Origin of the sequence: Dialister succinatiphilus, from assembly GCF_928721695.1 — a bacterium.
GTDB classification, from domain to species: Bacteria; Bacillota; Negativicutes; order Veillonellales; family Dialisteraceae; genus Dialister; species Dialister succinatiphilus.
Genome location: NZ_OV788641.1, coordinates 715292 through 772962 on the forward strand (window position 1 = coordinate 715292; position 57671 = coordinate 772962).

At 50.8% G+C, this 57671-nt stretch carries 43 protein-coding genes and 1 pseudogene (2 of these 44 running past the window's edge); 12 read left to right on the plus strand and 32 right to left on the minus strand.

The features are described from left to right. The 11 genes and pseudogenes from istA to NW747_RS03170 form a co-directional block, all read right to left on the minus strand. Positions 1-861: the 5' portion of an IS21 family transposase gene (gene istA / locus NW747_RS03125; RefSeq protein ID WP_273185725.1), read on the minus strand. Its footprint begins 717 nt before the window's first position; only the first 861 of its 1578 coding nucleotides appear in the window; its start codon is at positions 859-861; the stop codon falls past the left edge of the window. A 341-nt stretch (positions 862-1202) separates the two neighbouring features. Continuing rightward, positions 1203-2435 (minus strand): nucleotide sugar dehydrogenase, encoded by a 1233-nt coding sequence (locus NW747_RS03130; RefSeq protein ID WP_273187971.1) that lies wholly within the window; start codon positions 2433-2435, stop codon positions 1203-1205. A gap of 40 nt (positions 2436-2475) precedes the next feature. Next, positions 2476-3654, minus strand: coding sequence for a glycosyltransferase (locus NW747_RS03135; RefSeq protein WP_273187972.1), 1179 nt, complete (start codon positions 3652-3654; stop codon positions 2476-2478). Between the two features lie 194 nt (positions 3655-3848). Continuing rightward, positions 3849-5444, minus strand: a complete 1596-nt coding sequence (locus NW747_RS03140; protein WP_273187973.1) for an O-antigen ligase family protein — start codon at positions 5442-5444, stop codon at positions 3849-3851. 67 nt (positions 5445-5511) lie between these two features. Next, complete coding sequence (locus tag NW747_RS03145) at positions 5512-6717, minus strand: glycosyltransferase (protein ID WP_273187974.1); 1206 nt, start codon at positions 6715-6717, stop codon at positions 5512-5514. 28 nt (positions 6718-6745) lie between these two features. Continuing rightward, positions 6746-7774, minus strand: a complete 1029-nt coding sequence (locus tag NW747_RS03150; RefSeq protein WP_273187975.1) for a glycosyltransferase family 2 protein — start codon at positions 7772-7774, stop codon at positions 6746-6748. Between the two features lie 104 nt (positions 7775-7878). Beyond that, positions 7879-9084 (minus strand): glycosyltransferase, encoded by a 1206-nt coding sequence (locus NW747_RS03155; protein ID WP_273187976.1) that lies wholly within the window; start codon positions 9082-9084, stop codon positions 7879-7881. 150 nt (positions 9085-9234) lie between these two features. Then, positions 9235-10911, minus strand: coding sequence for a PIG-L family deacetylase (locus NW747_RS03160; RefSeq protein ID WP_273187977.1), 1677 nt, complete (start codon positions 10909-10911; stop codon positions 9235-9237). A 203-nt stretch (positions 10912-11114) separates the two neighbouring features. Continuing rightward, positions 11115-11279, minus strand: a pseudogene (locus NW747_RS10320) (glycosyltransferase); the annotation flags it as partial. A 2063-nt stretch (positions 11280-13342) separates the two neighbouring features. Beyond that, positions 13343-14428, minus strand: a complete 1086-nt coding sequence (locus NW747_RS03165) for an NAD-dependent epimerase/dehydratase family protein (protein WP_273187978.1) — start codon at positions 14426-14428, stop codon at positions 13343-13345. A 59-nt stretch (positions 14429-14487) separates the two neighbouring features. After that, positions 14488-15471 carry a glycosyltransferase family 8 protein gene (locus NW747_RS03170; protein WP_273187979.1) on the minus strand — a complete coding sequence of 328 codons (984 nt, stop codon included), beginning with the start codon at positions 15469-15471 and terminating at the stop codon, positions 14488-14490. Positions 15472-15614: 143 nt separating this feature from the next. On the opposite strand from NW747_RS03170, the gene NW747_RS03175 reads away from it, so the two are divergent. The 4 genes from NW747_RS03175 (at position 15615) to NW747_RS03190 (ending at position 21463) form a co-directional block, all read left to right on the plus strand. Beyond that, complete coding sequence (locus tag NW747_RS03175; protein ID WP_273187980.1) at positions 15615-16796, plus strand: glycosyltransferase; 1182 nt, start codon at positions 15615-15617, stop codon at positions 16794-16796. Between the two features lie 686 nt (positions 16797-17482). Then, entirely contained in the window at positions 17483-18658 is a 1176-nt protein-coding gene (locus NW747_RS03180; protein ID WP_273187981.1) for a GspE/PulE family protein, read from the plus strand. 5 nt (positions 18659-18663) lie between these two features. Next, positions 18664-19665 carry a type IV pilus twitching motility protein PilT gene (locus tag NW747_RS03185; RefSeq protein ID WP_273187982.1) on the plus strand — a complete coding sequence of 334 codons (1002 nt, stop codon included), beginning with the start codon at positions 18664-18666 and terminating at the stop codon, positions 19663-19665. Between the two features lie 604 nt (positions 19666-20269). Next, the gene (locus NW747_RS03190) at positions 20270-21463 is read left to right on the plus strand and encodes a type II secretion system F family protein (RefSeq protein WP_273187983.1); all 1194 of its coding nucleotides are present in this window, start codon (positions 20270-20272) and stop codon (positions 21461-21463) included. A gap of 619 nt (positions 21464-22082) precedes the next feature. On the opposite strand, the gene NW747_RS03195 is transcribed toward NW747_RS03190, so the two are convergent. Next, the gene (locus NW747_RS03195; protein ID WP_273186602.1) at positions 22083-23330 is read right to left on the minus strand and encodes an IS256 family transposase; all 1248 of its coding nucleotides are present in this window, start codon (positions 23328-23330) and stop codon (positions 22083-22085) included. 1412 nt (positions 23331-24742) lie between these two features. On the opposite strand from NW747_RS03195, the gene NW747_RS03200 reads away from it, so the two are divergent. The 3 genes from NW747_RS03200 to NW747_RS03210 all read left to right on the plus strand — a co-directional run bounded on the left by NW747_RS03200 (position 24743) and on the right by NW747_RS03210 (position 27830). Further along, entirely contained in the window at positions 24743-25393 is a 651-nt protein-coding gene (locus tag NW747_RS03200) for an HAD family hydrolase (RefSeq protein ID WP_273187984.1), read from the plus strand. Positions 25394-25536: 143 nt separating this feature from the next. After that, positions 25537-26592, plus strand: coding sequence for a S66 peptidase family protein (locus NW747_RS03205; protein WP_273187985.1), 1056 nt, complete (start codon positions 25537-25539; stop codon positions 26590-26592). 887 nt (positions 26593-27479) lie between these two features. After that, positions 27480-27830 carry a hypothetical protein gene (locus tag NW747_RS03210; RefSeq protein WP_008859580.1) on the plus strand — a complete coding sequence of 117 codons (351 nt, stop codon included), beginning with the start codon at positions 27480-27482 and terminating at the stop codon, positions 27828-27830. A gap of 269 nt (positions 27831-28099) precedes the next feature. On the opposite strand, the gene NW747_RS03215 is transcribed toward NW747_RS03210, so the two are convergent. From NW747_RS03215 to NW747_RS03245, 7 genes are all read right to left on the minus strand, one after another. Further along, a complete protein-coding gene (locus NW747_RS03215) occupies positions 28100-28426 on the minus strand; it encodes a YqfO family protein (RefSeq protein ID WP_273097479.1) in 327 nt (108 codons plus the stop codon). A 178-nt stretch (positions 28427-28604) separates the two neighbouring features. After that, the gene (locus tag NW747_RS03220) at positions 28605-29543 is read right to left on the minus strand and encodes a metallophosphoesterase family protein (RefSeq protein WP_273187986.1); all 939 of its coding nucleotides are present in this window, start codon (positions 29541-29543) and stop codon (positions 28605-28607) included. A gap of 964 nt (positions 29544-30507) precedes the next feature. Next, positions 30508-31782, minus strand: a complete 1275-nt coding sequence (locus NW747_RS03225) for a hypothetical protein (protein WP_273187987.1) — start codon at positions 31780-31782, stop codon at positions 30508-30510. A gap of 2285 nt (positions 31783-34067) precedes the next feature. Further along, positions 34068-35684, minus strand: a complete 1617-nt coding sequence (locus tag NW747_RS03230) for a CTP synthase (protein WP_273097345.1) — start codon at positions 35682-35684, stop codon at positions 34068-34070. A gap of 44 nt (positions 35685-35728) precedes the next feature. Next, positions 35729-37396: an arginine--tRNA ligase gene (gene argS / locus NW747_RS03235; protein WP_273187988.1), complete on the minus strand. Its 1668-nt coding sequence runs from the start codon at positions 37394-37396 to the stop codon at positions 35729-35731. Continuing rightward, on the minus strand, positions 37375-37830 hold the full coding sequence (locus NW747_RS03240; protein ID WP_232217329.1) for a YwiB family protein: 456 nt from the start codon (positions 37828-37830) through the stop codon (positions 37375-37377). The genes argS and NW747_RS03240 overlap by 22 nt, the downstream gene beginning before the upstream one ends. Before the next feature lie 209 nt (positions 37831-38039). Then, entirely contained in the window at positions 38040-39503 is a 1464-nt protein-coding gene (locus NW747_RS03245) for an ISLre2 family transposase (RefSeq protein WP_273187989.1), read from the minus strand. A 778-nt stretch (positions 39504-40281) separates the two neighbouring features. On the opposite strand from NW747_RS03245, the gene amrA reads away from it, so the two are divergent. From amrA to NW747_RS03260, 3 genes are all read left to right on the plus strand, one after another. Continuing rightward, a complete protein-coding gene (gene amrA / locus NW747_RS03250) occupies positions 40282-41631 on the plus strand; it encodes an AmmeMemoRadiSam system protein A (RefSeq protein WP_273187990.1) in 1350 nt (449 codons plus the stop codon). A 735-nt stretch (positions 41632-42366) separates the two neighbouring features. Further along, positions 42367-43257, plus strand: a complete 891-nt coding sequence (gene amrS, locus NW747_RS03255) for an AmmeMemoRadiSam system radical SAM enzyme (RefSeq protein ID WP_273187991.1) — start codon at positions 42367-42369, stop codon at positions 43255-43257. 482 nt (positions 43258-43739) lie between these two features. Further along, positions 43740-44081, plus strand: coding sequence for a cupin domain-containing protein (locus NW747_RS03260; protein WP_273187992.1), 342 nt, complete (start codon positions 43740-43742; stop codon positions 44079-44081). Between the two features lie 177 nt (positions 44082-44258). On the opposite strand, the gene NW747_RS03265 is transcribed toward NW747_RS03260, so the two are convergent. Both NW747_RS03265 and NW747_RS03270 read right to left on the minus strand, forming a co-directional pair. Next, on the minus strand, positions 44259-44888 hold the full coding sequence (locus tag NW747_RS03265) for an NAD(P)-dependent oxidoreductase (protein WP_273187993.1): 630 nt from the start codon (positions 44886-44888) through the stop codon (positions 44259-44261). 167 nt (positions 44889-45055) lie between these two features. After that, positions 45056-45388: a winged helix-turn-helix transcriptional regulator gene (locus tag NW747_RS03270; RefSeq protein WP_273187994.1), complete on the minus strand. Its 333-nt coding sequence runs from the start codon at positions 45386-45388 to the stop codon at positions 45056-45058. Positions 45389-45648: 260 nt separating this feature from the next. On the opposite strand from NW747_RS03270, the gene ygiD reads away from it, so the two are divergent. After that, positions 45649-46428 carry a 4,5-DOPA-extradiol-dioxygenase gene (ygiD, locus tag NW747_RS03275; protein ID WP_273187995.1) on the plus strand — a complete coding sequence of 260 codons (780 nt, stop codon included), beginning with the start codon at positions 45649-45651 and terminating at the stop codon, positions 46426-46428. Positions 46429-46442: 14 nt separating this feature from the next. After that, complete coding sequence (locus tag NW747_RS03280) at positions 46443-47555, plus strand: MBL fold metallo-hydrolase (RefSeq protein WP_273187996.1); 1113 nt, start codon at positions 46443-46445, stop codon at positions 47553-47555. A 1335-nt stretch (positions 47556-48890) separates the two neighbouring features. Here the strand turns inward: NW747_RS03280 and NW747_RS03285 are convergent. The 11 genes from NW747_RS03285 to NW747_RS03335 form a co-directional block, all read right to left on the minus strand. Further along, positions 48891-49886: an ATP-dependent 6-phosphofructokinase gene (locus tag NW747_RS03285; RefSeq protein ID WP_008859563.1), complete on the minus strand. Its 996-nt coding sequence runs from the start codon at positions 49884-49886 to the stop codon at positions 48891-48893. A gap of 821 nt (positions 49887-50707) precedes the next feature. Further along, a complete protein-coding gene (locus NW747_RS03290) occupies positions 50708-51250 on the minus strand; it encodes a shikimate kinase (protein ID WP_040380033.1) in 543 nt (180 codons plus the stop codon). After that, complete coding sequence (locus NW747_RS03295) at positions 51177-51734, minus strand: hypothetical protein (RefSeq protein WP_273187997.1); 558 nt, start codon at positions 51732-51734, stop codon at positions 51177-51179. The genes NW747_RS03290 and NW747_RS03295 overlap by 74 nt, the downstream gene beginning before the upstream one ends. After that, entirely contained in the window at positions 51709-53112 is a 1404-nt protein-coding gene (locus NW747_RS03300) for a PilN domain-containing protein (RefSeq protein WP_273187998.1), read from the minus strand. The genes NW747_RS03295 and NW747_RS03300 overlap by 26 nt, the downstream gene beginning before the upstream one ends. Next, positions 53045-53488 carry a hypothetical protein gene (locus NW747_RS03305; RefSeq protein ID WP_273187999.1) on the minus strand — a complete coding sequence of 148 codons (444 nt, stop codon included), beginning with the start codon at positions 53486-53488 and terminating at the stop codon, positions 53045-53047. Before NW747_RS03305 ends, NW747_RS03300 begins: the two co-directional genes overlap by 68 nt. Then, positions 53481-54005, minus strand: a complete 525-nt coding sequence (locus tag NW747_RS03310; RefSeq protein WP_273188000.1) for a hypothetical protein — start codon at positions 54003-54005, stop codon at positions 53481-53483. Before NW747_RS03310 ends, NW747_RS03305 begins: the two co-directional genes overlap by 8 nt. Next, entirely contained in the window at positions 54002-54367 is a 366-nt protein-coding gene (locus tag NW747_RS03315) for a hypothetical protein (protein WP_273188001.1), read from the minus strand. The genes NW747_RS03310 and NW747_RS03315 overlap by 4 nt, the downstream gene beginning before the upstream one ends. Before the next feature lie 1632 nt (positions 54368-55999). Further along, positions 56000-56482 carry a hypothetical protein gene (locus tag NW747_RS03320; protein WP_273188002.1) on the minus strand — a complete coding sequence of 161 codons (483 nt, stop codon included), beginning with the start codon at positions 56480-56482 and terminating at the stop codon, positions 56000-56002. Beyond that, positions 56427-57008 (minus strand): prepilin peptidase, encoded by a 582-nt coding sequence (locus tag NW747_RS03325; RefSeq protein WP_273188003.1) that lies wholly within the window; start codon positions 57006-57008, stop codon positions 56427-56429. Before NW747_RS03325 ends, NW747_RS03320 begins: the two co-directional genes overlap by 56 nt. Before the next feature lie 91 nt (positions 57009-57099). Then, positions 57100-57468: a type II secretion system protein gene (locus tag NW747_RS03330; RefSeq protein ID WP_273188004.1), complete on the minus strand. Its 369-nt coding sequence runs from the start codon at positions 57466-57468 to the stop codon at positions 57100-57102. A gap of 133 nt (positions 57469-57601) precedes the next feature. Then, a protein-coding gene (locus NW747_RS03335; protein ID WP_273188005.1) for a LytR/AlgR family response regulator transcription factor crosses the window boundary here: on the minus strand, positions 57602-57671 show its 3' end. 671 nt of this gene lie beyond the right edge of the window; only the last 70 of its 741 coding nucleotides appear in the window; its start codon lies off the right edge, out of view; its stop codon occupies positions 57602-57604.

Here is a 57671-nt window from a genome sequence, read left to right on the forward strand (position 1 = left end):
TACATCCTTCTGCAGCTCGCCAAGAGTAAAGTAAACCTTATTGCGAAGACGGGCGATGATAGCGGTGGCAATATTTCCAACCGTATTCTCCACGGATGCTTTCTGCTTGGGCTTCCGCACACCGGCAGGCATAATAGCAGTTGAATAATGAAGCCCAAGTGCCTCATAGGCGTCGGTGAGAACCACTTCACCCTCTTTGGGATGCTTCACAACGCCGGTTTTGAGATTGTCACAGACTGTCCGCACAGGAACGCCGCCAAATGCCTCGTACATGTGGACATGGCACCGGAGCCATGTATCCATCTTCATATCCAGCGTGGCCTCCACGTAGGCATACCTGCTGTATGTGAGGCAGGAAACAAAGAGATGCACGGAAATGGTCGCGCCGGTATCACGGTCGATGATCTGCATGGTCGGCCCGCTCCAATCGACCTCGCACTGGGCTCCGGGCTTATGCTCCAGATGATTGGTCAGGTCATGGGTTGTGCAGTACCGGCCGTAATCCTCACAGAACTTGGTATGCCCTACAGCAATGTTTCCATTCTGGTGACACCTGTCACGATACTCCGTCCAGAGCAATGAAAGAGTCACACCCGGCTTCTTGAGCTCTTTATGGATGGATTCGTAATCCGGCAGCTCGTACATGTCTGAACCTTCCGGTCGGTCAGGGAAGAAGAGCTTTTGTAGTGCTGCATCATCCAGCTTGCGGATGCCCGCATAAGTGATGCCCTTCTTCCGCGCTGTTCGCAGTACGGTAGTAATCGTACTCCTCGACATGTGACGGGAGCGGGAAATCTCATCTTGAGACATTCCGCGGTCATGGAGCTCCAGGATGAGCCGGATCCTGGCAAAATTGGCCATATTAAAAGGCCTCCTTTCATAGAACAAAGGGAAATACTACGTCCCTGTTTTCATTCTATGGCAGGAAGCCATATATTAATATATTTATTAAAAGAATTTAGGAGTATTTCAGCTGGCATGTACACCAATAGTTCAAGAAGTTACCTAAAAATGGCAAGCGGTACACCTCGGCGGACAAACGGTACACCTTGGCGGACAGGCGGTACACCTACTGCGGAATACTCATGCAGCGAAACGAACCCCCGAGATCTCCCTGCTCTACGTGACTTGCCGTAAACGGGGATACATTTCCAGGCCCCATGTCAGTCTGATAGTCTGACCGCCCCTCAAATTCCTCTGATTCAGTCCCGCTCGAAGAGATCCCGGGTATACACCTTATCCTTCACATCATCCAGCACTTCATCATAGCGGTTCGCAATGATAGCACAGCTCTCCTTCTTGAACTTCTCCATATCATTCACCACCAGGCTACCGAAGAAAGTGGTGCCATCTTCCAGCGTAGGCTCGTAAATGATAACCTCTGCCCCTTTGGCCTTAATACGCTTCATAACCCCCTGAATACTGCTCTGGCGGAAATTATCGGAGTTCGATTTCATGGTGAGGCGATACACGCCGATTACTACAGGCTTTTCCTTAGCCGCATCATAGCTGCTGCCATCATGGTAATAGCCTGCCTTCGCCAGTACCTGATTGGCGATGAAATCCTTTCTGGTGCGGTTCGATTTTACAATGGCCTCGATCAAATCTTCCGGTACATCCCGGTAATTGGCCAGAAGCTGCTTCGTATCCTTCGGCAGGCAATAACCGCCATACCCGAAGGACGGATTATTGTAAAACTCCCCGATTCTTGGATCCAGGCACACACCGTCAATGATTTCCCGGGTATCCAGCCCCTTCATTTCCGCATAGGTATCCAGTTCATTGAAATAGGAAACACGCATGGCCAGGTAAGTGTTGGCAAAAAGCTTCACCGCCTCTGCTTCCGTGAATCCCATGAACCGGGTGGGAATATTCTCCTTGATGGCCCCCTCCTGCAGAAGACGGGCAAAAGTATGAGCCGCCTTCACCAGCCGGGGATCCTTCAAGTCCGTACCTACGATGATGCGGCTGGGATAGAGATTATCATAAAGAGCCTTGCTCTCCCGCAGGAACTCCGGGCTGAAAATGATGTTCTTCGACCCCATCTTCTTCCGGATTTCCTTCGTATATCCTACGGGGATGGTGGACTTGATGACCATAATGGCGTCAGGATTATACTTCATCACCAGCTGGATCACCGCCTCCACGGAAGACGTATCAAAGAAATTCCGCTGGCTGTCATAATTGGTGGGCGTGGCAATAATCACAATTTCCGCATCTTTATACGCCGCCTCCGCATCCATGGTGGCGGTAAGATCCAAATCCTTCTCCGCCAGATACTTCTCTATATACTCATCCTGGATAGGCGACTTCCGGTGATTCACCATGTCCACCTTCTCCGGAATAATATCCACCGCCATCACATGATTGTGCTGCGAAAGAAGGGTGGCTAAAGAAAGCCCCACATAACCGGTTCCTGCAACTGCTATATTCATGAAAGAATCTCCTTTCTGAAATAATCACCTGAAATTAAATTTATTCACTTTTATATTCTTGAACCACCTGCTTAATAACATCATCCCACTGATTCCAAATCTTGTTTGGCGAATATTCTTTTATTGTCAGCGCAGCTGCTTTACCCAGCCCAATTCTTTCCTTTTTATTCTGTATTAAACATTCTAACTTTCGAGCTATATCCTCAGGTGACGGCTCTGCTATAAGTCCGTTATATCCATTTGAAATAAGTTCACAAGTAGAAGTACAATCCGAACAGACCACCGAGGGCAGCCCAGACGACATGGCTTCACCCAAAGCATTAGGAAAACCTTCATAGGAACTGGAGAAGCCGAATATATCGGCCTTATAATATTCATTTTCGACTTGATGTGTTCTGCCCATAAACAAAATTCTGTCATCTAAATTTTTAGAATGAATGAATTTCTTCATTTTTTCAACATATTTCCCTTCATTTCCTCCTCCCCAGATTTTCAAATTCCATTCCGGGTACTTTGGAGCAATTCGGGCAAAACCTTCAACCAAAAGATGCTGGCGTTTTTGTTTTGGGTTGATACGGGCTACATTTAAGATTGTATGCACTGTCTTTTCTTTATCATCATAAGCTTTACGAGTAAACTGCGGTATTGCATTAGGTATATACATAATATGAGAATTATTAATATACTTTTTTATAGACTTGGCAAAATAAGGCAAAAGTACTTGTATACATGCAGAATGCTCTACCCCCGCTTTTTCTATTTTAGACATTTGCGGGCATAAATTATCCGGGTCGTTTCTAAATAAAGAAATAACCGGAGAATGAATATTTGCCTCGTACAACTCACCTGATGTCTGATGATTAAAAGACAAAATAATATCCGGCTGCTCCTCTTCATAAAGGGCTCGGAATCTTGGTAAAAGACCGGCTCTCTGTCTTCCTTTCCATCGGGAAAATGATTCTTTCCCCCACAATCGATACCATTCCCTTGAAATCTTATCTTTCAATCCCAATTTCCTTGAACAATGTTGATTATTCAAATCTATAACCCGTATAGAAGAATTTAATGGATAAAATGGCGGAGCATTTCTATCATTATAAACCGCAATTAATATATTATGTCCTCGCTCATTTAGTGCATTGGACAACTGGCATAAGGTACGTTCAAGTCCCCCTGACATTTCTGCCAAATTAGCAAAATACGCCATCATAATATTCATTAAATTACTCTCCCCAATTAATATTTCTTTCTACGCTTTCATTGGCCTGCATGATTTTAGCTATACAATCATTGATCTAGAAGTAGTATCTTTCCAGTTAACCACTAAAATCCCTGACCTATCATCATCGATCAATAATTAATCTGCTAAATTCCGTTGCTGTTAAAAAGCCAAATGGTAAGTTCCATCCAAAGTCATTCTTTTTTTCCATTCGACTCAAAATCTGTCAGACAACAACAAAGTAAACCTATTGGAATCCCCATACAATTAGAATATTCCTTATTGCTGAATCCGGATATGGCAAGTCCTAAAAGACTGATTCCAATAAGGATAATTAACGGATTGCTGCGTAACTGTTTTCTATGCCTCACCAATTTGATTAATGGATAAATCATAAATCCAGTATATAGTAATATCCCTGGTATGCCGCACGAGACTCCTATAGAGGTATAGATATTCAGATCCGGAAAAGCGTCCCTAATCAGGTAAATTTTTTCATCGCTCTTCAATATCCCATCAATCCAACTTTTTACCTCAGCGTTCTGATAAGCAAAGTTTGGCAGTGAATCTAACATATACCCAGCATTAAGATTCTTACCGACACCGGTGATAGGATGCTGTCTAATAACATTTAACTCAGTCACCACTACTGCCAGTCTTGCATTATTAGAAAATTTATCTGTAGATGCAACACTACCGATATTATTTTCAAAATAATTCCGTGGAGACATAAAAATCTCTCTTCCCTTAGAAGACACTCCATCCCCTTTTTTATTTACTTGTACTGTCTCCGCCGCTGATACTTTGGGGACAACCTGTATATCAGCTGATTTAAAGTTAATCAGGTTAAATCCAAAGCCACATAGACAAATGCAAATAACAGTAATCCCTTTACGTGTGTAATCAGCAGTACGAACAAATGTTATGGACAAAGCTAAAAGCAGCAGCTCAAAAGCAGTAACAGAAACAGCTGTCCGCGAATTAGTCGCCGCAATCATAAGACAAAAATATCCAATAAGAATCCCATATAAACCTTTGTGCTTTTTCTCTCCCATCCAGCTCCATAGAAACGGAAGCAAGAATGCGCTAAGAATCCCAAAAAATGATGGCTCCCTTAGTAGACTTCTGAGGCGTCCCGGCCATAAAAGAGGCGGCCACCATACATTTTCTGATGCGCGAGCATACAAATTAGAGTTTATGGCTATTAGGATCTTTTCTGCAGTTTTGCTGTCAAACTTGAGCCAAGATAATTCAACAACTGAATATGCTCCCAAAAGGAGGACAAGAGCTAGAACTGCCTTTTTGATATCCTCAAATCCCTTTTTCCAATTATCTCGATAAAGATGCCACACCCAAAATGCAATCAAACAGAATTGAGCATCTCGTCTCAATATGCGAGAAGCATTCTCAAAGAAAAAAATAATCTTATACGGCCACTGCGCATCTGCTGAAATCAACCAGTTAAAATGCTGCAAAGAATGCTGAATCGAAACTGACTGTACAGCCATAAATGACTGGTCATAGGGATAAAAGGTCAAGCCCAGTGCAAGGCAGAAAATATACCATCCATAAAAAGCAGCAAAATATATGATTGCTTTTCTCGGAATACAAAATCTATATTTGGCAAATTCAATCAGAAGCAGGGCCATTCCTAACGTAAAGAAGGAGTTTGTCAAATCCCTTCCCAAAAAAGACAAAAAGAACTGTTTAGGAAGCCCATTAAAGGGTAACGTAATAATTAGCAATAATAATGTAACTCTTTCAAAGAGAACTAACCTATTTTGAGTCATAAATTTTCTCCAAATCCATACCATTGCAAATTCTCAACAATATTAGTATCTTTTATTCTATTCTTCATCAGTAATTAGATTTCACTTTAGAATTTTCATCTACTACTTTTTGTAATAAATTCTCCCATTTATTATAAATAATATCAGGATCATAGGCTTTCATGTCTTCAATTCCGTTCTGCCCCATCTTTTTTCGAAGTACTGGATTGGCCATTAATCGTTCTAAAGCTTCTGCCAGTTCATTTACTGAGCGATTAGGCAAAAAGCCATTGACCCCATCATGAATTAAATCACAAACGCCAGTACTATCATTGAATCCGACTGATGGTATACCTGCTGCCAACGCTTCTGACAGTGCAAGAGGAAAGCCCTCGCCCCTGCTGGGGAGACAAAATATATCGCCTTTTTCCAATATATCATCAATATGATTTGTCCTCCCCTTAAGTAAAACCCTATCTTCTAAATGATTAGACTTAATCCACTTTATCAATTCTTTCTGATACAAATTACCTGGAGTCCCCCAAAGTTCTACGATCCAGTTCGAATACTTATCTGCCAACATTTTAAAAGCTTTCGCCAGCATAAGCTGCTGTTTTGTCCCGCTGATATGTCCGACACATATGATTTTATAACAATCCTTCTGATCACCAGGATGTGCCATTTTTTTCGCCGGGAATACCGGATTTCCTATAACTACTATTGGTAAGCTAGGAAAATATTTTTTTGCTATTGGAAGCCCGGATTCAAGAAGAATCTGCATCATTTTACACTGATTAGCTGCCGCAATTTCTTCTTTTGATAAATCAGGAAACTGAACCTTAGGATGTGAATGAATCATTTCCACCACTGGAATATTGCTCTTTGCATCTGCAATTACATATTTTGTGGATGGAATAGAACAGGATAATATAACATCTGCCGGATTCTCTTTAAGATATTCCCTTATTGCAGGCCCATATTGCTTTCCTTTATAGACTGCATTGATTCCCTGTGCCCGTTGTTGGCTAAAAAGTCGAATAACCTCGCGGTAGACTCGTAAATATCCCGGCAATTTTTCAGAAATAATCTTTTGATGATTTTTAAATAGAATATTAACCTCTTTAACTCTTTTATCAAGCGGAAAATAGGCCGTTCCCTCCAAACCAGCCCGGTATAAAATGGTTACTTCATGCCCTCTTTCAACCATAGCATTTGCTAAGTTGCAAGTAACCTTTTCTACCCCACCAGCCATTTGTACATAATGTGTCCCGAAATGAGCAATTGCAATTCTCATAATATCCCCTTTGTTTAAACAACATTTCTCAGCTGAGTTTTCTCCTATTATATGCTTTTTGCTCAATTTTTTGAACGCGCTTCTTAATCTGTCGTTCCAAAATTACCCTCTGAATAGAACCAATCACTGGTAGTAAAAAACTATTTGAAAGGATAAGCCATCTAACCACTTTCTCCGCTGTAGTCAGATGACAATTTTCTTCAGACTCCAAGAACAGTCTGGCATCTTTAACTTCTTCTTTATTCAGCATACTTACGCCAGCATCCAAAGACAGCGCCCTAACTGCTGCATGGACAGCCTTTTGGGCACAGGTGGGAATCGCATCCGGGCTCACATCCCTGGCCAATTCTTCATGACGTTTCCAACCAAGGTACTGTCCATAATGGAGACGGATATAATCTTTGTTTCTCCCTCTCATGATACTGCCGGAGTTTTCATTGCTGTAGAAATATAAAGGTTGTGATGTAATAACGATGTTCTCTGCCTTATAAAAAACAAAGGCCACTACATACATATCTTCCATAACAATATGTTCAGGGAAGCGATAATTGTCCCACAAAACTTTCTTATACAGTTTACCCCATGCAAAATTAGGAATATCATTGACTAAAATAGCTTTTTTTATTTCACCTGTAGTTTGTAAATAGGGCCAATTCGATGAATCACAGTGGATATCTCCATCTGCTTCTACCCGATTATGCCCAGCCATAACAATATCTGCATGATTTTCATTTGCTAAACGAACCATTATTTCTATGGCATCTGGTGCAAGATAATCGTCTGAATCAAGAAAATAAACAAATTCCCCCAAGGCATATTCTAAGCCCGTATTTCTTGCTATGCTTAACCCACCGTTTGGCTGATGAATCGTTTTAACTCTGGAATCCTTCTTCATATATGAATCACAGATTTTCCCGCAATTATCTGGTGATCCATCATCAACCAAAATAATCTGCAGATTTTGATGTGACTGCGCTAACACACTATCAACACATCTCCTAATATACTTTTCTACCTTATAAACCGGAATAATAATAGTAACTAAACTATTCTCCATAAATAAAGATCCCCTATAAATTGTCTCACAACATAAAAGCAACATATCAGAAGTATGTTGACAGCCACACCACAACAGATTTCAGAAATAAAAGAGCAATATAATTAACCGTGCTCTAAGCATTTTTTTATTGTATTTTCCCACATATCAAACACATCTCTTGGGCGATACTGTTTCATCTCCTCTTTTGCCTGATTCCCAAGCCGGATTCTAAGTTTCTTAGAATCCATAAGTATTTTTAACGCACTCGCAATGCCCTCTATAGAATCATCACAAATAATACCATTAACATCATTTTCGACCAATGCTCCAGCTGAAGGGCAGCTTTTGCAAATAATAGGCGGAAGGCCAGCACTCATTGCTTCTGCCAGGGCATTAGGAAATCCTTCATAAGCACTTGGAAAGCAGAATATATCAGCATTAAGTTCTTTTTCTAAAACCTCATGCGTCTCCCCTCTCAGATAAACCTGATTTGAGAGATTTTCAGTATTAATCAAATTTTTCAATTCATTTCCATACCCATGGCGGGGATCATTCTCACCACCCCAAAGTTCTACCTGCCACTCCGGATAGTTTTTGGCCAATTTAGCAAAAGCCTGAACAATCAAATGCTGGCGCTTCTGAGCTTTATTCAATCTAGCCACATTGATAATCGTATATTTCTTTTTATTTCTCTTCAAATCAGCCTGTTCATCATATTGCGGGACAGGATTGGGAATCCAAACCACATTGGCACCAGGACAAAGCTTCTTCATGACCGCTATATCCTGTTTCTGCAGAACATGAACCACGGCACTTTTCTGCAGCGCAGTAATCTCACCCCTTGGTGCATTTTTTAGCATAACCGCCGGATCCAGGAAAGACCGGGTAATAACCGGCACCGTTACCTTCGCTGAATTAATTAGATAATTACTTGTTTCGTAGCGTAATGAAATAATAACATCAGGCTTTATTTCATCTACAACCTGCCGGATTTCCCCAGCAATCAGCTTTCCTTTTGCGGCTTCATTATAGTCCCTGCCTTTTCCAGGATTAAAAGCCCTGATAATTTCCCGAATAAATTTCGTTTTGCCTGATATGCACTGACTAAGCTGAGGGTCTTTCCATTTCTCCGGATGAATAGCCATTAGATTATGCAGCTTGATAGAATCGTCCAACGGATAAAAGCATTTGCCCGACTCACCATAACAATAAACAATGTCAACCTGGTGTCCCCTGCTAACAAACTCATTTGCCAATTTACTTAACATATGTTCAATGCCACCACTGACATGGACAAACTTCTCAAAATAAGCCATCATTATTTTCATAGATTAAATTCCCCAAAAAGTGTCTTCCATCAAACCTGTTATCCTTCAACCAGCTTCCTCAAGGGAAACATTTTTCATTCGCTAAAGCAAAGTAGCGCCAAAATAATATAAATAAGCCATTATAAGCCATTGCATAGATCACAAATAGCATTAATGTCTCAAACTATTTCGTTTCATCAACCTTAGCTGGTGATGTTTACGTGCAATTTTCTGCCTATCTATCCACCTACGCAGACGATTACGCGGAAATCTGTAATAACATTCTTTTACCTTATCAAAAATAGACGCTTTGCGAAGATATACTTCATCTAAAATTTCTCCAGTTTGCACGCTGACTGCCTGGATTCTCGAAGTCAAAATTCCAGCCGCAATCATTTTATTGAGTTTATCCAGCGTCATTTCAACATCATTCAGTTTCCATACAACCGGCATATCATCCGGATAGGTATAGAGCCCCACCTCTGCTGCTTCTCCCGGATACATATCCCAGTGATAGGCAAATTCTCCATTGACAAGTATTTTGCAAATATGCATATCTGGGCTAGGACGATCAAAAATTTCCCACTCTGTAAGCCCCGGATGTGGGCCCTCTGTTTGTAATACCCGAAAAGTTATCCACTCAGTATCATTCTGCGGTTCTATGGGAATATCCGTTGCCTGCCCATTATGTTTCAACGGCCCCGTCTTCACGGAATACCCATTACTGAACAACAGCTGCCCCTCCAAAATACGACTTTCCCTATTCACATTGCCATATAGTTTAATGACAGAAATATTCTGCGGCTTATAAAAATGAATAGTAATACTTTTTTCTCTATCAGAAAAAACAGGCTCCCATATGCATGTATCAAACACAAGCTTTTTGTCTGCAATATTCTTCACATCAATCATTTTGAAATCATGAACTGCATCAGCATTGCCTGAAGATGCAGTCGTCCTGCCGCAAAAGGCTAGATTATCTGTGCGGCGAATCCAGTATACTTGGTCACTGTTAATAATCTGATTTGCTTTAAGGAAGGCCCTTTGTGATAAATGACACCGGAGTGCCTTATATATCAGATTTTTTGATAAAACCGGATCTCGGCAGGGCTCCGGTACAGGAACTCGAATTCGTTCTTCCCAATGGTATACCGGATTGTCCGTTTCAAAAGATGGGTCTGCAAGCCGTCCTCTGTTAAATTTTGTGGAATAAAAATGCAGGCTATTAAAGTCTACAACGGATTCAAATCCTGTATTGTAAGCAAATGCTTTTAACACAACTGGAAAGTATGTATTCTTTTCATCATTTAAAATATGTCCCATCGCTGTTTCAAAAGTAATAGAACAGGCCCTGTGATCTGGATGAGAATCAAGGTCTACCGCTATAATGTTAGACGGCTGGTACTTGCGAAGCAAGCTTTCTATATCTCCAAGGAACCCCTTCCGTGTGTAAGGCGTGTGTTCCCCAAATTCTGCCATAGAGAAATCTTCTTTATCTGTAATGCCATAGGTTCTATTATGTCCATCAATGGTTACCGCATGAACTAATCCATGAGCATATGGAGACCTTGCTGCATCCAAACCCCCATCGGGGTAACCCAGAATGATAATATCTTCGTAAGAGACACCAAGCATTTTCAAAGCTGCAGCTGCCTCATGAATTCTTGTTTCGGCTAAAAAACTCCTATCTCCATTTGTTGCAAAAACACAGATAACGCGGAATCCTTCTTGCCTCAAACCGTAAATTGTCGCTCCTGCCACATTGATTTCATCATCTTCATGAGGGATAAATATCATCACATCATGGCCTTTAAATACATTTTTATAGGTAAAAGAAGAATGATTCATTTAAATTCGCCTTTCACTTCTTTTTATAATACAATTTTTCACTGATTCCAAATATACTCAAATGAATACTATTTCATGGCCTTTCTTCCTGTATCACCCATTGTTTTCAATTATCAGGACGACTTGTCAGCTCTTTTAAAACTTCAACCAATTCATCAATAAAGCAGAAAACAAGAAATCCGCTTTCTTTATTCTCTATCAAGTCACTCACGATGGTACGGGCATAAAATCCAAACTACCGGAAGGCCCGATACCATGGATTCAGACAAAGCAAGTGGAAATTTCCCTTCCCTGCTTGGAATACAGAAAATATTCACCACTGCATACACATCTTCCACATGATTTATTTCCCCATTCATATGAATAGCGTGAGAAAGATGATGTCATTCTATCCATTTTCTCATATGGTTTACATAGGGCACCCTTTCAGATTCAAAGAATTCCAAAATCCAATTCGGAAAGTCGGAAGTTAGATTGGCAAAAGCTTCTACACGTTATTACTGCGTGTAACATCACGCTCATATATCATAACGTATTTAAAAAGCTCAAAATTATTTTTTCCGGTTATTTCTCATGCCATAACTTCTGGAACACAATAAAAAATCTAATATACCATCAGCTACCCGTTCCCTCTCCGATTTTATTTATAAAGACTTATCTATCCCTGAAATCGTAAAAAACCTCCTTATCATTTTAATCATTATAGCATATTACAGACTACACGGAAGAAAAATGCGATTTAATAGTAAGAGGATGACGAATAGGTCAACGGAACAAGATAACGAATATATTATAACCAATCATATGTTATCGCTTTTTTACTTCATTTACTATTTTCGCCTTGAATCAGCCTCAAAATACTTTATGAAATTGCAGGCCTGCCGACTGAATTCAACATATTCACGTTACCTTTTACGTTACATCGTATTACCTTTTACGTTAAAAATTGACCGTCAATAAAAACAGGCATCTTAACGCAACAATTCATACGTTAAGATGCCTGCTTTTATCGTGCTTGTTTCGTTTGACTCATTTTTAACTCAACATGTTGAGTTAAAAAATTTGACATCATTTTTAATTGAGTTAAAATAGCAGATTTGAGATTGCAGGGCTGCTCTGCGGCCCGGGTTCATAAGTCTCAAAGAGTGGCGGCGCCTTTGCCTCAGTATGCAGGGGCTGTGAAAAAAATGATGGAGTCCCTTTCAGATGGTTAGACAATCAGACAGCAGATGCCCCACCTTTAATTGACAGGGAATGAATTGACACAGCTGCTCTCCCCGTTTTCTTGTCATTTCCACGAAAGCGCTGCAGGGTGGAGAAATCTCACTCCATAGTGGGGAGGCTCCATGGTGATGGGAGATTTCTCGACTCAGCGTCTTCATAGAGCACAAAACCATTTCTCCTGATACCGACAGGCAGCTCCGCTCGAGATGACAATGAGGACGGGCTGCTTGCTGTCATTTACAAAAATAGCGGCATAAAAAAGGGGCTGTGAAAAAATGTAAATCATTTCTTCACAGCCCCTGACAGTACGGTATGTGCCTTTTTATCGCTTACGGCGGGCAAAATAGGGTGGGGAGATTTCTCCACTTTCGTGGAAATGACCATCAGGCAGGAAGGAGCCTGGCAGCTCGGCATGTGTTTTTTACCGCCTGCAGTGAGCGGCGCAAAGTAGAAAGATATCTCGATTTGGCTTCCGGCCCTCGAAATGATAGAGTGTGGAGCCCCGCTCCTGTCATCTGATGTCTAATCGTCTGACATCTCCCTCAAATCGCTTTCCTCAAATCTTCTCCCCCACGTCAAAAACTCCTGAATCATCCCAATGCCGCTGCACGGTTGGGCTCAGGCCTTCTGCTTCGATGAATCGGCCAGGAGCAGCCGCCGAAGCGGAATATCTGTGTCGTCAAGGAAGAACAGGTATAGCCATATTTGCCACCGTCATGTCTGGCAGGTCTTTCTTCAGGAGTTTTTATGGGGTATTTCATTGTCGGTGCACCGGGAGCGGCAGGACTCACTTGTGATGGCTTCGGTTCTTCTGTCCCCGTTTCCATGGAATGCGCGCTTTCGGGAAATGAAAGAATGTCGCCAGGCCTTCCCGCCTCTCTGTTCATATAGTCCAAAGGAATGAAATCCGGTATCAGCAGGAGACCGGGGAATGGGGAATGGAGACTCGGGACTGGGGACTCGAAGACAGGGATACGTCAGACGGTCAGGCTTCAGAGAGGCGTATCGCAAAATGTCTTGCCTAACAATAGAGACAGAGCTATAGAGAGCGGGGCTATTTTTCAATTTCCCTTCCGACCCTCGAAATAACGAGGTGCGTAGTCCCGCTCCTGTCATCTGATATCTGCCGTCTGAGTGTCTGCCCTCTGAGCTCAAATCTCTAATCTCAACAAAAAGCGGCCCCTCTGGCAGGGTGCCGCTTTTTGTATCAGATATGATAGTAGGTCTTGTACCATTCCGCAAATTTCCGGAGGCCTTCGCGAAGGGTGGTGGCAGGGCGATAGCCGTAGTCTTTTTCCAGGGCTTCGGTATCCGCATAGGTGACGGGAACGTCGCCGGCCTGCATGGGCACCAGTTTCTTGTGGGCTTCGAAGTCGTAGTCTTTGGGAAGAACGCCGGCGCGAATGAGTTCCTGCTGCAGGATGTCTACGAATTGGAGGAGGTTTTCCGGCCGTCCGCCGCCGATGTTATATACAGCATAGGGCGGAATGGGAAGGCCGTCTTCGCCGTTTTTCTTTTCCGGCGCCCCCTGCATGACGCGGATGATGCCTTCCACAATGTCATCGATGTAGGTGAAGTCCCGTTCACAGTGGCCATAGTTGAAGATCTGTATAGTCTTTCCGGCCCGCAGCTTGTCGGTAAACCCGAAGTAAGCCATATCCGGCCGTCCGGCAGGGCCATAGACGGTGAAGAAGCGGAGGCCTGTGGAGGGGATGTTGTAGAGTTTGGCGTAGCAGTGAGCCAGAAGTTCGTCTGATTTTTTTGTAGCCGCATAGAGGGAGACGGGATGATCCACTTTATCTTCGGTGCTGAAAGGAACTTTGGTGTTGCCGCCGTAGACGGAAGAGGAGGACGCGTATACCAGGTGTTCTACGCCTTTGGCGCCGCCGTCATAGGAGTGGCGGCAGGCTTCCAGAATATTGTAGAAGCCGATGAGATTGGATTCGATGTATACGTCGGGTTTGGTGATAGAGTAGCGTACACCGGCCTGGGCAGCCAGATTCACTACGATATCCGGATGCCAGGTGCTGAAGATGTCTACAATGCAGTCTTTGTCTGCCAGATTGCCACGAATGAAATGGTATTCGCTTCCTTCTGCCAGGGCAGCCTCTTTTTCCAGTTCCTCCAGGCGGTATTCCTTCAGGGATACATCATAGTAGTCATTCATGTTATCAATACCGATGATACGGATATTCTTCACTGTAAGCAGCCGCTTCACCAGATTGGCTCCGATAAATCCGGCAGAGCCGGTAACAAATACGGTTTTTCCTTCTAATGTAATCGGTGTTTTCATATGTTTCTCCTTTATGCAGATGACAAGTAGATTAAATCCCTTTGCAGCTCCCAAAAACTTTACGCTTTGGATCCCAGATATTTCAGATATAGGGAAATCATGTCTCCGTATTTTCCCTGCATACGGGCGGTACGGGCAGCCTGGTGGAGGTTTTTGTGCCCTTTGGGCGGCACCAGGGGTACCTCTTTCCAGGGGGACTTCTTCTGGATGGCGGCGTATTCCTGCACCACCGGCCATACCTGCACCCAGCTGTGCCAGGGCTTGGCGTGGCCGGCGAAGTGGATAATGACCTGGCGGTGATAGTCCTCATTCACCGGCTGTTTTTTGAAAAGGGACTGGCGGTCCAGGTTGTAAAGGTAGTTGTATTTCTTTTCGATGAAGAGACATTTGCCATCCAGCATTTGGTTTAAAATGTCCTGATCATGCTTTGAAAGGGGCTTGCTTTTATCGCTGGCATTGATTTCTGCTCTATGCACAATATCATCAAAGCAGTCATTTTCTATCCATTTCCTTACATTAAACAGCATCATTCCGGAATTGAAGTACCGCTGTGTATGGAGCTTTTGTTTTTGATGTTCTTCCCAGCGATCGGAAACAACGGCTGCATAGTATTCATCCAGATTCAAAGTTCTTAACGGTTCCAACGATCCATGACACATCATATCGCTGTCAAGATATAAGAGTCTGTCGGTTTCCCCGGCCACCATATTCGGTGCCACCAGCCGATAGAAAAAGGCTGCAATCCCATCTGATAAGACAATGGTTTTAAAAACATTATCATCAATGAGATGGACCTCCACTGCGCTGTCCAGCATGTGAGCTGCTTCCTGCAGCCTTGCTTTCTCCTCATCAGAAAGGGTATTCACAAAGAAGTGATAGCAGATGTGCATAGCCTGGTTATTTGATTTCACAGTCATTGCTACCATACCCATATGGGAAATATAGTCAGCAGTTCCTGATAAGGCGATGTGGAAATCTTCTTTTTCTGCCTTTCTGCCCAGATGAATGGTGTCTGTAACAGCATGGGAAAGAACGTTGCTCATGGATGTCTCCTTGTATTTCATGGAAATCGATTTTTGTAATATCAGAATCGGTTATATTTTATCATATTATAATGGCTTCTGTGTTCCATCTGCTATAATAAAGGCAGGTTTATCTCAAATTCATGAACGGCAGGGAGAAGAATATGAATCTTTTACTGGCAGATCTTCACAAATTCGTGGGCTACAGCGGCGGTATTGAGCATGTGCTGTCCCGCATGGCTTTTGCCATGAAGGAAAAGGACTACCATGTGTCGGTGGTCATGGCAGATGAGAAGGAAGGAGCTTCTTTTTACCCCTTCCCTGAGGACTGCCATTTTTACAATCTTTTCCATATGGCCGGCATGAAGCCCGTCCGCATGAGTTCTTTTGGGAAAGGGCTTCGGGAAATCACCCGCCTTTTCAGCAAGGCCGGCGCCAGGGAGCGGAATTACAGGATGCTTTCCGCCGCAACGCCCCAGCTGGAGAGGGTGCTGGCTCTGGAGAAGCCGGATGTGATCATTTCTTTCCGGGAGCCCACGGGCCGCCTGCTGCTGGAGGGGCTGGACACGAAGGTGCCGGTGATTTCCATGCTTCATAATGACCCCGATGAAATCTTCACCCATGCGCCGTCAGGGGAAATGAGGGCTCTGGGAAAAAGCGCCCGTATCCAGGCTCTCATGCCTTCTTTCATAAAAAAGGCAGAAAAGTATCTCCGCTATGACCGCTTCGTGTACATTCCCAACGCCGTATCCATTCCTGCCATCTCTGCCCAGCCCGGATCTGCCCGCAAAATCCACACCATTACCAATGTGGGCCGCATTACCGGCCGCACCAAAAGACAGCACCTGCTGGTGGAGGCTTTTGGCCTTCTGGCAAAGGATTTCCCTGACTGGCAGGTCAACCTCTGGGGCGATACCTATGACAAAACCTATGTCACCACCCTGAAGGGCATCATCAAAAAGCAGGGATTGGAAGGCCGGGTCCATCTTCGGGGCACCACAAGGGACATGGCTTCCGTGTGGAAGGAAACGGATATTTTTGCCTTCCCCAGCCACCACGAAGGCTTTCCCCTGGCCCTTACCGAAGCTATGGGCGTAGGCATACCAGCCGTGGGATACAGGAGCTGTCCGGCAGTGAATGAGCTCATCCATGACGACGAGGACGGGTACCTCACCGACGACGGCGCCTCCCCCTTTGCAGAGGCTCTCCGAAAGCTCATGGAAGATGCGGATCGAAGGACGGCCTTCGGAAAAAGGGCCAAGGAAAACATGAAACCCTTCGCTCCGGAAGTGGTGTGGGATGAGTGGGATCAGCTGATCAGAGAAGTCTTGAGGTCCGGGGACTAGTGGCCCTCCGCCTTTGGACACATCTGCGGTGTGAAGGTTCAGAAGGTTCAGAGGGGAAGGTTCTTAAGATGGATGGGCCTTCGGCCCAAGGGTTCTTAGGTTTGACGGGGCCTTCGGCCCCGAGGGTTGTGGCCGCCTGACGGCAGCGGGTTGTGTTCGCTGACGCTCAGGGGGCAGAAAAAAGGGTTCTTAAGATGGACCGGCCCGCTGGGCCAGAGGGTTCTTAAGTTTGACGGCCTTTCAGCCCGAGGGTGGTGGTGGCGGCTTCGCCGCAGTTTTTAATGCCGCCTGCGGCGGCAAAAGCCGAAAACCATACAACCGGGCCTGGGCCCGTTGGAAATGCACCCCTTCTGCCTGCGGCATCTCCCCCGGCGGGGGAGATTTGCTCTACGCTTACTCTAGTGCTGACTTAAACAGCTCAACCCATAGCGGAGAATAAAGTCCCCTCAGGGCGATTGTATGGTTTTTATCATATAATTTGGCGCCTTTTATAATTTAGAGGCACCTACCACAACCCTCGCGCCAGAGGCGCGTCAAACTTAAGCCCCTTAAGAACCTTCGGCCCAGCGGGCCGTCAAACCTCACGCCCGACAGGGCGTGTCCATAAGGCGCCCACTAGCCCTCTCAGGCTATCTATTGCTATAATAAAATAAATATTTCTTTGCGATTCTCTATGGGAGGATAGTATGGAGGAAATTAGGACAGGTTCGGCGGAAAGAGTGCTGGAACGGATTCTGGAGTGCGCCGCGTCAGAGGGAGCCAGCGACATTCACATGGAGCCCCAGGCATCTCTGGTACGGGTGCGGTTCCGTGAGGACGGCGTGCTGTATGAGCGTTTCCGTCTTCCCCTGCCGATGCTTTCCGGTCTGTCGGTGCGGTCCAAGGTCATCGGCCACATGAATGTGGGTGAAAGCCGGCTGCCCCAGGACGGAAGCTGCAGTGCATCTTTTGGCGGCGTGCCCTATGATCTCCGTATTTCTATCCTCCCTTCTTTGTATGGAGAAACCATAGTCATCCGCCTTCTGTCGGGGCAGGTGGATTTCATAGAGAACAATGAGCTGGGCATGCTCCCCTTGCAGGAAGTAGTTTTCCGGAATTGTCTTGCCCGAAAAAGCGGCATGATTCTCACTGCCGGTCCCACAGGCAGCGGAAAAACGTCCACCCTCTATGCGGCCCTTAAAATGCTGAACCGGGAAGGGGTCAGCATTATATCCGTGGAGGATCCTGTGGAGTACCGCCTTCCGGGGGTAACCCAGGTGCAGGTGAATGAGAAGGCGGGACTGACCTTTGAAAAAGGACTCCGGTCCATTGTGCGGCAGGATCCGGATATTGTGATGATTGGGGAAATCCGGGACCGGGAAACGGCGGAAATTGCGGTACATGCAGCCCTGACCGGCCATCTGGTGCTGTCCACCATCCATACGAACCAGGCCTCCGATGCGCCGCTCCGCCTCATGGATATGGGCATTGCTTCCTACCTTCTTTCCGCCTCCCTGTCCCTGGTCATAGCCCAGCGGCTGGCAGGCCGTCTCTGCCAGCACTGCAAAAGCCCCTATATCCTCACGGAAAAAGAGCAGCAGGCCCTGGGCCTGCCGGAAACATGCCGGGGACGCAGGGTGTATCAGAAGAAGGGCTGTGAGAACTGCCACGACGGACTCAAAGGGCGCACCGGCATTTTTGAAATGATTTCCATAGGGCGAAAAGAGCGGGACCTCATTCACCACGGCTTTTCGGCGGACCGGTTCCGGGAATGCATGAAACGCCAGGGCCAGCCCTCCATGGGAGAAGCGGCCCTCACCCTTATGGCAGAGGGTGTGATAACACCCGAAGAAGCGTCTATGATTGCAGCAGGGGAGGATTGATTTCTATGGATATGGAAAAAATGATCACTGCCTATCCCGCCATGACGGATATCCACGTGACCGAGGGAGAACCGGTGTCTATCCGGGTCTATGGCAGTCTTAAGAAATTGAAGGAAAAGGGGGAAGATTCCTTTTTCACCTCTCTCTTTCATGATTTCCTGGGCCCGGAAAAGGAAGAGGAGTGGACTCGCCGCGGCTCCTGCGACGGCGGATGCACCATAGGAACCTCCCGCATCCGTATCCACATGTACCACTCCTTCGGGCGGAAAGCAGCAGCCCTCCGCATCCTGCCCTCCCTGACCGCTCTGGCCCCGGACCCGGACAGGGAATGGCTGGAGAAAACCGCCGCCCTGGAGCACGGCCTGGTGCTGGTCACCGGCCCCTCCGGCAGCGGCAAAAGCACCACTCTGGCCCGCATTCTTTCTCTGATCAGCAGCAGCCGCCCCTGTCACATGGTGACCCTGGAAGACCCGGTGGAATATGTGATTCCATCAGACAAGGCCCTGGTACACCAGCGGGAAGTAGGTATCGACGTCATGGACTTCGCCTCCGGTGTCCGGGACGCCCTCCGGGAGGACCCGGACGTCATCGCCCTGGGAGAAATGAGAGACAGCGAAACCATATCCGCCGCCCTCACCGCCGCCGAGACAGGACACCTGGTGCTGGGCACCCTCCACACCACCCGGGCCGCCGACTCCATCGGCCGCATCATCCATGCCTTCCCTGCTGACCGGCAGGATGAAATCCGAAGCCTTCTGGCCGCAAATCTCCGCTCCGCCATCTCCCAGCGCCTCTACCGCACAGGAAAGGAAACCTGGCTCCTCCGCGAAATCCTCACCAATATTCCTGCCACCGCCCACCTTATCCGGGAAGGCAAGGAAGCCCAGATTCCTTCCTATATGGAAATGGGACTTCACCAGATGAGAACCATGAAACAGGCCGCCTACGGACTGAAAGGCCTGTCAGAGCGGGAGCGGGAAAAGATGATGAAGCTGCTGGAACTATAGGGGCCACTTTGTGGCCCGGGTTCAAAGGGTTTGTAGGAAAAGGTTCTTAGGATTGACCGGCCCCATGGGCCGGAGGGTTCTTAAGTTTGACGGCCTTTCAGGCCGAGGGTTGTGGTGGCGGCTTCGCCGCAGTTTTTTATGCCGCCTGCGGCGGCAAAAGCCGAAAACCATACAACCGGGCCTGGGGCCCGTTGGAAATGCACCCCTTCTGCCTGCGGCATCTCCCCCGGCGGGGGAGATTTGCTCTGCGCTTACTTTAGTGCTGACTTAAACAGCTCAACCCATAGCGGAGAATAAAGTCCCCCCAGGGTGGCTGTATGGTTTTTATCATATAATTTGGCGCCTTTTATAATTTAGAGGCGCCTACCACAATCCTCAGCGGCAGAGCCGCTGTCAAACTTAAGAACCCTCGGGGTCACAGCCCCGTCAAACTTTAGAACCCTCACGCTCGCACGGGCGCGTCCATAAGGCGCCCTACAACAACCCTCGCGCCAGAGGCGCGTCAAACTTAAGAACCTTAAGAACCTTCGGCCCATCGGGCCGTCAACCCTCACACCCGTAAGGGTGTGTCCATGCCTGTAATAGCGTGACAAAGGAGCAAGCCATGAAGGAATTTATCTTTAAAGCCTGCAGCGACGATGGCACGATTATGGAGGACAGCCTCCGGGCACCGTCTCGACAGGAAGCGGCGGAGGAAATCTTTTCCCGAAATCTCCATCTCATTCATCTGGAGGAAAAGAAGGAGCCCTCTTCCTTTTCCTTACGGAGGCGGCCCTTCAGCTCCCGGCAGAAGCTCTCCCTTTTTGCCGAGGAATGGGCTTCCCTTCTGGATGCAGGACTGACTATCACCGATTCCATTTCCCTTCTGGAAAACCAGATGGAGCGAAAAGAAAGGGATGTCCTTTCTTCTATTACAAAAACCATTTCCTCCGGCCACAGCGTAGGCGAAAGTTTTGAAAGGGCCCGCTGTTTTCCGCCCTTTTTTCTTTCCCTCCTGTCGGTGGGAGAGCTGTCCGGCACCCTGCCGGAAGAGCTCCACCGTCTGTCACGGTACTATCTGAAGGAAGACCGTTTCATCAGCCAGCTGAAAGGTGCCCTGGCCTACCCCCTCTTTGTCACCGCCTTCGCTCTCTGCCTTTTCATCGTTATCCTGACCTTCATCCTTCCCTCTTTTGCCCTTCTTTTTGATTCCCTTTCCATCCCCTTCCCTCCTGTGGCATCCCTGGCCCTGTCATTGGGCCTGTGGCTGAAGGACTATGGCCTGTATCTGGCCCTGTTTCTTCTTCTTTCTCTCACGGGCGCCATTCTTTTCTTCTTCACCCGGGAAGGCCGGCGTACCAGTCAGGATCTGCTCTACCGTTCCCGGTTCTACCGGCGTATCCTGCTGGTTCGTTTCTGCGCTGCCCTGTCGGCCCTTCTGGAAAGCGGCCGGACCCTGTCCGAATCCCTCCGGGATGCCCGGGAGGTGCTGGGAAATCGGAATGCGAAAAAAGCCCTTTCCTTTGTGGCCGCCCATCTGGACAGGGGAGAAGATTTCCCTGACACCCTGGAAAAGAGCGGTTTCTCCCTCCCTCTGGTCCACCATCTCTGCCGGGTAGGCATGGAAAGCGGTGAACTGCCCCGCTTCCTCCGGCAGGCGGAAGAAATCCTCACCCATGAAACCGAACGGAAAATCCGCCGCTTCCGTACCATTCTGGAGCCCTCGCTCCTCCTCTTCACCGGCGCCGTCACAGCCCTCATGGTTTTCACCGTCATGCTCCCCGTCTTCCAGGCCGCCGGAAGTCATATGGGATTTTGATGCGCCTTTGGACACGCCCTGTGGGCGTGAGGGTTGACGGGCCTTTGGCCCGAGGGTTGTGGCCGCCTGATGGCGGCAGGTTGTGTAGAAGGGTTGTGGAAAAGGGTTCTTAGGATGGACCGGCCCTATGGGCCGGAGGGTTCGTAAGTTTGACGGCCCTTCGGGCCGAGGGTTGTGGTGGCGGCTTCGCCGCAGTTTTTTATGCCGCCTGCGGCGGCAAAAGCCGAAAACCATACAACCGGGCCTGGGGCCCGTTGGAAATGCACCCCTTCTGCCTGCGGCATCTCCCCCGGCGGGGGAGATTTGCTCTGCGCTTACTTTAGTGCTGACTTAAACAACTCAACCCATAGCGGAGAATAAAGTCCCCCAGGGTGGTTGTATGGTTTTTATCATATAATTTGGCGCCTTTTATAATTTAGAGGCGCCTACTACAACCTTCAGCGGCAGAGCCGCTGTCAGTCGAGTAGACGGAATCAGATTACTCTGTCCGCCCCTCACAGAACCGTACGTGCGGTTTTCCCGCATACGGCTCTTAGAATAGTCCTTGAGGTGTACTCGTTACACCTTATCAGTTGCAGTTCCGTTTACATTTAACGGGGATGTCAAGAATTTTGTGTTTTTAGATTAACCAATCGTATTTAGCGATTAGTTTGCTCATACGTTCGTCAATCAATAATTGGTTCATAACAGCCTGCCAGTTAAAGACCTTTCCTTTGCCCTTCCATTTGGTGTTCTTGAGCTCAAGGACACGGAGGTAGAGAAGCTTCAGGATGGCCTCGTCATTGGCAAAAGAGCCCTTACGGGTTACCTTTCTGAAACTGGAATTGATGCTTTCTATGGCATTGGTAGTGTACATGACTCTCCGTACATTAGAGCCGTAGTTAAACAGCTGTTCCACGTGCTGGAAGTTGTTTTCCCAGACCGCTATAGCCCCAGGATAGGCTGCCCATTTTCCCTTGAACTTTTCAAACAATCTGCGAGCTTCTGCTACATTGGTAGCCTTGTAGATTTCTTTCAGTTCTTTCAAGAACTCTCTGGATTTGTTCCAGGGAATATACCGCATGGAATTACGGATCAGATGGACAATGCAGCGTTGCACCACTGTGCCAGGGAAGATGGCAGCAGCGCCTTCTTCAAGGCCGCTGACACCATCCATGGAGATGAAACCAATGTCCTGTACTCCCCGGTTCTTGATTTCATCGAAAATCTGCATCCAGGTATGCTTACCTTCCGTTTCGTTGATCCAGATACCAAGGATATCCTTCTCACCATTGATGTCATACCCAAGGATGACGTAGACAGCCTTTTGTTTCAGGGCTCTGTCAGTCTTCATGGGAACATACAGACAGTCGATGAAGAGAAAGGTATAAAAAGGAAACAGTGGGCGATTCTGCCACGCATATACTTCGTCCAGGATCCGGTCCGTAATATGGGCAATCTGTTCATGGGAGATGGAGAAACCGTAGATTTCTTCAATGGTCGAAGAGATGTCTCTCTGGCTCATTCCACGGCCATACATGGCAAGAACTTTCCCTTCGATAGAGGAAACATCACGCTGGTATTTTTGGATTAACTGGGGTTCAAAAGTACCTTCCCGATCACGAGGGACTTGGATGGGTACCGTTCCCATGGAGGTCTTCAGGTTCTTCCTGGAATACCCATTTCTCGTATTCTTGGAATCCTCAGGGGTGCTGCCGTTCTTGGGATAGCCTAAGTGGTTATCCAATTCACCCTTAAGAGCTGCTTCAAACAATGGTCCAAAGACACTCTTTAAGGCGGACTGCATCTCTTCGACAGTGGTCGGTTTGTAGGTTTCGTAGATTTCCTGCGCAATTTTTTCGCCAGGGGTAGGGGTACGCTTTGCCATGGTAGTAACTCCTTTTCCTCTTTCTCCCCTTAAGTATGAGGTATGAAAATATTTTGAGCAAGATTCATTTACACAAAATATTTTACACTACCCATTTAACTAATCTCTAAGTCTTAGTTTCTTCTACATCTCTGTGCAGAACCTGTTTCCCTGCGATTGTTGACTATTCTTTACCCCCTTCACTCCACCTGCTTTCACAGGTTTCATCACTACTATGAGGTAATCCGACTGCTGACCGGGCATCTGTGACGTCTCCATACAGTTAAGTATTTTGGCGTCCATACCATTGGGATGGGTGTCATCCATTTAGGACCCTTGTCAGCTCTCCCAGGTACATGTATAGTACTTCGTGCGCTCGCCATGCTCTATGACCCCGGTGGAACCTGCACAGTTCTCGCTTACCGACCTGCGCATTTCTGCCTGCGACCAAAGTTAGAGTATCGGCTTCCACTTGTCGTTCTAACGAGGCTGAATCGCTTCACGCTTTCGCATTACGGCTCTCGCACTCCTTTGTCTACGCTTCATGCTGGCCTCACGGCTTCACATGCAAGACTAAGTACCGGCTGCTTGCTAGGCTTTGCCGGGTCTGGGCTTTCACCAGACTATACTATACACGCCGAACTGGCGCACAACTTTAGAACCCTCGGGGCCACAGCCCCGTCAGTCGAGTAGACGGAATCAGATTACTCTGTCCGCCCCTCACAGAACCGTACGTGCGGTTTTCCCGCATACGGCTCTTAGAATAGTCCTTGAGGTGTACTCGTTACACCTTATCAGTTGCAGTTCCGTTTACATTTAACTAATCTCTAAGTCTTAGTTTCTTCTACATCTCTGTGCAGAACCTGTTTCCCTGCGATTGTTGACTATTCTTTACCCCCTTCACTCCACCTGCTTTCACAGGTTTCATCACTACTATGAGGTAATCCGACTGCTGACCGGGCATCTGTGACGTCTCCATACAGTTAAGTATTTTGGCGTCCATACCATTGGGATGGGTGTCATCCATTTAGGACCCTTGTCAGCTCTCCCAGGTACATGTATAGTACTTCGTGCGCTCGCCATGCTCTATGACCCCGGTGGAACCTGCACAGTTCTCGCTTACCGACCTGCGCATTTCTGCCTGCGACCAAAGTTAGAGTATCGGCTTCCACTTGTCGTTCTAACGAGGCTGAATCGCTTCACGCTTTCGCATTACGGCTCTCGCACTCCTTTGTCTACGCTTCATGCTGGCCTCACGGCTTCACATGCAAGACTAAGTACCGGCTGCTTGCTAGGCTTTGCCGGGTCTGGGCTTTCACCAGACTATACTATACACGCCGAACTGGCGCACAACTTTAGAACCCTCACGCTCGCAGGGCGTGCCCATTTGAACCCTCAAGCCCCAAAGGGGCTTGTCCATTTTCGAGGTATCTATGCGCAAACAATCTGTTATTTTTGATATGGATGGCACTCTTTTTGATACGGAGACCATTTTTCAGGAGGAATGGAACCGGCTGGCCCGGGAGCGGGGCCTTGCCCTTCCTCCCGATTTCAAATATGCCATATGCGGCACCAGCGGCGAGGCCATGAACCGCATCATTGAGAGGTACTACCATGTACCGGAGGGCGGCGAAATCCAGCGTCTCTGCAAGGAGCGGGTGGCCCGCCGGCTGGCGGAGCATGTGCCGGAGAAAGAGGGCGCCAGGGAGCTGATTTCCTTTTTCCATGAAAAGGGATGGCCCCTGGCCATTGGAAGCAGCAGTCCCGCTCACCAGATCCGGGCGAATCTTTCCGTTACCGGTCTTCTTCCCTTTTTTGCTGCCCTGGCCAGCGGTGATGAGGTCCAGCGCGGGAAGCCGGCACCGGATATTTTCCTTCTGGCTGCCCGGAAACTGGGCGCCTCCCCCAAGGACTGCTTTGTATTCGAAGACAGCCCCAATGGCATCCTCGCCGCTTACGCCGCCGGTATGAAACCGGTGATGGTGCCGGACCTGATGCCGGCCACAGAAGACATCCGGCAGAAGTGCTTTGCCCTTTTCCATACCCTCACCGAAGCCCGCCAATTTTTTATGGAGAGGCTGTGAAGAAATCATTGACATTTTCACAGTCCCGGCGATTGAGCCGGCGCTTCTTACCAATTTCATCTTTCTTGCGCCATTTCCCCTATTCCGTGCTATACTTGTCATTGGCGCCCAAAAGCGCAAATACAGTATAAGAAGGAATATCCATGCACGGTTTACATATATGGTTTAAGAAATACGAATTTTACATTCTGCCCCTCCTGATCATAGGGGTCGTCCTGCTCCTGGTCCGCCTCTTTTCCGCCGCCCCCGATACAGGAACGAGGGAGCGGGAAAAGGTGCTCCCTTTAAAAGAGGGGGATACCATAGGCATTCTGGCACCCGCCGCCCATGGAGGCATGACCGATTACAACCGGTCCATCGAGCTTCTGGAATCTCTGGGCTACAAAGTGAAACTGGCCCCCTCCGTCACCGATGATTACGGCTACCTGGCAGGAAGCGACGAAGAACGGGCGAAGGATTTGAACGATTTCTTTAAGGACGATTCGGTGAAAGCCATCGTCTGTCTCCGGGGCGGCTACGGCTCTGCCCGTCTTTTGGACAAGCTGGACTACGACATGATTGCCCATCATCCGAAAATGCTCATCGGCTTTTCCGACATTACCGCCCTCCATGCGGCCATCGGCGAAAAAAGCGACATCGTCACCATTCATGGGCCCATGATGTCTTCCTTCAAAGGAGATAATTACACGGCCTTCACCCTCTATAACTTTGAAAACGGTCTTTCCGGCAGTCTGCCGAAGGGAGACATCCGCCTTCCTGCCGGAAAAACGCTGAAAACCCTCACCCCCGGCGACGCCACGGGCATAGTGGAAGGAGGAAATCTGACAGTGCTTGCATCCCTCTGCGGCACCCCCTATGAACTGAAAGGAAATGGCGCCATCCTGCTTCTGGAAGATACCGGCGAAGATCCCTACCGGGTGGACCGCATGATGGAACAGCTCTACCAGAGCGGCCTCCTCTCCCGGGTCAGCGCCATCGCCTACGGCGACTTCTACGGCGCCTCCCCGGTGGGAGAGGAATTCTCCATTCACGACGTGCTCGCCTACTACGCCAAACTCTCCGGCAAACCGGCCATTGAAGGCGTTCCCGTAGGCCACGGCCCGGACAACCTCTTCCTGCCCCTGGGCGTCAAAGCCACCATACACGCCAAAGAAGACGGCAGCGCCGTCTTCAGCTACGATGAGTCTTATTTGAAGTGACACGCCTTCGGTGTGAGGGTTGACGGGACTTTGGCCCGAAGGTTCTAAAGGTTCTTAAGTTTGACGGCCCTTTGGGCCGAGGGTGGTGGTATCGCCATGGGGCCACTTTGTGGCCCGGGTTCAGAAGGTTCAAAAGGTTCAAAAGGTTCAAAAGGTTCAGAGGGTGGTGGATTGCCCTGCGGGCAATACTTATAAAGTCAGCGTTACGGGATTGGCTTTCTATGTCATATGGCATGATAGGCATTCTGATGATTGGCTCGCTACGCTCGCCTCCCCCTATCCGGCTTCGCCGGACTTCCACCTAAAGGTGAAACGACTCACTATGATTTGTGCGTCGCTAATGCTCCTTCAAATCATGTTCGCTGTGCATCCACGGGAAAGCGTGTCACACGATTCTCAGGTCGCTTTGCTCCCTTACGAATCGTGTTCCCTTGCCACCCCTATGCAGGGGGCAGAATAAAACACCGCGAAACACTCTCTTCATAAGTCGCTCACAGCATAACGAAGCTTTATAGTTCCCCCGCTTGCGGGGGAAAGGTGGTGGCGCCAGCCACCAAAGGGGGATTGCATTTCCTCGCCCCCAGGGCGGTTGTAAAGTTTTTTTTATTATAAGAGGTCGCCTTCTATAATTTAGAGGCGCCCACCTCGCCAGCGCAGCGATACTATATAATTTCCGAGGGCGAGAGCCCTCAACCCGCCTGTAAGGCGAAGCCGATCACAGGCAGAACCCTGGCAGCCCAGGGCCGAAAGGCCCGGCGGCGCCATCAACCCTCACGCCCGTAAGGGCGTGTCAACCTTCGGGAATACTGGAAAGCACCGCCCCGGTCCCGATCCCGACCGCGCCGAAAGGCGCCTGCCATCGATTTTCTTTTCCAAAGGAGTGCATCATGAATCAGGAAGAAACTATGAACTTACCTATCCGTTACGTCAGCATCACCACAGTGCCTAAAGAGTACACCCCTCATCCCGTGCTCCCGGAAAATCAGGAGGTGGACATGGGGACCCTTCTTTCCGCCATATCATCGGCCAAATCCCAGGTATCCGCTCTGTCCCCCTACCTTTTCGTCCTCTTTGAAACAGAAAAAGGCGGCGCTTTCTGGCAGTATCTGGACATGGCCGGCGAGCTGTCCCGCATCCACTTTACCAGCAGTGGCAGTTATGTGAACGCCACCAAAGTCACTTTCCCCAATGGTGCGTATATGTATCGCATTAACCAGGTTTTCCTGCAGCGGAAATAAAAAAACCTGCCGGTATGACAGCGCTGTCATACCGGCAGGTTTTTTAGGTTTCCTGCACGGGCTGGTTTCCTATTCGGCTTGCTGCTTCTGCGGTTCATCACGGCAGGAAACTTTTTGCTCGGAGATTTCCGGGCTGCGCTTCGCTTCCCTCGAAATGACGGGGTGCCTTGACTCCACTGCTTTCCATGCCGGCAGGAAACTGTTTATCCGGAGATGTCCGGGCTCCCCTTCGCTTCCCTCGAAATGACGGGAGCGGCCTGATCCCCCACTCATACTGGCAGGAAACTTTTTTCATCCAGTCTTACCACGTCCACCACCGGTTCTTCGTAGGGGTGGGCTTTTTTTATGGCGCGCACCACTGGTTCTATATGGGCTTCATCCACCCGGCACTGGAGAATATATTCCTCTGCTTCCGTCCGTTCCCCCACTTCTCCATGATAGGGATGGGCGCCATCCATGGTCACCCAGGAAGAGCGCACTTTCCACCAGGACATGCAGCCTTCATAATTTCCGATTTTCCCGCCCCCTGCCTGTTCTACAGCTTTTCTGATCTTGCGGAGAGATTCCGGCGGAAGATAGACTTGGATTTTGTACATAGCAGCCTCCTGTCTGGGCCGAAAAGCGGCCCTGGTTTAAAGGGTTCTTACGTTTTAAAGGGGATGGTTAACGGGCCTAAAACGCGAGCACAGGGACAATAGAACCTGCGGCGCCAAAGACGCCTGGATCCTTTTGCCTGCGGGAATGCAGTCTCCCGCCGCCGGTGATTCCATTTCCTTACAGCGTTACTGTCCTCGTAAGCTGGTCCATCCATTCTCCTTTTTTATGGTCATAGGTTTTAATCACGATTTTATCCTTATAGAGATAGAGGGAATTGGTCCACACCTGCTTTCCATCCCAGGTGGGATTGTACACATCCAGCAGTTTCCCGTGGTAGTAGTTCACCTCATTAGCAAAGGTGGGCTGGGTAGGCGGCGTGTGGGTATGGCCGGACACCCACAGTTTCACCTGGGGATTGGTAAGGAGAATCAGATCGATATCTCCTGCAGGCTGGGCGAAATTTCTTGGATTTCCGATTTTATCATTATAGGGAATCATGGTATCCGACAAAGGGGCATGATAGAAAATAATGGTGGGGCTGTTTTTATTTTCCTGCAGCGTCGATTTCAGCCATTCCATTTCTTCTTTGGACATGGCCACCGGAAATTTACCTTCTGTATCTTCCGGAGACAGGAAAACGAGCAGGTACTGGCCCAGCTTCTTTGTGCTGTGAAGGGGGCCGAAGACCTTTTCGTAATTTTCTTCATGAGCTTTTCTGAGAGATGGATCCGCCATGACGGGCTTGCCGTTTTTCAGTTCTTCCCTGTAGAAGAGCTCATGGTTTCCTGCCAGAAATGATTTTTCTCCATGGAAACCGTCAATAAACTGTTTGGCCTCTTCCATCTGCTTCATGGAGCCATACATTTCCACCATATCGCCGGTAAAGACTTTAAGATCCACATCCTTCCAGCCATTGATTTCATCCCGGGCTTTCACTTTGTTATCGATGATAGCCTGCCTTTTAGCATCATCGGTGGCCTTGCTGGGATAATGGAGATCTGACACCACAACGATTCTTTCATAATCCTTTCCCGACGGAGCAGGTGCCTCCTTTCCGCAGCCTGCAAAGGCCAGACAGCAGAGGGACAGGAAGAAACAGGTTATCAAACGAAACATGGAAAAAGTCCTTTCTATAACAGAACATGTGGACACGCCCTTCCGGGCGTGAAGGTTGACGGGGCTGCGCCCCGAAGGTTCTAAAGGTTCTTAAGTTTGACGGCCCTTTGGGCCGAGGGTTGTGGTGGCGGCTTCGCCGCAGATTAAAAAAGGGGCGCGGCTCCGCCGCGGGTTGTGTAGAAGGGTTGCACCCCACAGGGGAAACGACTCACTATGATTTGTGCGTCGCTGGCGCTCCTTCAAATCATGTTCGCTGTGCATCGCTTCGCTCAGGGGCGACAGCGCCTGCGGCGCTGAGGGTGATGGTATCGTCCTTTGGGCGATGAGTATAAAGTCAGCGTTACGGATTCACCCATTTGTGTCATATGGCATGATAAGCATTCTGATGATTGGCTCGCTGCGCTCGCCTCCCCCTATCCGGCTTCGCCGGACTTCTCCACGGGAAAGCGTGTCACACGATTCTCAGGTCGCTTTGCTTCCTTACGAATCGTGTTCCCTTGCCACCCCTGTTCAGGGGGCAGAATAGGTTTCTATGCTTTCCTGCAGAGGCATGGCTCCATGTCTAAGTACCCATAGTCCCACCGCTTGCGGGGGGAAGGTGGTGGCGCCAGCCACCAAAGGGGGGAGGCATTTCCAACGCCCGCAGGGCGGTTGTCCGGTTTTCGCCGCCAAAGGCGGCATTTATACTGGCGCCCCAAAGGGCGCCCACCTCGCCAGCGCAGCGATACTATATACCTCCCGAGGGCGGAGCCCTCAACCCGTCCGGGAGGCGTCAGCCGGTCCCGGACAGAACCCTTGGCGCCCAGGGCCAGAGGCCCGGCGGCGCCATCAACCCTCGCGGCGAAACCGCGTCAACCTTCGGGAATACTGGAAAGCACCGCCTCGGTCCCGGTCCCGGTCCCGATCCCGACCGCGCCAAAGGCGCTTGAACCCTCAAGCCCCACAGGGCGTCAGGGCGGTTGCCTCACAGGCCGAAGATTTTCTTGAATCCTTTGAGCAGCGGATTCTTTGTCCGCTCATTCCACCGGGAATCGATGAAATCCTCGGGCCGCCTGAATCCGATATTGTAGGCAAAGTACATGGCGTGGCTCACTGTATTGATATAGGCCGCCGTTTCCTGGAGGAGGAAATTCCGGTCCCGTTCAGAGAGGGTAAACCGGTCTGCCTGGCAGAATTCATCTAACAGCAGATTAATCCGGTCTCCAAAACTTTCATCTTCCATGCGGTCGCCGATGTAGGAAGTGAAATTGGGGTAGTAGCGGTAGTAGTGTTCCTTCCGTTTCGGATCGAAAATCGCCCACTGCCGCATGAACATATTGATTTTCAGATAGAGCCGCTGGTTCATGATGAAATCCTCATCCGCCAGGAAATGGATGGCCCTGGCAGTGCGGATGAGCCGCATCACGGGGCGGCTTTTCATGACGCCTTTATAAATGGAGTCCCGGAGCTTTCTGTCCTGATACATATAGGACCCGAAGAAGGAAAGCACCATGGCCCGGAAAACAATGTAATGGTAAAAGAAACGGGCCCCCGCAGGAGTTAGTTTCTTCTTTGCCATGTAGGGCGTCACCTCTGACAGGGGCATGAGGATTTGCGCGCTTTCCGTCACCAGTCCCCCCTCCTCCATGCCCAGGTTCTCGCATATGCACTGAAGAAGAAGGAAAGGCAGCTTCAATGCGGTGGTATCGTGGAAATCGGGATTGCAGAAGGACAGGGCATCCATGAAAGAAGCACTTTCTTCCTTCACCCTGGCCATGTACTCCTCTGTTTCCTTCATCAGATAGTCTGTCAGCGGCGAAAGGGACACACCCGTTTCTGCAGACAGATAGGTAATGAGGGGAATCACCATGCCGCTTTCCATGGCAAAAGGAGACTTAAAGGGCAGAAGGGCCCGGCGCACATTGTCAAACTCCCCGCTGAAGGAGCGGGTAATGTCAAAATCCAAACTGTCCTTCACCGTTTCCGCCAGGAAATCAGAACACCTGCTGTCCGATTTCACCATAAGAGAAGCCAGCTCCAGCCGGAAATGGACGTACTTCCGAATGACGCTGTTCCGTACCTTTTTGTTATCAGCCCAGGGCAGATTCTTCTTCCGGGCCATAGCCGTCACCGCCCGGTCCACCGTCATGTCAGGAACTGCAAAGCTCTGGCAGGCCAGAGGATAAAACCGGCCGGTCATGCGGGAAAGCAGGAGATGAATAATCTTTTTCTTCTCCTCGGTCATCTGTTCATCATGCATGAAGGACACCTTCTCTCGGGGAAACGAAAAGGGAATTTTTCTTTATTATACACCAGACAGAGGGAAAAGGGGCGCGGCTCCGCCCACGGACACGCCTGCGGCGTGAGGGTTGACGGGGCTGCGCCCCGAGGGTTGTGGCCGCCTGCCGGCGGCGGGTTGTGTATCGCTTCGCTCAGGGGGCAGAAAAAATATTCTTAAGATGGACCGGCCCGCTGGGCCGGAGGGTTCTTAGGTTTGACGGGCCCTGCGGGCCCGAGGGTTGTGGATTGCCGCTCTGCGGCAATGCTTATAAAGTCAGCGTTACGGATTAACCTATCTGTGTCATATGGTATGATAAGCATTCTGCTGATTGGCTCGCTGCGCTCGCCTCCCCCTATCCGGCTGCGCCACTGGACACACCTTCGGTGTGAGGGTTCAGAAGGTTCAAAAGGAAAGGTTCTTAGGATTGACCGGCCCCATGGGCCGGAGGGTTCTAAAGTTTGACGGGACCTTCGGCCCCGAGGGTTGTGGATTGCCCTTCGGGCAATACTTATAAAGTCAGCGTTACGGGATGACCTTGCTGTACCATATGGCATGATAAGCATTCTGCTGTGGAAAACCATACAACCGCGCCTGCGGAGCGAGGTCGGTCTGTTTTCCCTCGGGCGAAAGCCCGGTTGTAATGGTTTTATCATAAGAGGGCGCCTTCTATAAATGTAAGGCGCCCACCACAACCCTCAGCGGCAGAGCCGCTGTCAGTCGAGTAGACGGAATCAGATTACTCTGTCCGCCCCTCACAGAACCGTACGTGCGGTTTTCCCGCATACGGCTCTTAGAATAGTCCTTGAGGTGTACTCGTTACACCTTATCAGTTGCAGTTCCGTTTACATTTAACTAATCTCTAAGTCTTAGTTTCTTCTACATCTCTGTGCAGAACCTGTTTCCCTGCGATTGTTGACTATTCTTTACCCCCTTCACTCCACCTGCTTTCACAGGTTTCATCACTACTATGAGGTAATCCGACTGCTGACCGGGCATCTGTGACGTCTCCATACAGTTAAGTATTTTGGCGTCCATACCATTGGGATGGGTGTCATCCATTTAGGACCCTTGTCAGCTCTCCCAGGTACATGTATAGTACTTCGTGCGCTCGCCATGCTCTATGACCCCGGTGGAACCTGCACAGTTCTCGCTTACCGACCTGCGCATTTCTGCCTGCGACCAAAGTTAGAGTATCGGCTTCCACTTGTCGTTCTAACGAGGCTGAATCGCTTCACGCTTTCGCATTACGGCTCTCGCACTCCTTTGTCTACGCTTCATGCTGGCCTCACGGCTTCACATGCAAGACTAAGTACCGGCTGCTTGCTAGGCTTTGCCGGGTCTGGGCTTTCACCAGACTATACTATACACGCCGAACTGGCGCACAACTTTAGAACCCTCGGGGCGAGAGCCCCGTCAGTCGAGTAGACGGAATCAGATTACTCTGTCCGCCCCTCACAGAACCGTACGTGCGGTTTTCCCGCATACGGCTCTTAGAATAGTCCTTGAGGTGTACTCGTTACACCTTATCAGTTGCAGTTCCGTTTACATTTAACTAATCTCTAAGTCTTAGTTTCTTCTACATCTCTGTGCAGAACCTGTTTCCCTGCGATTGTTGACTATTCTTTACCCCCTTCACTCCACCTGCTTTCACAGGTTTCATCACTACTATGAGGTAATCCGACTGCTGACCGGGCATCTGTGACGTCTCCATACAGTTAAGTATTTTGGCGTCCATACCATTGGGATGGGTGTCATCCATTTAGGACCCTTGTCAGCTCTCCCAGGTACATGTATAGTACTTCGTGCGCTCGCCATGCTCTATGACCCCGGTGGAACCTGCACAGTTCTCGCTTACCGACCTGCGCATTTCTGCCTGCGACCAAAGTTAGAGTATCGGCTTCCACTTGTCGTTCTAACGAGGCTGAATCGCTTCACGCTTTCGCATTACGGCTCTCGCACTCCTTTGTCTACGCTTCATGCTGGCCTCACGGCTTCACATGCAAGACTAAGTACCGGCTGCTTGCTAGGCTTTGCCGGGTCTGGGCTTTCACCAGACTATACTATACACGCCGAACTGGCGCACAACTTTAGAACCCTCACGCTCGCAGGGCGTATCCATAAGGCGCCCTACAACAACCCTCGCGCCAAAGGCGCGTCAAACTTAAGCCCCTTAAGAACCTTCGGCCCAGCGGGCCGTCAACCCTCAAGCCCGATAGGGCTTGTCCATCAAAAAAGCACCGCTTCCGCGGTGCTTTTGCCTATCTTTATCCCTTATGATGTTCAATGGCTGCTTTCACCAGTCCCACGAAGAGGGGATGGGGACGGTTGGGGCGGCTCTTGAATTCCGGATGGGCCTGGGTAGCTTCGAAGTAGGGGTGATCCTTCAGTTCGATGGTTTCTACCAGACGTCCATCAGGGCTGGTGCCGCAGATGGAGAGGCCTGCTTTTTCCAGTTCCGGACGGAGGGCGTTGGATACTTCGTATCTATGACGATGTCTTTCGTATACGATTTCCTGGCCGCCGTAGAGTTCCCGGGCTTTGGATCCTTCGGTGAGTTTGCAGGGGTAGATGCCGAGGCGCATGGTGCCGCCTTTTTCGGTGACGTCTTCCTGGTCAGGCATAAGGTCGATGACTGGGTACGGGGTTTCTGCATCGAATTCGGTGGAGTTGGCGTCTTTCATGCCGCATACGTCACGGGCAAATTCGATGACGGCGCACTGCATGCCCAGGCAGAGGCCCAGGAAGGGGATGTTGTTGGTGCGGGCGTACTTAATGGTTTCGATTTTTCCTTCTACGCCGCGGTAGCCGAAGCCTCCGGGCACTACGATGCCGTCGATGCCTTTGAATACTTCGCGAAGGTCCGGTTTTTCTTCTTCCAGTACTTCGGAGTTAATCCAGTGGATATTGACTTTGGTGCCGAAAGCGTAGCCTGCATGGGAGAGGGCTTCCACTACGGAGAGGTAGGCGTCGTGGAGTTCCACGTACTTGCCTACCAGGGCAATGTCCACTTCCTTGTCGGCGGACAGGATGCGGCCCACCATGGCTTTCCAGTCGTCCATGTCGCAGGGGCTGTCGTCCAGTCCCAGTTTTTCCAGGGCAATGCGGTCCAGTCCTTCTTTCTGGAGCAGGAGGGGCACTTCGTAAATGCTCTGGGCGGTAAGGTTGTTAATGACTGCATTCGGTTCCACGTCGCAGAAGAGGGCGATTTTCCGTTTCATATCGTCCGGCAGTTCCTTCACGGTGCGGCATACGATAATGTCCGGCTGAATGCCGATGGAACGCAGTTCCTTGACGGAGTGCTGGGTAGGCTTGGATTTCAGTTCATCTGCCGCTTCGATGTAGGGCACCAGGGTGACATGGATATAGAGCACATCGTTCCGGTTCGGTACGTCTTTCTTCACCTGACGGATGGCTTCCAGGAAGGGCAGGGATTCGATGTCCCCTACGGTGCCGCCGATTTCGGTGATTACGATGTCGGCGTTGTCGTTTCTGCCTACCCGGAGTACCCGGTCTTTGATTTCATTGGTAATATGGGGAATGACCTGGATGGTGGAGCCCAGGTATTCGCCTTTTCTTTCCTTGTTGATGACGGACTGGTATACTTTGCCGGTGGTGACGTTGGAGGCTTTGGACAGGTTCTCATCGATGAATCGTTCATAGTGGCCCAGGTCCAGGTCTGTTTCCGCACCGTCGTCGGTGACGAAGACTTCCCCGTGCTGGTAGGGGCTCATGGTGCCCGGGTCAATATTGATGTAGGGATCGAATTTCTGGATGGTAACCTTGTATCCTCTGTTCTTCAGAAGTCTTCCCAGGGATGCGGCGGTAATGCCTTTGCCCAGGGACGAAACAACGCCGCCGGTTACGAAGATATATTTAGTCATGGGACCTCCTTATGAAATGATTGATGCAATGGAAAGAAAATCTATCACATATGATCCGGTGCCGTAACCCCCAGAATGTGAAGGGCATGGACCAGGATATACTGTACGGCTGTAATGAGGCCCAGTCTGGCCTGCGTGGTTTCGCTGTCTACGCCCAGGATCCGGCATTCTCTGTAGAAATGATGGAAAAGGGCAGCCAGTTCATAGGCATATTTGGCAATGCGCTGGGGTGCTCTTTCCGCTGCGGCGCCGGCCACGAGCTGATGGTAATTTTCCATCTTCTTGATGAGATCCAGTTCACATTCTTCGGTAAGTTTTGTGAAATCGGTATGTCCAAAGGTGCTGTCCCAGGATACGCCGGCTTCTCTGGCCTGGTTGAACAGGCTGTGAATACGGGCATTGGCATACTGGATGTAGTATACCGGGTTTTCATTGGAATGCTTCTTGGCCAGGTCGATATCGAAATCCATCTGGGAATCCAGGGTTCTGGCGCAGAAGAAATAACGGGCTGCGTCGGTGCCTACTTCATCCATCAGTTCCCGCAGTGTGACAGCCTCGCCGGTCCGTTTGGACATTTTCACCGGCTTCCCGTCCCGAAGGAGGGTGACCATCTGGAGAAGCATGATTTCAAAATCATCGGGGTTATAGCCCAGGAATTTCATGGCCGTTTTCAGGCGGATAATGTATCCGTGGTGGTCAGCGCCCCAGATATCGATGAGCTTGTTGTAGCCCCGGCGGATCTTATTTCCTACATAGGCGATATCAGAGCAGAAGTAGGTGGGCACGCCGTTGGTACGAATCACCACCCGGTCCTTGTCATCGCCGTTTTTCGTGGTACGGAGCCACAGGGCGCCGTCCTTTTCATACATATTGTCTTCATCTTTCAGCACCTTGAGCGCTGCGTTCACCTGGTCCGGATAGAGGGACTTTTCGGAGAACCAGTTGTCAAAGTCCACGTTGAAATCATGAAGGTCTTTTTTCAGGGCAGCCAGCTTTTCTTTCAGTCCCAGTTCCTTGAAAATGGAAAGCCTTTCCTTTTCATCCATGTCCAGGTATTTCTTCCCGTCCCTTTCCAGAATGTGGCGGGCGGTTTCCACAATATCCTGGCCATGGTAGCCGTCGTCCGGGATTTCGGCATCAATGCCGTTCAGCTGGAGGTAGCGGGCATTGATGGATTCGGCCAGATGGTCGATCTGATTGCCTGCATCATTTACATAATATTCCGACAGCACATCATAGCCGGCAGCCCGAAGCAGGTTCACCAGGGCGGAACCGTAAGCAGCGCCCCGGGCATGGCCGATATGAAGGGGGCCTGTGGGATTGGCGGAAACGTATTCCACCAGAATCCGGTCCTTCCTGTCCTTCGGCAGATCACCATAGGAAGGGCCGGCTGCCAGGATATTCTTCAATTCGGTGTACACCGTATCCTTGGCCAGGAAGAAATTGATAAATCCGGCGCCGGCAATATCCATGCGGGACACCAGCGGTGTATCCATATGTTTCACAATCACATCTGCAATCATGCGGGGTGCCTTATGAGCTGTCCTGGCCCACTGCATGGCTGCATTGGTGGAATAATCGCCGAAATCCTTTTCCTTCGGGACTTCCAGCCGCTGCACCGGAGCATAATCTCCCTCCGGCAGCTCCCCTGCCGCCACAGCGGCATCCTTTGCCTTTTCAATGAGTTCTTTCAGTTCTTCTCTGACTTCCATGAATATTCCGGATCCTCTCGAACATCAACAATAATTTCATTCAAATGGGTAAACAGACCTTCCAGCTCCACATCGTAGGAAAGACGCATCCGTCCTTTCCCATGGACAATGGAATTTTCTATTTCCCTGGTCACCACAGTCACCTTCAGGGCCCCCATGGGCGTCACATAACCTGACTCCGACGGTTCCCCCAGCCGGTACTCCTGGTTCTGCAGGAAACTGCCATCCCGTATGAGATTGACATGATCATCAAAAATACGGAGAGTGGTAGTGGTGCCTTCCATGCCTGCCAGCTTCGTTTCCCGGTAGCTGATGTACTGCATATCCCCCTCTTCTCCGTAAATACCCGGAGTTTCCAGGGAAATGGTCTCATCCTTCCCGTTCTCGTCCCGCTGCAGGGAAGTCACATTGATAATGACATGCTTTTCCAACACTATCGCCTCCCCGGTCTGTAAAATATATACATTATTATATCATAGATAGAGCCCTTCTTTTTCAGAAGAATTCTATAAATACAAGACTACTCATTATACCATGGAAGGAAAGAAAGTGACAAGGGTGGCAGGACGCGCCGTAAGTGTCAAGTTTTCCTCGGTAATTCATTTGACTGTCGATGATTACTATCTCCGTGGCTTCGGTTTAATCAGTATTTCTGTATAGCTCTGGCCAGTCTCCCTATTGGTGAAGAAGAAGCTCCATAAACGCCTATACGCCCCTCCAGGCATCCTGGCCTATAGTTTCTCATTTTACGCTTCTGCGCCTCACTCCGGACATTCTGGGCAATTTTACGCTCTGCCTGCACCGCAGCCTTGTGCATGGCTCTATCCATCTTTTTGTAGCTTTTCCCATTAGCATGGTACAGGAGAGCTGCTGTAAGTGTTTTATTCTTCCGGGCGGTTAATACCCAAACCATACACTCCATTCCCTCGCTGGACCAGCTCCGTCCCTGCCGCTTCATGCGATAGCTGTAGAACCGGTGATTTGTTTCTGCAGTCCCCAGATGAATCTCTGTATGGATGCCGCGCTGACTCAGGCTGGGGATATAGGGAGCATTTCTCTCCAGATAGCTCTGCAGCCTGTCTACCTCTTCCAAATCCTCCTCTGTCCGGGCGCAGCTCCGGGAAGTATCCATCCATACGGGAATCTGTTTCATAATATTGTCGGTCCGGTGAAGCTCTCGGATAATGTGGTCTACCAGTTCCTTGTTGCAGAAGCTGAGCCGGGTCCGGATCTTTTCATGCACATGATAGCAGTCGAGGAAGTGCTGGTGATCCAGGCAGCCTTCTACCATTCGCTCAAAGTCCTGAAACTGGTATCCGGCCCCTCCATCCCCATTCGACAGCACTGTGGTCTTAGACAGGTCATAGTGCCCATGCAGATAGCTTCTTACCATTGCAAAAAGTTCTTTCCTGCTGGTAGATGCAAAGCAGCGAAGTCCTACCAGTTCTGTCCTGTTGCCATTTTTCCTGACTCCCTCATATACCTGGAGGCGGTGCACTTCCGAAACGCCGCCTTTCTCCTTGTTCTTGAGTACAATTCCATCTCCTTCAATCGCTATAATTTCCGGCTGTGTCGGCTTTTCAACCTTTTCCTCTTCTGCCAATGCTTTTTCGTAAGCCTTTGCCTTCTTGCCGGCATAATTCTTGAGTGAGATAACGGACTGATGGGAGATGGTAATTCCTGCCAGGCTTTGCAGGAGTTCGCTGGCACTGCGAGATGTGGTAATTGCGACAGCCTCGACAATCCGCTCAATCATTCCCAGGCTGTAGTGCTTTCTGGACTCAAAGCCCATTTTGCAGTCCAGGGGATAGAAGCTCTTCCCTTCTTTCTGCAGAAGTCTTCGGGTATAGGTCAGCTCTCCATAGCGGCAGCAAATCGTCCTAGAGTCCCGGCGCGCCACACGCCACCCCTGTACCTTGTAAATCTGATACAGCTCAGTGTCAATACGTGCCAGAGCCATAGCTATAAGCTGACAGTTCATTTCTTCGAGCCAATGAGTTAGCTTCCTTTCAGCCTCGATAGAGTCATCAGATTCCTTAATGAGAGAAATGACTGCACCAATTGCATTTTCACTCCAAATTTCTCCAGTTTTTGTTATAATATCCATGAGGAAAGCCCTTTCTTTGTTTTATTCTTTGCCACGGAAATTATAACATTTCCACTCAAGGGGAGGCTTTCCTCTTTTATTGTTTCTGAAAAAATTCCCCTACCGAGTAAAATTTTACACTAAGGGACGCGCCTGCGGCGCGAGGGTTCAGAGGGTTCAAAGGGGAAGGTTCTTAGGATTGACCGGTCCTATGGGCCGGAGGGTTCATAAGTTTGACGGGGCCTTCGGCCCCGAGGGTTGTGGATTGCCCTTCGGTGCACAGCGAACACATTTTGAAGGAGCGATAGCGACGCGCAAAATGTAGTGAGTCGTTTCCCCTTTAGGGGGCAATATTTATAAAGTCAGCGTTACGGATTTACCTTTCTGTATCATAAAGCTTGATTGGCATTCTGCTGATTGGCTCGCTGCGCTCGCCTCCCCCTATCCGGCTGCGCCGGACTTCCCCCTATTCAGGGGGCAGAATAAAACACCGCGAAACATTCCTTTCATAAGCAGCTCACAGCATAACGGAGCTTTATAGTGCCCCCGCTTGCGGTGGCAAGGGAACTGGATTCGCAGGGAGCCGTAGGCGACTGAGAATCCAGTGACACGCTTCCCATCGGGGCGGAAAGGTGGTGGCGCCAGCCACCAAAGGGGGAAGCCATTACTTGAGCAAAGAGAGGTTGGCCTGTTTTCCGACGCCCACAGGGGCTTGTCCATAAAGCCCCTTCGCCACTTTGCTTTTTCCCTCAAAAGCTACTACACTAAAGACAGAAAACACAGAAAGGAAGTGCATCCTATGGCTACGACCTGTATGGCGGCAGGGCTTTTCCCCCATCCGCCCATTATGATTCCGGAAATCGGCGGAAAAGAGCTTTCCCGCATGGCTCTCACTGTAAAAACGGAAGAAGAAGCCATGAAGCGCATGGTAGAAAAAGGCATAGACACAGTGGTGATTATTTCTCCCCATAACCTCTGTTTCTATGACGGTCCCGCCCTCTTTCTGGCCCCTTCCATTTCCGGAAACCTCTCCGCCTTCGGACGGCCGGACGTGTCCATGACCCTTTCCATAGACCCCATGCTGTCCGAAGCTATTCTGAAAGAAGCAGAGCCCCTCATCCCCCTTCACCGGGTGGATAAGGCGGAAGCCGCCCGATACGGCAAAGCCCTTACCGTGGACTGGGGCACCTTCGTCCCCATGTACTACCTGCTGAAAGCCGGCTTCCAGGGCCGGGCCGTCATGCTCTCCCCCTGCTTCTCCAACTATGAAATCAATGAAATTCTGGGAACCATTGTGGAACGGTCCGCCGCCAAACTGGGGCGGAAAATCGGCGTCATCGCCTCCGGTGATTTATCCCACAAGCTAACGAAAGATTCACCAAACGGTTATACCCCCAAAGGCATCCTCTTCGACCAGGCCGTCATGGACGCCCTGAAGCGCCGTGACAAGAAGCCCCTCACCTCCATGACCCCCGATTTCATCGATGAAATCGCCATGTGCGGCCTGCCGTCGGTATACTTCCTCTTCGGCGTTCTGGGGCATCGGAAAGCCGCCATGCCCTGCTTCTCCCATGAAGGCCCCTTCGGCGTAGGCTACGGCGTGTGCCTCTACCTCCCCGAGAAGGAACCGGAAAAGGAAGAAATTCACGATGAGCGGGTGAAACTGGCCTGGGAAAGCATCCGTTATTTCCTGGACCATGGGAAAATCATGAAAACACCCCATGACCTTTTGCCGGAACTGAAAAGCCGGGCCGGCGCCTTCGTTTCCCTCCACAAATTCGGCGCCCTCCGGGGATGCATCGGCACTTTCCTTCCCTGCTATGACAATGTGGCGGAAGAAATCATTCACAACGCCAAAGCCGCCGCCTGCGACGACCCCCGCTTCCCGCCTCTGGCGGCCCGGGAACTTTCTGACCTCACCATTTCCGTAGACATCCTTTCCGCACCAGAGCCGGCCTCCCTGTCCGACCTGGACGCCAGGAAATACGGTGTCATCGTGGAAAAAGGCACCCGCCGGGGCCTCCTCCTGCCGGACCTTGACGGTGTGGACACGCCGGAAGAACAGATTGCCATTGCCAAAAGAAAGGCTGGCATTGGGCCGGAAGAATCGGTCAAACTCTATCGGTTTCGTGTGAAGAGGTATTATTGACGCGCCTTGGGTGTGAAGGTTCAGAGGGTTCAGAGGGGAAGGTTCTTAAGATGGATGGGCCTTCGGCCCAAGGGTTCTTAAGTTTGACGGGGCCTTTGGCCCCGAGGGTTGTGGATTGCCCTTCGGGCAATGAGTATGAAGTCAGCGTTACGGGATTGGCTTTCTGTGTCATATGGTATGAAAAGCATTCTGCTGATTGGCTCGCCTCCCCCCTATCCGGCTGCGCCGGACTTCCCCCGCAGTTCGGTCGGTCAATCAAGAGGAAGGCCCTTTTATGGGCAGACTAAGGGCCTACTTTGACCGACTTGCACATCCTATGCAGGATGTGCACAGGGGCAGAATAAAGCTCTGAAAAGCAGTCCTTTCATAAGCAGCTCACAGCATAACGGAGCTTTATAGTGCCCCCACCAAGTGGGGGTGGCAAAGGAACTGGATTCATAGGGGAGCCCCGCGACCCGCGAATCCAGTGACATGCTTCCCACCGGGCAAGGTGGTGGCGCCAGCCACCAAAGGGGGATGCATTTCCCTCGCCCGCAGGGCGGTTGGCTTTTTTCCCTCGGGCGAAAGCCCGGTTGTGAAGGTTTTATCATAAGAGGGCGCCTTCTATAATTTAGAAGCGCCCTACAACAACCCTCGCGCCAGAGGCGTGTCAAACTTAAGCCCCTTAAGAACCTTCGGCCCATCGGGCCGTCAACCCTCAAGCCCCAAAGGGGCTTGTCCCTAAAGGAGGTTCCTATGGAATGTGCATTATATGACAAAAACGAAAAGGGCATCTGCACCTGCCGTCTCTGCCCCCGCCGCTGCCGGATTCTTCCTTCTCAGAGGGGCTGGTGCCGCACCCGCTGGAACGACCACGGCCTCTTGAAATCACTGACCTACGGTCTTGTTACCTCCGCCGCTCTGGATCCCATAGAAAAGAAGCCCCTGGCCTATTTCCATCGGGGAAGCTTCATCCTCTCCCTGGGAAGCTGGGGCTGCAATATGAACTGCTCCTTCTGCCAGAATTTTGAAATTTCCCAGGAGGAACCGGAAAGCCGGAAAGTGACGCCGCACCAGGTGCTCTGCCTGGCCAGATCCCTTACAGCCGAAGGAAATATAGGCATCGCCTGGACCTATAATGAACCGACCCTGTCCTTTGAATTCATTCGTGACACGGCCCCTCTCATCAAAGAAGCAGGCCTGGTGAACGTGATGGTATCCAACGGCTTCATCAGCTCCGAAGCATTGGACAGACTTCTTCCCCTTATTGACGCCTGGAACATCGACCTCAAGGGCTGGCAGCCCGATTTCTACAGAACCATCTGCGGCGCCGCCAGAAATCCGGTGCTGGAAACCATTCGAAGAGCAGCAGAAGTATCCCATGTGGAACTGACCAACCTGGTCATTCCCGGAGAAAACGATGACCCCGAAGCCTTTGAGGACATGGTCCGTTGGATAGCCTCCCTGGATCCCGCCATGCCCCTCCATATCACCCGCTTCTTCCCCCGCTGGCGCATGACCCGCCTGCCGCCCACACCTGTTTCCACCCTGGTTTCCCTGGGAAACAGGGCCAGGAAATACCTTTCCCGCGTAAGGATAGGAAATGTAACGGACGAAGAACTGGCGGAGTATCACTGGAGAAATTAACGGGGCTGCGCCCCGAGGGTTCTTAAGATGGACCGGTCCTTTGGACCGGAGGGTTCGTAAGTTTGACGGCCTTTCAGGCCGAGGGTTGTGGTATCGCCCTTACGGGCGATGAACATAAAGTCAGCGTTACGGGATTCACTTTCAGTGCCATATGGCATGATAAGCATTCTGCAGTGGAAAACCATATAACTGCGCCTGCGGAGCGAGATCAGCCTGTTTTTCCTCGGGCAAAGCCCGGTTGTCAGGTTTTATCATAAGAGGGCGCCTTCTATAAATGCAAGGCGCCCACAACAACCCTCAGCGGCAGAGCCACTGTCAAACTTAAGAACCCTCGGGGCGATAGCCCCGTCAAACTTTAGAACCTTCAAGCCCCATAGGGGCTTGTCCATAAGGCGTGTCAACCTTCGGGAATACCGGAAAGCACCGCCCCGGCCCCAGCCCCAATCCCATCTCCATTTATCCAAAGAAAGAAGGAAAATTCTATGATTCCAAAAATTCCACCCAAAATCATTGAACATGCCAACGGCGGTAAAGGCCGCATCATTCTCCAGCCCATTGCGGGGCCGGACATACTGAAAGACAAATGCCGGGTCTATGTGAAGGCCACATTGGAAAAGGGCTGCTCCATGGGCGTGCACCAGCACAAAGGAGATGGAGAAATCTACTACATCCTCTCCGGTCATGGCCTGTACACCGACAACGACACCACCTATGAGGTGAAGCCGGGGGATGCCATGTTCTGCCCAAACGGCAGCCGCCATGGGCTGGAAAATACAGGAGAGGAGGACCTGGTTTTCATGGGCCTCATTATTTATGACAACTGAAGGATATGCAAAAAGCAGCGCCCTGATAGCGCTGCTTTTTATGATGGCATAAGATAGATTCTCAAATTCCGGGAGATTCAGAAGAGTTTAGCAAGTTCAAGGAAAAGATTGACGGCCCCCTGGGCAAAGGGTGGTGTTCCCTTTGCCCAGGGGGCCGCCTTTATATCCTCTTACTTTTTACTTTCTTACACTGATTCTTTCTCTGATATGATTTCCCTTTTCCGCCTCGTCCACCAGGGCCAGGGCATAGTCGGCGTAGGAAATATAGCTTTCTCCCTTTTCATTCACTGTGAATTCTTCGCCTGCCAGCACATAGAAGCCGGTCCTTTTTCCTTCCGGATCAAATTCGGCAGCCGGGCTGATGTAGGTCCATTTCACATCGTTTCTCTTCCGGAGTTCCTCCAGAGCCTTTCCCATGCCGTTGGCCACGGGAAGGTATGCCTTCGGGAAATCGGGGGTTTCGGAAATTGTCATGGTGTGGGTCTGATCGGTGTACAGACTGCCGGCACCGCCTACCACCAGAAGACGGGTCTTTGTATCAGAAAGAATGTCTGCCAGATGGTTCAGGGTCACGCTGTGGAGATTCATTTTTTCATCGTCCCAGACACCAAAGGCATCTACCACCACATCAAATCCTTCCAGGTCTTCCCGGGTCAGATCCATGATATCCTTCTGAATCACCTTTTTGGCTTCTGTCTTATTGGCACTGCGGACAATGGCAGTCACGTCCATGCCTCTTTCCAGGGCTTCCTTCACAATCAGTCTTCCTACTTTGCCGTTTGCTGCGATAACTCCGATTTTCATCATAATTTCTCCTTTTTACATACTTACATACTGCATCGAATTGATGTAATTGATTTCGTTACAAATATGATATCACGGTTATATTGTAACGTCAACAGTTACATTTAAATTTCTTCAAAAAAAAATCACAGCCCCCTTCCGGCTGTGATTCCTCATTCATTTTATTTTACTTATATCCTGTTTTCCTTCAGAAATTCTATATACTCCTCGCCCCATACCTGGATGCTGTCAAGCACCGGTGCAAACCGTCTGCCCATGGCGGTGAGGGAGTACTCCACCCGTGGCGGCACCTCGGGATACACGGTGCGGTGCACCAGTCCTTCCTTTTCCATATACTTCAGCTGGGACGACAAAGTGGCATGGGTGATTTGGATGTCCCGCTCCAGTTCGTTGAATCGTTTCGTGCCTTCGTTCAGGGCATGCAGGATAAGAATGGCCCATTTCCCCTGCAGCAGCTTCTGGGCTGTCACAAAGGGGCAGATGCCGAATAATTCATTTGTCATGATTTCCTCCTATTGCTCAAGTATTTCATACCAGGTCAAGGGAAATATCCTTCTTGTCAGTTATTTTATATCAGTCATATAATGAAAGCAAGTAAAAAAAACATACCATATGGGGCAAAACATACCCGGCTGCGGCCGCCCAGAGGCGGAAGGTCAGAGGTCCGACATCTGACCTCCCTCCGACGGTGACTCACAGGAAACAAGGACCCAAAGCCGCCCCACTTCACCAGCTCACTGGTACATCACAAGGAGATGATTTCATGACAAAAATGCCTGTTATTTTTACGGGACACGGAAGTCCCATGATTGCTTTGGAAAAGAACGACCTTACCCGCACCTTTCATGATCTGGGAAAGGAAATCATAGACACCTTCGGCCGCCCGAAGGCCATTCTGTCTCTGTCCGCCCACTGGTACACCAGGGGAAGCCATGTACAGTCCAGCCCTTTTCCCCGGCAGATTTTCGATATGTACGGATTTCCCAAAGAGCTCTATGAAGTAAAGTATGAGCCCCGGGGATTCCATCCCCTGACGGAACGGGTATTATCCCTGCTGCCCGCGGCCGATATCAATGATGACTGGGGCATCGACCATGGCAGCTGGACTGTGCTCACCCATTTCTTCCCTGACGCTTCCATTCCGGTGGTGCAGCTTTCCATAGACGGGAAGATTTCTCCCAGCGCTTCCTATGACATAGGAAAAGCCCTCTCGCCGCTCCGGGAGGAAGGGTACCTCATTTTCGGCAGCGGAAATATTGTGCACAACCTGTACAAGGTGGAATGGAACAATGAAGGCGGCTCTCCGGCAGCAGACCGGTTTGACGCCTTCATTACCGAAGCCGTAAAAAAGCGGGATGACGAAAAAGTCATAAACTACGAAGACCATGACGACGCTGCCTATGCCGCTCCTACGGCAGACCATTTCCTGCCCCTTCTCTACACCCTGGGGGCCGCAGAGGGAGAAAAGCCCCTTGTTTTCAACCAGGTCAGAAACCTGGGTTCCATTTCCATGACCGGATATGCCTTCGGTCTTAATTCATGAAGGAGGAATTTGCCATGTCTCTTGCATTCCACGTGTACCATCCCGGCGCCAAAGCCATTTTTGATGTCACTTCCACTTTAGTCACCGGTGAAAAGGACGCTTTCCTGGTAGACGCCCAGTTCCAGAAACAGTATGCCGAGGAGCTGGTGCAGCTCATCAAAGACAGCGGAAAAGAGCTGAAGGTGATTTACATTTCCCATTTCGATCCGGACTACTACTTCGGCCTGGATGTACTGGCTGATGCCTTCCCCAAAGCCCGCATTCTTTCCACCGCTCAGACGGCCTGGATGATTTCCGCCAGCCGGGATGACAAGCTCACCGTTTGGAAGAAAGCGCTGGGAAAAGACGCTCCATCCCGTTTCATCCTGCCCGAGGCGGTAAAGGAGCTGCCAAAGCTGGAAGGGGAGGAAATCAGAATCATCACCTGCCCCGATGACGAAATGCACAGCTTCCTCTATGTGCCCTCTGAAAAAACAGTGCTGGGCGGCGTATCCCTGGCCGAAGACAGCCATCCCTGGATGGCTGACACCAAAGGGCTTGACGAAATGGACAAATGGATCCGCCAGGTAGAAACCATGGCATCCCTGGCTCCGGAAAAGGTCATTGCCAGCCATCACTACAATGATGAGAAGAAGGGCCATCCCGCCATCCTTTCCTGCACTCTGGAATACCTGAAGTACTACCGGGAAGCTCTGGCCAGCGGAAAGACCGCTGACGCCATCGTTTCCATGATGAGTGAAAAATACCCTTCCCTTGGCGGAAAAGACACCCTTGCCTTCGGCGCCCGGGTCATCACCGGCGTAGAGCCCTGGGCCCGGAAAGACCTCTACCCCGGCATCGGCCACCATGTCATCATGGACTTTTCCCCTGCCGCCGTATTTGATGTGGAATTCAAAGACCACAAAACCCTGACCTTCACCCAGACAGAAGGCGAAAATAAGGGCTACGCCGACACCATGCCCTTCACCGCCGAGGAAATCGCCGATCATGTGTACATGGTGCACTGGCAGGAAAATGCAGGCATCGCTGTGGTTCACGTGCAGAACTGGAACACCCTGGAAGTATGGACCAATATCTACGTCCCCGGACAGCCGGGCATCCATATGAAGGGAAGAATGAGACTGTAATAGAAGGGGCTGTATGGGCCACTTCGTGGCCCGGGTTCATAGGGTTCAGAGGGGAAGGTTCTTAAGATGGATGGGCCTTCGGCCCAAGGGTTCTTAAGTTTGACGGCCTTTCAGGCCGAGGGTTGCGGATTGCCCTAGGCAATGCTTATAAAGTCAGCGTTACGGATTCACCTTTCTGTGTCATATGGCATGATAGGCATTCTGCTGGTTGGCTCGCTGCGCTCGCCTCCCCCTATCCGGCTTCGCCGGACTTCCCCCTATCCAGGGGGCAGAATAAAACACCGCGAAACATTCTCTTCATAAGCACTAAGCACCCATAGTGCCCCCGCTTGCGGGGGTGGCAAAGGAACTGGATTCATAGGGGAGCCCCGCGACCCGCGAATCCAGTGACATGCTTCCCACCGGGCAAGGTGGTGGCGCCAGCCACCAAAGGGGGAATGCATTTCCAACGCCCGCAGGGCGGTTGTAAAGGTTTTATCATAAGAGGGCGCCTTCTATAAATGTAAAGCGCCCACAACAACCCTCAGCGGCAGAGCCGCTGTCAAACTTAAGAACCCTCGGGGCGATAGCCCCGTCAGTCGAGTAGACGGAATCAGATTACTCTGTCCGCCCCTCACAGAACCGTACGTGCGGTTTTCCCGCATACGGCTCTTAGAATAGTCCTTGAGGTGTACTCGTTACACCTTATCAGTTGCAGTTCCGTTTACATTTAACTAATCTCTAAGTCTTAGTTTCTTCTACATCTCTGTGCAGAACCTGTTTCCCTGCGATTGTTGACTATTCTTTACCCCCTTCACTCCACCTGCTTTCACAGGTTTCATCACTACTATGAGGTAATCCGACTGCTGACCGGGCATCTGTGACGTCTCCATACAGTTAAGTATTTTGGCGTCCATACCATTGGGATGGGTGTCATCCATTTAGGACCCTTGTCAGCTCTCCCAGGTACATGTATAGTACTTCGTGCGCTCGCCATGCTCTATGACCCCGGTGGAACCTGCACAGTTCTCGCTTACCGACCTGCGCATTTCTGCCTGCGACCAAAGTTAGAGTATCGGCTTCCACTTGTCGTTCTAACGAGGCTGAATCGCTTCACGCTTTCGCATTACGGCTCTCGCACTCCTTTGTCTACGCTTCATGCTGGCCTCACGGCTTCACATGCAAGACTAAGTACCGGCTGCTTGCTAGGCTTTGCCGGGTCTGGGCTTTCACCAGACTATACTATACACGCCGAACTGGCGCACAACTTTTGAACCCTCAAGCCCCAAAGGGGCTTGTCCAAAAGGCGCTCACCAGCTCACTAAAAAAGCACCGGTTTCTGCCGGTGCTTTTCTTTTATAATCCCGTTTCCCGGATATCCCCGCTGCTCTGGGCGGCGCCCAGCATGACGGATAATTCGTACAGTTTCTGTTTGAACGGTTCCTTTTCTTTTTTGGCCTCTTCATAGGAAATGATTCGTACTTCACCTCGATGCATGCCTGCCAGGGCCCCTGTTTCTCCTTCCAGCAGCGCTTTCACTGCCGCCGCTCCCAGGGTGGATCCCAGGATGCCGTCTCGGGCCGTGGGCTGGCCGCCCCGCTGGATGAAGCCAAGGATGGTGGTGCAGATGTCGATGTCCGTCCGCTCGGTGAGCCATTCGGAGAGGGCTCTGCCATCATCGGCACCTTCCGCACAGATGATAATGCTGTTCGTCCTGCCTGCTTCCATCTGGAGTTTCAGGCTTCTGGCCAGTTTTTCCCGGCTGAAGGGCACTTCCGGTACCAGGATGTATTCGGCACCGGAGGCCAGGCCTGCGTCCAGTGCAATATTTCCTGCAAACCGCCCCATCACTTCGATAATGGCGGCCCGGTTATGGGCGGAGGCGGTGTCCCGGATGCGGCTCACAGCGGATACCACGGCATTCACCGCCGTATCATGGCCTATGGTTTCATCGGTGCCGTGCATGTCGTTATCAATGGTCCCCGGCAGGGTAACGGTAGGTATGCCCAGGCGGGACAGCTTTTCCGCTCCCTGGATGGACCCGTCACCGCCGATGACGATGAGTCCTCCGATGCCCCGCTTCCGGAGGATCTGCGCCGCCTTTTTCTGGTTTTCCTCTTCAAAAAAGGCTTTGCAGCGAGCCGTTTTCAGCATGGTGCCGCCGTGAAGCACGATGCCGCTGACAGAAGATGAATTCATGGAAATCATGTCGTCTTCCAGAAGGCCTGCATAGCCTCGATAGATGCCGTAAATTTCCTTACCCCAGTACAGCGCCGTCCGCACTACGCTCCGTACCGCCGCATTCATGCCCGGTGCGTCGCCGCCGCTGGTAAGAACTGCCAGTTTGTCCATAGTATCCCTCCTTTATTTATATAGATAGAGTCCTGATTATCATAGAGTCCTGATCATCTGCGAAACTGCATTCCCGTGAGCAAGGGGGTTCAGAAGGGGAAGGTTCTTAAGATGGATGGGCCTTCGGCCCAAGGGTTCTTAAGTTTGACGGCCTTTCAGGCCGAGGGTTGTGGTATCGCCCTTACGGGCGATGAACATAAAGTCAGCGTTACGGGATTTACTTTCAGTACCATATGGCATGATAAGCATTCTGCAGTGGAAAACCATACAACCGCGCCTGCGGAGCGAGATCAGCCTGTTTTTCCTCGGGCGAAGCCCGGTTGTCAGGTTTTATCATAAGAGGGCGCCTTCTATAAATGTAAGGCGCCCACAACAACCCTCAGCAGCAGAGCCGCTGTCAAACTTAAGAACCCTCGGGGCGATAGCCCCGTCAAACTTTAGAACCCTCAAGCCCCATAGGGGCTTGTCCATAAGGCGGTTGTATGGTTTTCGCCGCCAAAGGCGGCATTTATACTGGCGTCCCCAAGGGCGCCGTACCTCGCCAGCGGGCACGGTCAGCCAACCAATAGGTAAGCCCTTTAATGGGCAGGCTAAGGGCCTACTTTGGCTGACTTGGAGGTCCTATGCAGGACCTCCACAGTACTTCATACCTCCCGAGGGCGGAGCCCTCAACCCGTCCGGGAGGCGTCAGCCGGTCCCGGACAGAACCCTTGGCGCCCAGGGCCAAAGGCCCGGCGGCGCCATCAACCCTCGCGGCGAAGCCGCGTCAACCTTCGGGAATACTGGAAAGCACCGCCCAGGTCCCGATCCCGACCGCGCCCCTATTTCCTCCGTTCCGCAAAGGTCACGTGGTGCTGATCGATATACCTTGCAATGAGGAGGGCGGTCTGCTCGGGATGGCAGTTGGTGGTATTGATGACCAGGTCCACCCGGTCCCTCCATTTGGCCCATTTCCGGAGCATCTGCCTCACGTAGCCGTCTACATCGGAATAGTCCATGGTGGGCCTTTTGCCTATGCGGCGCCGCACCCGTTCTGCCAGTCGGAAGGGACGGGCGTAGAGGAGGATCATCAGTCCGTATTCAGAAAGGAGATGGAATTTTTCCTCGGTCATGGGATAATTTCCCCCCATGGCAATCACCGCTTCATGGTAGTAGCGCACATGGTTGATGACCTGCATTTCCTTTTCCGCAAAGGCTTCCGGCCCTGCTTCTTTATAAATATCTGCTATTTTCTTCCCGGTTTCACGCTCCATCATCCGGTCCGTATCCGCCAGCTGCCATTCCAGTCCGTCAGAGAGTATTTTCGCCGCCCGGCTCTTGCCAGTGCCCATGGGACCGATGAGGACTATATTTCTCTTTTTCATAGGTACCTCGGATTTGGAATGTCTGAACCTCCATTTTATAGGCCAGCCCTTTTTGCGACCGTTTCAGTTCCTTGAGGTTCACGGCACTCCATCTTTCTTTGCCTTTTATTATATCAAAGGTTTGCACGATTTGTGCATAGGTACCGGTGCCGGAAATATGAAAAATATGAAATATTCCATTTTCTCCTTCCTCCACTTTTTCAGAAACGGCGTCCACCTTAAGGCCTCCTTCTTCGGCTGCATTCACCAGAAAAGCGGGGGAAGCAGGGGAGAAAAGACTTTCCAGAAAGGGAAGGCTGGAGGGGCGGGCGGGGGCTTTGGAAAAAATTTCCACCTGCCTGTTTTCTTCCTCCAGACTCCGGGACAGGTCTTCTTTTTCCAGGGCCATCAGTTTGAGATAGCCGCCGGAAAGGAGGAAGAAAAGGGCAAGGAGCAGGAAGGTTCTCCCGTATTTCCTGTCATTCATGAGTCTCATCGGGTCCATGATTTCCTCCTTTCAGGGAAATGGTGAAATCTACCAGTCCTGTGACGGGGTCTGCCTTCCGGCTGCCATTCCGGGCATTCATGCCCCAGGAGGTGGAAAAGGAGTTCCGAAACAGGCTGAGCCGCTCGTTTGACTGGGCGGTGCCCTCTATATGTATGACGTCTCCCTTCTGGCTGATGGAGGAAATCACAATGCCCGGAGGCACTGACTCTGCCAGAAGGACCAGTTTTTCTTCCCACCGGCCATCCTTCTTTTCCAAATCGCCCAGCAGCTGTTCCAGTTCCCTTTCCCTCACGGCCGTCCGCCTTGCTTCCACTAGCTGTTCTTTCTGCGGCTTCAGCCGGCCCTCTTCCCGGCGCAGGCCAGACAGCCGGTTTTCCGCTGAAAGGAATTCTCCCCCTGCCAGGAGGAAGAACAGGAGAGACACAAGGCACAGGCCCTGGGCAGCCCGAAGGGTCCGGTTTTCTTCGGTGATAAAGGATTTTCTCTTTTCCGTGAGAGGCAGGGTGAGCCTGCCGGAGGAAAGGCGTCGAAAAAGGATTTCCATATCCGCCCAGCCGCCGTAATCAGAAAGAAAATTTTCCGCCATGGTCAGGCTGCCTGGCAGAAGACCATTTTCGCCTTCCCCTTCGATTTCCTCCTTCATCCTTTCTTTCCAGAAAGTTTCTTCTTCCCTGCCGCAGTCCGAAAGGGGAATGAAGAAGCATGTCCCTTTCTGTATATTGAAATTGGCCAGGCAGCGCTCCATGAAGAGGGCTCCCTTCCCTTTTTCTTCCTTTCGTAGAATACGGCTTCTTAAAAGGCGGTCTTTCCGGAAAATGAGGATGGCCGACCGTTTCCGTCCATAGAGGATGAAATGGGGTTCCTCAGAAAGGGGCACCGCCGTCACCGGCAGCGCCTTTCCCACATGGCAGCCTGCCAGGGCGGCTCCCTTTTCCCACAGGGAAAGGGTTTCCTTCTTCACCGCTTCCACGTGCACTTCCCAGCCCAGGGGACTGTGGGACGTCACCTCCCAACCGGGGGCCATGGGCTCATCCGTACGGAAAAGACGGTCTTCCTCCCAATACATGGTTTCCACCATTTCTTCTTCCGTCATGGCCGGATATTTCCTGTTTTCCAGACGAAGGTCTGGAAAATTGACCAGAAGGAGGATTTCCTTCCGTTTCATGCCCTGCTCTGCCAGCGCCCGGAAGGCAGCAGCCACGGCATTTTCCGTCATTTCTTCCAGCGGCGCCGAAGCGGTGCGAAGGAATCTCCCCTCCTTGAGGTCCGCCGCCCACAGCCTTCCCGCCAGCAGGACACAGGCCATATCAGGGTGACGCCAGGCCTGCCACAGGGGATGGGCTGTCATTTTTTTCATCCATTCTCGGTAGTTCACTTCCGATATCCTCCACCCGAATCCTTGTCTTTCCCTCTTCTTCATCCTTTTTGTATGTCAGGTTCACATAACGCCGGTAATCCCTGTTTCCGTCTTCCGCCTGGGACAGGATGCTGCCCTTTCGGGGAAAAGATACCGCCACGGTCCTGTTATTCAGGGAAAAGGAAATCTCCCCGGCTGTCCCCTTCCGGGAAAGGGAAGCCAGGGCCCAGTTGGCGCCGCTTTCTGCCGCATACACCGAGACAAGCCCTTTCCGGTAGCGGAGAACCGATTCCCCGCTCCGTCCTTCATAAAAAACAAAGGCCACCGACACCGTGAGAAGGGCTGTCATAAAGAGGAGAAGCATCATGGAAAGACTTCCCTTTCTCCTATTCATAGACTTCCTTCTTTTTATAAAAATCGGCGTAGGGAATCACCGACGTTTCAAAATCCCGATCCATGCCCATCATCTGGTGGTGCATGGTAAAGGAAATGATCACCGGTCCTCCTTCCACCTGCCGGAAAAGGGAGGGCCTCCCGGGCAGGAAAGCGTAGGCCTCAGGCCCTGTGTATTCACCGGTAAGAGGCTGGATATTGCCCTTGGGCGGCTGGAGCTTCAGCTTCTCCCGGTCCACGAAGAAGCTGTAAGTCCCCTCGTCGCCTCCAGCAGTGAAGGCCTGGTAATCATACCTATTCCCCCTCACCACGCCAACGGCACGGCTGCGGTTATTTCTGATTTTCTCCACCATGAAATCCATGGCAAAGAGCCCCGTTTCCGAAAGTTTCGTCCCGGTCCTGCCCCTTTCCAGAGCGGAAAGCCAGGATCCCGCCAGCGGCAGAACCATCATGGCCAGGGCGGAAATGAGAAAAAGAGCCATCAGCCCGTCCAGAAGAATGACACCTTTCCTTCTCATAGCCCATCCTCCACCAGTGTTTCCAGAACAAAGCCGCCGCTTTCTTTCCCTTTCACCAGGCAGCGGACCCGCACCATAGGTACCTCCTGCAGCAGCTCCCTCTCCTGCCGCACCTCTATATCATAGGTGCGGCCATTCCTTGTCACCGCTCCCGAATGAGGCATGGCGCCTTTCCCGAAGCGGAGGAAATACTTCGCCCTTTCCATCACATCCTGGGCAATGAGAGCCTCCTCCAGCTCTGCCTCCCGCCTGGCCTCAAAATCCAGGGCCTGATGCAGGGAAAAGGCCATGCCGGAAATCAGAATCCCTCCCGCCGTCAGGGCCGTAACCGCCCAGATAAGAAGAAAACCTTTCCGTTTCATAGGACCTCCTTGGGCCGCAGAGCGGCCCGGGTTCAAAAGAGAGGGTTCTTAAGATGGACCGGCCCTATGGGCCGGAGGGTTCTTAAGTTTGACGGCCTTTCAGGCCGAGGGTTGTGGTGGCGGCTCCGCCGCAGGTTGTGTAGAAGGGTTGTGAAGGGAAAGGTTGACAGTCCTCCGGGCCGAAGGTTGTAGCCGCCTGTCGGCGGCAGGTTATGTTCGCTTCGCTCAGGGGGCGACAGCCCTGACGGGCTGAGGGTGGTGGTGGCGGCTTCGCCGCAGATTATTAAAGTCAGCGTTACGGGTTCACCTTTCTGTATCATATGGCATGAAAAGCATTACATTGATCAGCCACCTCCGGTGGCTTTTCCCCCCTTTGGTGCCTTACGGCACCACCTTCCCGCCCCGCTGGGAAGCGTGTCACACGATTCTCAGGTCGCTTTGCTCCCTTACGAATCGTGTTCCCTTGCCACCGCGGAGCGGTGGGACAATAAAGCTCTGAAAAGCAATCCTTTCATAAGCAGCTCACAGCATAACGGAGCTTTATAGTGCCCCCACGAAGTGGGGGTGGCAAAGGAACTGGATTCATAGGGGAGCCCCGCGACCCGCGAATCCAGTGACATGCTTCCCACCGGGCAAGGTGGTGGCGCCAGCCACCAAAGGGGGAATGCATTTCCAACGCTCGCAGGGCGGTTGTATGGTTTTTCTACGGGCGATAGCCCGGTTGTGAAGGTTTTATACAAACTGGCGCCTTCTATAATTTAAAGGCGCCCTACAACAACCCTCGCGCCGGAGGCGCGTCAGTCGAGTAGACGGAATCAGATTACTCTGTCCGCCCCTCACAGAACCGTACGTGCGGTTTTCCCGCATACGGCTCTTAGAATAGTCCTTGAGGTGTACTCGTTACACCTTATCAGTTGCAGTTCCGTTTACATTTAACTAATCTCTAAGTCTTAGTTTCTTCTACATCTCTGTGCAGAACCTGTTTCCCTGCGATTGTTGACTATTCTTTACCCCCTTCACTCCACCTGCTTTCACAGGTTTCATCACTACTATGAGGTAATCCGACTGCTGACCGGGCATCTGTGACGTCTCCATACAGTTAAGTATTTTGGCGTCCATACCATTGGGATGGGTGTCATCCATTTAGGACCCTTGTCAGCTCTCCCAGGTACATGTATAGTACTTCGTGCGCTCGCCATGCTCTATGACCCCGGTGGAACCTGCACAGTTCTCGCTTACCGACCTGCGCATTTCTGCCTGCGACCAAAGTTAGAGTATCGGCTTCCACTTGTCGTTCTAACGAGGCTGAATCGCTTCACGCTTTCGCATTACGGCTCTCGCACTCCTTTGTCTACGCTTCATGCTGGCCTCACGGCTTCACATGCAAGACTAAGTACCGGCTGCTTGCTAGGCTTTGCCGGGTCTGGGCTTTCACCAGACTATACTATACACGCCGAACTGGCGCACAACTTAAGAACCCTCGGGGCGATAGCCCCGTCAAACTTTAGGACCCTCAAGCCCCATAGGGGCTTGTCCATAAGGCGTGTCAACCTTCGGGAATACTGGAAAGCACCGCCCAGGTCCCGGTCCCAATCCCGACCGCGCCACAGGCGCCTTCGGCGCCAACCGCCGCTAATTCACCCTCACCCTGCCGGTATACATAGCCACGGTGACCTGCCTTTTGTACTTTCCATCCCTGGTGGTGAGCACGGCAGAATAGGTCTCTCCGTCACCGGCAAAATCCTTGCGGAAAGCCAGCTCCAGTTTACCGGACAGGCGGATGGAAGAGGGCAGCTTTCCCTCCGGCTCCATGCGGCTCACGCCGCGACGGGTATAGTAAATCACTTCCCCCTTTGCATCGGGCAGACAGAAGAAATAATATTCTCTGGCCGTATTTCCATAACGGCCGGTGTCATTTCTGGACAGCACCTGCACCTGCCGGATAGCGGCTGCCAGCGTTTCCGCCGCCAGGTCCAGTTCCTTTTCCTCCTGCCAGGAGCGGATGGACGGGAATGTCAAAGTCCCTGCCAGGGATACCAGAAAAAGGATGACCAGGGCCTCAGCCAAAAGGAAACCAGGGCGGCAGGAGAGGACCCCATATTTCCTGCCATCCATAAGCCATCACCCCTCCCAAAGCAATAAAAGGGCCGAACCGCACCGGATCCCCTGCTTTTTTCCTTCCCAAAAGAAGAGGCATCGCCAGAAAGAGCAGGGCGGACAGGGCGGAAAACCAGATAAAAAGGAGAGCCGTCAGCGGCGAAAGCCAGAAGGCAGCGGCGGTGGAAAGCACCAGATCCCCGGTGCCCATGGACTTTTTGGAAGCCAGGTACAGCACCATATATATGGTAAAAACAAGGGCCGCCGATAAAAGACTGTCCCCGGCGCCCTGCCGCCGGAAAGCGGTCATGAACCCGGTCACCGCCAGAAGCAGGCTCCAGCCATCGGAGAGATAACCGGTACGCCAGTCCTCCAGCGCCGCCAGCGTCAGCAGCAGCACAAAAAGGGCAGGGGAAAAGAAGGATGGGCCCCTCACAAGGAGGACGCCATAGCCTAAGACGCCTCCTGCCCAGAGAGCCTGCCATTTCCTGTGCCGCCAAAGGCGGTCCCAGAAAACCGTTCCTTCTTCCCCTGCCCTTTTCATCGTGCCTCCATGGTCCGCTAACCGCTGACCGCCTTCCGCCGACCAGTCCACCAGCTCACTAGTCCACTAGTCCACTAGTCCACTGCTCTCACTAAGTCACCGTTCCAAAAGAAGAATAGGTCTTCCCCTTGAACGACGCCACCACTTCCCCTTTCTCCTTCATTTCATAGGTCACCGTCTTATCCGGCGGCTCCGGCACCTTTTTCAGATATCCCTCTTCCCTGCTGCCTACCAGACTGTCTAGGGATGCAGGATAGACCCCATTCTTCACATAGTACATCTCCGCTGCCGTGCCCAGGGTGGAAATATCCGACCGAATCCGTGCCACCTTGGCCTCATCGGTGAGGCCCGTCAGGTTAGGCACCGCTATGGCCGCCAGCACCCCGATAATAGCTACCACAATGATAAGCTCCAGAATCATAAAGCCTTTTCTTTTTCTTTTCCTTCTCTCTTCTTGCATGATGTGACTCCCTGCCGGTGCAGCTTTTCCGCTGGAAATGACTGCACCCTTTCTCTTTGAACCTGTAAGAAACCAATCAGAAAAAATCCAAATCCCCTGTATGGATATGGAAAGAACCATCTGCCATGACCTGCTAAGCTTCCCAATCCTCCTCTCCCACAAAGCGGCCTACACGCAGCCTGAATGCTTCATATTTTCGCTGG

Coding starts and splice junctions, on each gene's coding strand:
- NW747_RS03180 (WP_273187981.1), top strand. CDS start 17,483: ATGGAGGAAATTAGGACAGGTTCGGCGGAAAGAGTGCTGGAACGGATT.
- NW747_RS03245 (WP_273187989.1), bottom strand. CDS start 39,503: ATGGATATTATAACAAAAACTGGAGAAATTTGGAGTGAAAATGCAATT.
- NW747_RS03215 (WP_273097479.1), bottom strand. CDS start 28,426: ATGTACAAAATCCAAGTCTATCTTCCGCCGGAATCTCTCCGCAAGATC.
- NW747_RS03305 (WP_273187999.1), bottom strand. CDS start 53,488: ATGAATAGGAGAAAGGGAAGTCTTTCCATGATGCTTCTCCTCTTTATG.
- NW747_RS03220 (WP_273187986.1), bottom strand. CDS start 29,543: ATGTTTCGTTTGATAACCTGTTTCTTCCTGTCCCTCTGCTGTCTGGCC.
- NW747_RS03270 (WP_273187994.1), bottom strand. CDS start 45,388: ATGACAAATGAATTATTCGGCATCTGCCCCTTTGTGACAGCCCAGAAG.
- NW747_RS03165 (WP_273187978.1), bottom strand. CDS start 14,428: ATGAAAACACCGATTACATTAGAAGGAAAAACCGTATTTGTTACCGGC.
- NW747_RS03175 (WP_273187980.1), top strand. CDS start 15,615: ATGAATCTTTTACTGGCAGATCTTCACAAATTCGTGGGCTACAGCGGC.
- NW747_RS03150 (WP_273187975.1), bottom strand. CDS start 7,774: ATGGAGAATAGTTTAGTTACTATTATTATTCCGGTTTATAAGGTAGAA.
- NW747_RS03265 (WP_273187993.1), bottom strand. CDS start 44,888: ATGATGAAAATCGGAGTTATCGCAGCAAACGGCAAAGTAGGAAGACTG.
- NW747_RS03280 (WP_273187996.1), top strand. CDS start 46,443: ATGTCTCTTGCATTCCACGTGTACCATCCCGGCGCCAAAGCCATTTTT.
- NW747_RS03155 (WP_273187976.1), bottom strand. CDS start 9,084: ATGAAAATAATGATGGCTTATTTTGAGAAGTTTGTCCATGTCAGTGGT.
- NW747_RS03225 (WP_273187987.1), bottom strand. CDS start 31,782: ATGCATGATGAACAGATGACCGAGGAGAAGAAAAAGATTATTCATCTC.
- NW747_RS03140 (WP_273187973.1), bottom strand. CDS start 5,444: ATGACTCAAAATAGGTTAGTTCTCTTTGAAAGAGTTACATTATTATTG.
- amrA (WP_273187990.1), top strand. CDS start 40,282: ATGGCTACGACCTGTATGGCGGCAGGGCTTTTCCCCCATCCGCCCATT.
- NW747_RS03135 (WP_273187972.1), bottom strand. CDS start 3,654: ATGAATATTATGATGGCGTATTTTGCTAATTTGGCAGAAATGTCAGGG.
- ygiD (WP_273187995.1), top strand. CDS start 45,649: ATGACAAAAATGCCTGTTATTTTTACGGGACACGGAAGTCCCATGATT.
- NW747_RS03310 (WP_273188000.1), bottom strand. CDS start 54,005: ATGAGAAGGAAAGGTGTCATTCTTCTGGACGGGCTGATGGCTCTTTTT.
- argS (WP_273187988.1), bottom strand. CDS start 37,396: ATGGAAGTCAGAGAAGAACTGAAAGAACTCATTGAAAAGGCAAAGGAT.
- NW747_RS03145 (WP_273187974.1), bottom strand. CDS start 6,717: ATGAGAATTGCAATTGCTCATTTCGGGACACATTATGTACAAATGGCT.
- NW747_RS03205 (WP_273187985.1), top strand. CDS start 25,537: ATGCACGGTTTACATATATGGTTTAAGAAATACGAATTTTACATTCTG.
- NW747_RS03185 (WP_273187982.1), top strand. CDS start 18,664: ATGGATATGGAAAAAATGATCACTGCCTATCCCGCCATGACGGATATC.
- NW747_RS03210 (WP_008859580.1), top strand. CDS start 27,480: ATGAATCAGGAAGAAACTATGAACTTACCTATCCGTTACGTCAGCATC.
- NW747_RS03260 (WP_273187992.1), top strand. CDS start 43,740: ATGATTCCAAAAATTCCACCCAAAATCATTGAACATGCCAACGGCGGT.
- NW747_RS03130 (WP_273187971.1), bottom strand. CDS start 2,435: ATGAATATAGCAGTTGCAGGAACCGGTTATGTGGGGCTTTCTTTAGCC.
- NW747_RS03295 (WP_273187997.1), bottom strand. CDS start 51,734: ATGGACCCGATGAGACTCATGAATGACAGGAAATACGGGAGAACCTTC.
- NW747_RS03320 (WP_273188002.1), bottom strand. CDS start 56,482: ATGGATGGCAGGAAATATGGGGTCCTCTCCTGCCGCCCTGGTTTCCTT.
- NW747_RS03315 (WP_273188001.1), bottom strand. CDS start 54,367: ATGAAACGGAAAGGTTTTCTTCTTATCTGGGCGGTTACGGCCCTGACG.
- amrS (WP_273187991.1), top strand. CDS start 42,367: ATGGAATGTGCATTATATGACAAAAACGAAAAGGGCATCTGCACCTGC.
- NW747_RS03160 (WP_273187977.1), bottom strand. CDS start 10,911: ATGAATCATTCTTCTTTTACCTATAAAAATGTATTTAAAGGCCATGAT.
- NW747_RS03195 (WP_273186602.1), bottom strand. CDS start 23,330: ATGGCAAAGCGTACCCCTACCCCTGGCGAAAAAATTGCGCAGGAAATC.
- NW747_RS03330 (WP_273188004.1), bottom strand. CDS start 57,468: ATGCAAGAAGAGAGAAGGAAAAGAAAAAGAAAAGGCTTTATGATTCTG.
- NW747_RS03170 (WP_273187979.1), bottom strand. CDS start 15,471: ATGAGCAACGTTCTTTCCCATGCTGTTACAGACACCATTCATCTGGGC.
- NW747_RS03290 (WP_040380033.1), bottom strand. CDS start 51,250: ATGAAAAAGAGAAATATAGTCCTCATCGGTCCCATGGGCACTGGCAAG.
- NW747_RS03190 (WP_273187983.1), top strand. CDS start 20,270: ATGAAGGAATTTATCTTTAAAGCCTGCAGCGACGATGGCACGATTATG.
- NW747_RS03325 (WP_273188003.1), bottom strand. CDS start 57,008: ATGAAAAGGGCAGGGGAAGAAGGAACGGTTTTCTGGGACCGCCTTTGG.
- NW747_RS03285 (WP_008859563.1), bottom strand. CDS start 49,886: ATGGACAAACTGGCAGTTCTTACCAGCGGCGGCGACGCACCGGGCATG.
- NW747_RS03200 (WP_273187984.1), top strand. CDS start 24,743: ATGCGCAAACAATCTGTTATTTTTGATATGGATGGCACTCTTTTTGAT.
- NW747_RS03230 (WP_273097345.1), bottom strand. CDS start 35,684: ATGACTAAATATATCTTCGTAACCGGCGGCGTTGTTTCGTCCCTGGGC.